The organism is Actinoplanes sp. M2I2, assembly GCF_023544445.1.
In the GTDB taxonomy this organism is placed as follows: domain Bacteria; phylum Actinomycetota; class Actinomycetes; order Mycobacteriales; family Micromonosporaceae; genus Actinoplanes.
Genome location: NZ_JALPVJ010000017.1, coordinates 163271 through 218079, shown reverse-complemented (window position 1 = coordinate 218079; position 54809 = coordinate 163271). Strand labels below are relative to the sequence as shown.

The 54809-nt window shown below is 70.5% G+C and carries 57 protein-coding genes (2 of these 57 running past the window's edge); 27 read left to right on the top strand and 30 right to left on the bottom strand.

Going from position 1 to position 54809, the window contains the following annotated elements:
- Window positions 1-544: the 5' portion of a phosphotransferase family protein gene (locus tag HJC40_RS32145; RefSeq protein ID WP_250006921.1), read on the bottom strand. The gene continues 401 nt to the left of window position 1, outside the view; the window shows 544 of its 945 coding nt (coding positions 1-544); the start codon lies at window positions 542-544; its stop codon lies off the left edge, out of view.
- Window positions 545-678: 134 nt separating this feature from the next.
- Here HJC40_RS32145 and HJC40_RS32140 point away from each other — a divergent pair, with 134 nt between their 5' ends.
- On the top strand, window positions 679-1044 hold the full coding sequence (locus HJC40_RS32140; protein ID WP_250006919.1) for a hypothetical protein: 366 nt from the start codon (window positions 679-681) through the stop codon (window positions 1042-1044).
- Between the two features lie 120 nt (window positions 1045-1164).
- Here the strand turns inward: HJC40_RS32140 and HJC40_RS32135 are convergent, their stop codons facing one another.
- The 3 genes from HJC40_RS32135 to HJC40_RS32125 form a co-directional block, all read right to left on the bottom strand.
- Window positions 1165-1944 (bottom strand): class I SAM-dependent methyltransferase, encoded by a 780-nt coding sequence (locus tag HJC40_RS32135; protein ID WP_250006917.1) that lies wholly within the window; start codon window positions 1942-1944, stop codon window positions 1165-1167.
- 157 nt (window positions 1945-2101) lie between these two features.
- Window positions 2102-2737 carry a DUF4360 domain-containing protein gene (locus HJC40_RS32130; RefSeq protein WP_250006915.1) on the bottom strand — a complete coding sequence of 212 codons (636 nt, stop codon included), beginning with the start codon at window positions 2735-2737 and terminating at the stop codon, window positions 2102-2104.
- 100 nt (window positions 2738-2837) lie between these two features.
- Complete coding sequence (locus HJC40_RS32125; RefSeq protein WP_250006913.1) at window positions 2838-3470, bottom strand: DUF4360 domain-containing protein; 633 nt, start codon at window positions 3468-3470, stop codon at window positions 2838-2840.
- A gap of 410 nt (window positions 3471-3880) precedes the next feature.
- Between HJC40_RS32125 and HJC40_RS32120 the strand changes: the two genes are divergently transcribed.
- On the top strand, window positions 3881-4078 hold the full coding sequence (locus HJC40_RS32120) for a hypothetical protein (RefSeq protein ID WP_250006911.1): 198 nt from the start codon (window positions 3881-3883) through the stop codon (window positions 4076-4078).
- A gap of 15 nt (window positions 4079-4093) precedes the next feature.
- Here the strand turns inward: HJC40_RS32120 and HJC40_RS32115 are convergent, their stop codons facing one another.
- The gene (locus tag HJC40_RS32115; RefSeq protein ID WP_250006909.1) at window positions 4094-5479 is read right to left on the bottom strand and encodes a non-reducing end alpha-L-arabinofuranosidase family hydrolase; all 1386 of its coding nucleotides are present in this window, start codon (window positions 5477-5479) and stop codon (window positions 4094-4096) included.
- Between the two features lie 177 nt (window positions 5480-5656).
- On the opposite strand from HJC40_RS32115, the gene HJC40_RS32110 reads away from it, so the two are divergent.
- Together HJC40_RS32110 and HJC40_RS32105 are read left to right on the top strand one after the other, a co-directional pair.
- On the top strand, window positions 5657-6685 hold the full coding sequence (locus HJC40_RS32110; protein ID WP_250006907.1) for an SMP-30/gluconolactonase/LRE family protein: 1029 nt from the start codon (window positions 5657-5659) through the stop codon (window positions 6683-6685).
- Between the two features lie 20 nt (window positions 6686-6705).
- On the top strand, window positions 6706-8346 hold the full coding sequence (locus HJC40_RS32105) for a PQQ-dependent sugar dehydrogenase (RefSeq protein ID WP_250006905.1): 1641 nt from the start codon (window positions 6706-6708) through the stop codon (window positions 8344-8346).
- A 46-nt stretch (window positions 8347-8392) separates the two neighbouring features.
- Here the strand turns inward: HJC40_RS32105 and HJC40_RS32100 are convergent, their stop codons facing one another.
- Window positions 8393-8980 (bottom strand): hypothetical protein, encoded by a 588-nt coding sequence (locus tag HJC40_RS32100; RefSeq protein WP_250006903.1) that lies wholly within the window; start codon window positions 8978-8980, stop codon window positions 8393-8395.
- A gap of 99 nt (window positions 8981-9079) precedes the next feature.
- On the opposite strand from HJC40_RS32100, the gene HJC40_RS32095 reads away from it, so the two are divergent.
- Window positions 9080-9547, top strand: a complete 468-nt coding sequence (locus HJC40_RS32095; protein ID WP_250006901.1) for a hypothetical protein — start codon at window positions 9080-9082, stop codon at window positions 9545-9547.
- Window positions 9548-9987: 440 nt separating this feature from the next.
- Entirely contained in the window at window positions 9988-10470 is a 483-nt protein-coding gene (locus HJC40_RS32090) for a hypothetical protein (protein ID WP_250006899.1), read from the top strand.
- A gap of 373 nt (window positions 10471-10843) precedes the next feature.
- On the opposite strand, the gene HJC40_RS32085 is transcribed toward HJC40_RS32090, so the two are convergent.
- From HJC40_RS32085 to HJC40_RS32075, 3 genes are all read right to left on the bottom strand, one after another.
- Complete coding sequence (locus tag HJC40_RS32085) at window positions 10844-11197, bottom strand: hypothetical protein (protein WP_250006897.1); 354 nt, start codon at window positions 11195-11197, stop codon at window positions 10844-10846.
- Window positions 11198-11390: 193 nt separating this feature from the next.
- Window positions 11391-11549, bottom strand: a complete 159-nt coding sequence (locus HJC40_RS32080) for a hypothetical protein (protein ID WP_250006895.1) — start codon at window positions 11547-11549, stop codon at window positions 11391-11393.
- A 146-nt stretch (window positions 11550-11695) separates the two neighbouring features.
- Window positions 11696-12421, bottom strand: a complete 726-nt coding sequence (locus HJC40_RS32075) for a hypothetical protein (protein ID WP_250006893.1) — start codon at window positions 12419-12421, stop codon at window positions 11696-11698.
- Between the two features lie 232 nt (window positions 12422-12653).
- Here HJC40_RS32075 and HJC40_RS32070 point away from each other — a divergent pair, with 232 nt between their 5' ends.
- Window positions 12654-13193 carry a GNAT family N-acetyltransferase gene (locus HJC40_RS32070; protein ID WP_250006891.1) on the top strand — a complete coding sequence of 180 codons (540 nt, stop codon included), beginning with the start codon at window positions 12654-12656 and terminating at the stop codon, window positions 13191-13193.
- On the opposite strand, the gene HJC40_RS32065 is transcribed toward HJC40_RS32070, so the two are convergent.
- Together HJC40_RS32065 and HJC40_RS32060 are read right to left on the bottom strand one after the other, a co-directional pair.
- On the bottom strand, window positions 13185-13994 hold the full coding sequence (locus HJC40_RS32065; protein WP_250006888.1) for an alpha/beta fold hydrolase: 810 nt from the start codon (window positions 13992-13994) through the stop codon (window positions 13185-13187). The genes HJC40_RS32070 and HJC40_RS32065 overlap by 9 nt on opposite strands.
- An 8-nt stretch (window positions 13995-14002) precedes the next feature.
- A complete protein-coding gene (locus tag HJC40_RS32060; RefSeq protein WP_250006886.1) occupies window positions 14003-14275 on the bottom strand; it encodes a hypothetical protein in 273 nt (90 codons plus the stop codon).
- A 156-nt stretch (window positions 14276-14431) separates the two neighbouring features.
- On the opposite strand from HJC40_RS32060, the gene HJC40_RS32055 reads away from it, so the two are divergent.
- The 4 genes from HJC40_RS32055 to HJC40_RS32040 all read left to right on the top strand — a co-directional run bounded on the left by HJC40_RS32055 (window position 14432) and on the right by HJC40_RS32040 (window position 18331).
- Entirely contained in the window at window positions 14432-15928 is a 1497-nt protein-coding gene (locus tag HJC40_RS32055; RefSeq protein WP_250006884.1) for a gluconokinase, read from the top strand.
- 65 nt (window positions 15929-15993) lie between these two features.
- Entirely contained in the window at window positions 15994-16893 is a 900-nt protein-coding gene (locus tag HJC40_RS32050) for a hypothetical protein (protein WP_250006882.1), read from the top strand.
- Between the two features lie 179 nt (window positions 16894-17072).
- Window positions 17073-17384 (top strand): hypothetical protein, encoded by a 312-nt coding sequence (locus HJC40_RS32045; protein WP_250006880.1) that lies wholly within the window; start codon window positions 17073-17075, stop codon window positions 17382-17384.
- On the top strand, window positions 17384-18331 hold the full coding sequence (locus HJC40_RS32040; protein WP_250006879.1) for a hypothetical protein: 948 nt from the start codon (window positions 17384-17386) through the stop codon (window positions 18329-18331). Before HJC40_RS32045 ends, HJC40_RS32040 begins: the two co-directional genes overlap by 1 nt.
- 20 nt (window positions 18332-18351) lie before the next feature.
- Here the strand turns inward: HJC40_RS32040 and HJC40_RS32035 are convergent, their stop codons facing one another.
- From HJC40_RS32035 to HJC40_RS32025, 3 genes are read right to left on the bottom strand one after another with little or no spacing between them, the layout of a single operon-like run.
- Window positions 18352-18789, bottom strand: a complete 438-nt coding sequence (locus tag HJC40_RS32035; RefSeq protein WP_250006877.1) for an SRPBCC domain-containing protein — start codon at window positions 18787-18789, stop codon at window positions 18352-18354.
- A complete protein-coding gene (locus HJC40_RS32030; protein ID WP_308200967.1) occupies window positions 18782-19129 on the bottom strand; it encodes a metalloregulator ArsR/SmtB family transcription factor in 348 nt (115 codons plus the stop codon). The genes HJC40_RS32035 and HJC40_RS32030 overlap by 8 nt, the downstream gene beginning before the upstream one ends.
- Complete coding sequence (locus HJC40_RS32025) at window positions 19126-19563, bottom strand: SRPBCC family protein (protein ID WP_250006876.1); 438 nt, start codon at window positions 19561-19563, stop codon at window positions 19126-19128. The genes HJC40_RS32030 and HJC40_RS32025 overlap by 4 nt, the downstream gene beginning before the upstream one ends.
- A gap of 197 nt (window positions 19564-19760) precedes the next feature.
- Here HJC40_RS32025 and HJC40_RS32020 point away from each other — a divergent pair, with 197 nt between their 5' ends.
- Window positions 19761-21389 (top strand): methyl-accepting chemotaxis protein, encoded by a 1629-nt coding sequence (locus HJC40_RS32020; RefSeq protein ID WP_250006875.1) that lies wholly within the window; start codon window positions 19761-19763, stop codon window positions 21387-21389.
- Between the two features lie 140 nt (window positions 21390-21529).
- On the opposite strand, the gene HJC40_RS32015 is transcribed toward HJC40_RS32020, so the two are convergent.
- The 3 genes from HJC40_RS32015 to HJC40_RS32005 form a co-directional block, all read right to left on the bottom strand.
- On the bottom strand, window positions 21530-22117 hold the full coding sequence (locus HJC40_RS32015) for a pentapeptide repeat-containing protein (RefSeq protein ID WP_250006874.1): 588 nt from the start codon (window positions 22115-22117) through the stop codon (window positions 21530-21532).
- A gap of 30 nt (window positions 22118-22147) precedes the next feature.
- On the bottom strand, window positions 22148-23335 hold the full coding sequence (ligD, locus tag HJC40_RS32010) for a non-homologous end-joining DNA ligase (RefSeq protein WP_250006873.1): 1188 nt from the start codon (window positions 23333-23335) through the stop codon (window positions 22148-22150).
- A gap of 265 nt (window positions 23336-23600) precedes the next feature.
- Window positions 23601-26669 carry a PAS domain-containing sensor histidine kinase gene (locus HJC40_RS32005; protein WP_250006872.1) on the bottom strand — a complete coding sequence of 1023 codons (3069 nt, stop codon included), beginning with the start codon at window positions 26667-26669 and terminating at the stop codon, window positions 23601-23603.
- Window positions 26670-27337: 668 nt separating this feature from the next.
- On the opposite strand from HJC40_RS32005, the gene HJC40_RS32000 reads away from it, so the two are divergent.
- Window positions 27338-28960: a methyl-accepting chemotaxis protein gene (locus HJC40_RS32000; protein ID WP_250006871.1), complete on the top strand. Its 1623-nt coding sequence runs from the start codon at window positions 27338-27340 to the stop codon at window positions 28958-28960.
- An 82-nt stretch (window positions 28961-29042) separates the two neighbouring features.
- On the opposite strand, the gene HJC40_RS31995 is transcribed toward HJC40_RS32000, so the two are convergent.
- Together HJC40_RS31995 and HJC40_RS31990 are read right to left on the bottom strand one after the other, a co-directional pair.
- Entirely contained in the window at window positions 29043-30314 is a 1272-nt protein-coding gene (locus HJC40_RS31995; protein ID WP_250006869.1) for a PP2C family protein-serine/threonine phosphatase, read from the bottom strand.
- A 10-nt stretch (window positions 30315-30324) separates the two neighbouring features.
- The gene (locus HJC40_RS31990; RefSeq protein WP_250006867.1) at window positions 30325-30702 is read right to left on the bottom strand and encodes a VOC family protein; all 378 of its coding nucleotides are present in this window, start codon (window positions 30700-30702) and stop codon (window positions 30325-30327) included.
- A gap of 89 nt (window positions 30703-30791) precedes the next feature.
- On the opposite strand from HJC40_RS31990, the gene HJC40_RS31985 reads away from it, so the two are divergent.
- On the top strand, window positions 30792-31730 hold the full coding sequence (locus HJC40_RS31985) for a hypothetical protein (RefSeq protein WP_250006865.1): 939 nt from the start codon (window positions 30792-30794) through the stop codon (window positions 31728-31730).
- Window positions 31731-31781: 51 nt separating this feature from the next.
- On the opposite strand, the gene HJC40_RS31980 is transcribed toward HJC40_RS31985, so the two are convergent.
- The 3 genes from HJC40_RS31980 to HJC40_RS31970 all read right to left on the bottom strand — a co-directional run bounded on the left by HJC40_RS31980 (window position 31782) and on the right by HJC40_RS31970 (window position 33791).
- On the bottom strand, window positions 31782-32519 hold the full coding sequence (locus HJC40_RS31980; RefSeq protein WP_250006863.1) for a VOC family protein: 738 nt from the start codon (window positions 32517-32519) through the stop codon (window positions 31782-31784).
- 9 nt (window positions 32520-32528) lie between these two features.
- A complete protein-coding gene (locus tag HJC40_RS31975) occupies window positions 32529-33074 on the bottom strand; it encodes a dihydrofolate reductase family protein (RefSeq protein WP_250006861.1) in 546 nt (181 codons plus the stop codon).
- Window positions 33075-33212: 138 nt separating this feature from the next.
- On the bottom strand, window positions 33213-33791 hold the full coding sequence (locus tag HJC40_RS31970; RefSeq protein WP_250006859.1) for a DinB family protein: 579 nt from the start codon (window positions 33789-33791) through the stop codon (window positions 33213-33215).
- 68 nt (window positions 33792-33859) lie between these two features.
- Here HJC40_RS31970 and HJC40_RS31965 point away from each other — a divergent pair, with 68 nt between their 5' ends.
- The 5 genes from HJC40_RS31965 (at window position 33860) to HJC40_RS31945 (ending at window position 39228) form a co-directional block, all read left to right on the top strand.
- Window positions 33860-34246, top strand: a complete 387-nt coding sequence (locus HJC40_RS31965) for a hypothetical protein (protein WP_250006857.1) — start codon at window positions 33860-33862, stop codon at window positions 34244-34246.
- Between the two features lie 53 nt (window positions 34247-34299).
- Window positions 34300-36987, top strand: a complete 2688-nt coding sequence (locus tag HJC40_RS31960; protein WP_250006855.1) for an AAA family ATPase — start codon at window positions 34300-34302, stop codon at window positions 36985-36987.
- 39 nt (window positions 36988-37026) lie between these two features.
- Window positions 37027-37833, top strand: coding sequence for an alpha/beta hydrolase (locus HJC40_RS31955; protein ID WP_250006853.1), 807 nt, complete (start codon window positions 37027-37029; stop codon window positions 37831-37833).
- 42 nt (window positions 37834-37875) lie between these two features.
- Window positions 37876-38673 carry an alpha/beta fold hydrolase gene (locus HJC40_RS31950; RefSeq protein ID WP_250006851.1) on the top strand — a complete coding sequence of 266 codons (798 nt, stop codon included), beginning with the start codon at window positions 37876-37878 and terminating at the stop codon, window positions 38671-38673.
- An 87-nt stretch (window positions 38674-38760) separates the two neighbouring features.
- The gene (locus HJC40_RS31945; protein WP_250006849.1) at window positions 38761-39228 is read left to right on the top strand and encodes an SAM-dependent methyltransferase; all 468 of its coding nucleotides are present in this window, start codon (window positions 38761-38763) and stop codon (window positions 39226-39228) included.
- A gap of 12 nt (window positions 39229-39240) precedes the next feature.
- On the opposite strand, the gene HJC40_RS31940 is transcribed toward HJC40_RS31945, so the two are convergent.
- Together HJC40_RS31940 and HJC40_RS31935 are read right to left on the bottom strand one after the other, a co-directional pair.
- Window positions 39241-39762 (bottom strand): DUF4262 domain-containing protein, encoded by a 522-nt coding sequence (locus tag HJC40_RS31940; protein ID WP_250006847.1) that lies wholly within the window; start codon window positions 39760-39762, stop codon window positions 39241-39243.
- Window positions 39763-39827: 65 nt separating this feature from the next.
- Window positions 39828-40724, bottom strand: coding sequence for an aldo/keto reductase (locus HJC40_RS31935; RefSeq protein WP_250006844.1), 897 nt, complete (start codon window positions 40722-40724; stop codon window positions 39828-39830).
- Window positions 40725-40811: 87 nt separating this feature from the next.
- On the opposite strand from HJC40_RS31935, the gene HJC40_RS31930 reads away from it, so the two are divergent.
- Window positions 40812-41510, top strand: a complete 699-nt coding sequence (locus HJC40_RS31930) for a TetR/AcrR family transcriptional regulator (protein ID WP_250006842.1) — start codon at window positions 40812-40814, stop codon at window positions 41508-41510.
- A gap of 17 nt (window positions 41511-41527) precedes the next feature.
- On the opposite strand, the gene HJC40_RS31925 is transcribed toward HJC40_RS31930, so the two are convergent.
- On the bottom strand, window positions 41528-42619 hold the full coding sequence (locus tag HJC40_RS31925; protein WP_250006840.1) for a DUF6461 domain-containing protein: 1092 nt from the start codon (window positions 42617-42619) through the stop codon (window positions 41528-41530).
- A 71-nt stretch (window positions 42620-42690) separates the two neighbouring features.
- Window positions 42691-45735: a CHAT domain-containing protein gene (locus HJC40_RS31920; RefSeq protein WP_250006838.1), complete on the bottom strand. Its 3045-nt coding sequence runs from the start codon at window positions 45733-45735 to the stop codon at window positions 42691-42693.
- Window positions 45736-45783: 48 nt separating this feature from the next.
- On the opposite strand from HJC40_RS31920, the gene HJC40_RS31915 reads away from it, so the two are divergent.
- Both HJC40_RS31915 and HJC40_RS31910 read left to right on the top strand, forming a co-directional pair.
- Window positions 45784-46230, top strand: a complete 447-nt coding sequence (locus HJC40_RS31915; RefSeq protein ID WP_250006836.1) for a hypothetical protein — start codon at window positions 45784-45786, stop codon at window positions 46228-46230.
- A gap of 50 nt (window positions 46231-46280) precedes the next feature.
- Complete coding sequence (locus tag HJC40_RS31910) at window positions 46281-48335, top strand: DUF6042 family protein (protein WP_250006834.1); 2055 nt, start codon at window positions 46281-46283, stop codon at window positions 48333-48335.
- On the opposite strand, the gene HJC40_RS31905 is transcribed toward HJC40_RS31910, so the two are convergent.
- Window positions 48332-48676: an STAS domain-containing protein gene (locus HJC40_RS31905; RefSeq protein WP_284043992.1), complete on the bottom strand. Its 345-nt coding sequence runs from the start codon at window positions 48674-48676 to the stop codon at window positions 48332-48334. The two genes, HJC40_RS31910 and HJC40_RS31905, sit on opposite strands and share 4 nt — an antisense overlap.
- A gap of 333 nt (window positions 48677-49009) precedes the next feature.
- Here HJC40_RS31905 and HJC40_RS31900 point away from each other — a divergent pair, with 333 nt between their 5' ends.
- The gene (locus HJC40_RS31900; protein WP_250006830.1) at window positions 49010-50815 is read left to right on the top strand and encodes a SpoIIE family protein phosphatase; all 1806 of its coding nucleotides are present in this window, start codon (window positions 49010-49012) and stop codon (window positions 50813-50815) included.
- Between the two features lie 27 nt (window positions 50816-50842).
- Window positions 50843-51526, top strand: coding sequence for a DUF4253 domain-containing protein (locus HJC40_RS31895; protein WP_250006828.1), 684 nt, complete (start codon window positions 50843-50845; stop codon window positions 51524-51526).
- A gap of 107 nt (window positions 51527-51633) precedes the next feature.
- Here the strand turns inward: HJC40_RS31895 and HJC40_RS31890 are convergent, their stop codons facing one another.
- Complete coding sequence (locus HJC40_RS31890) at window positions 51634-52209, bottom strand: GIY-YIG nuclease family protein (RefSeq protein ID WP_250006826.1); 576 nt, start codon at window positions 52207-52209, stop codon at window positions 51634-51636.
- 54 nt (window positions 52210-52263) lie between these two features.
- Here HJC40_RS31890 and HJC40_RS31885 point away from each other — a divergent pair, with 54 nt between their 5' ends.
- The 3 genes from HJC40_RS31885 (at window position 52264) to HJC40_RS31875 (ending at window position 54053) form a co-directional block, all read left to right on the top strand.
- A complete protein-coding gene (locus tag HJC40_RS31885; protein ID WP_250006824.1) occupies window positions 52264-53112 on the top strand; it encodes a carbon-nitrogen hydrolase family protein in 849 nt (282 codons plus the stop codon).
- 52 nt (window positions 53113-53164) lie between these two features.
- Window positions 53165-53791: a hypothetical protein gene (locus HJC40_RS31880; RefSeq protein ID WP_250006823.1), complete on the top strand. Its 627-nt coding sequence runs from the start codon at window positions 53165-53167 to the stop codon at window positions 53789-53791.
- Between the two features lie 61 nt (window positions 53792-53852).
- On the top strand, window positions 53853-54053 hold the full coding sequence (locus HJC40_RS31875) for a hypothetical protein (RefSeq protein WP_250006822.1): 201 nt from the start codon (window positions 53853-53855) through the stop codon (window positions 54051-54053).
- 58 nt (window positions 54054-54111) lie between these two features.
- Here HJC40_RS31875 and HJC40_RS31870 read toward each other — a convergent pair whose 3' ends face one another.
- Entirely contained in the window at window positions 54112-54564 is a 453-nt protein-coding gene (locus HJC40_RS31870) for an SgcJ/EcaC family oxidoreductase (RefSeq protein WP_250006821.1), read from the bottom strand.
- 205 nt (window positions 54565-54769) lie between these two features.
- Window positions 54770-54809: the final stretch of a hypothetical protein gene (locus tag HJC40_RS31865; RefSeq protein WP_250006820.1), read on the bottom strand. Its footprint extends 593 nt past the window's final position; 40 of the gene's 633 nt are visible here — the last part of the coding sequence; the start codon falls outside the window, past its right edge; the stop codon is at window positions 54770-54772.

Sequence of the window (54809 nt, the reverse complement as noted above, 5' to 3'; positions counted from 1 at the left end):
CCGCCTGCCAGATTTCCGGCTTCTGCGCGCCGGCCGGGATCTGGAACCCGTCCCGAGGAGCGATCCACGAATCCGTCCACGGTCGGAGGACCTTCGCGGGGAGATCGAGGGAATGCAGCAAGACGGCGATCTCCGCGATTCTCGTCATCCACGAGCGAGGTTCCGCCGGATCGAGGTGCACATGCCCCGGCAACCGTGTCATCAGCAACGACGGCGCGCCTCCGGTCGATACACCGGCGACATCGCCGGCCAGGACGCCCGGGACCGGGAGCCCGCTCCCCGCCATCACCCCCAGGTTGGCGATCTCCTGCTCCAAGGCTCCGTGCAGGCCGAGCCCGCCCGGGTATTGCCGCAGCACGACGAACGTTCGCGTTCCACGTCGCTCGACGGTCAGCCGATTCACGGCGGAGCACACGCCACCGGTCAGTCGGCGATGGCCAACGACGCGACTGCCCCGGCCCATCGACGCCGCGACCCAGGCGAGAGTCTCCGCGGAGGGCCGGCGCTGCCTGAACTCGCCGTCTCTCCAGTCGCCCTCGGTCATGAACGCGAGCCTATTCATCAGGGGCCTGCGGCGATATGACTTTCCCGGCCATCAAGAGGCCGATTCCCCTCGTCGATCCACAATAGATTCCCATTCTCATCAAGGCCGGGGTCTCGATCGGCTATCGTGCTCCGATGCAGCAAGCGGTAGCGAGTGCGGCTCCGCCGCGCGGCGGGGCGTGGGCGCTGGCCCTGATCCAGACGGTCGTGGTCGCGGCCTACACGCACGGGGTCATCGCCTATCTGACGACGGACCTGGAGTACTGGTCCGAGCAGTCGCCGCCGGCCTGGGCCCTTCCGGCCGTCTACGCCACCATCTTCGGGGCGGTCGTGGCGATTCCCTGCGTCGTCGCCAGTGTGCTCCTGCTCAAACGCAACGACCGCCAGGCGTTGGGCTTGCCGGCCCGGCTGCTGACGGCGGCCTGCGTCGGCAGCGTCGCCATGCTGGTCGTCATGGTCTCACCGCTCGGCTGGGCCATCTTCGAGTGGTACGTCGCCTGAGGTGTGACTTCGGGTCCGGGCCGCCGGAGCAGAGTGTTCATGGACGCGCTGGGCCGGGGCGAACTGCGGCGAGCTAGCCGTCGCGGGCCGGCTTGTCGGCCGGCGCGCTGCTGCCGTCGCTCATGGTTTGACGGCGCGGGTCGCGAAGTAGCCAGGTAGCCAGTCCGCGGTGGCGTCTGAGTGGTGCGGGGCCTGCTCGAAGCCGGTGATGACGAAGCCTGCGGCGAGCTGGCCGCCGACCTGCTCGGCCATGCTGTGGCTGTATTCCAGCGGCGCGTCCGCGCCGAGGAGCCGCTCGCGTTCCTCGGCCGGTAGGTGCGTGAGGTCGCTGTAGGGGAGCTTGTGCCGGACCACCAGCTCGCCGCGCTGGTCCATCGCCTCGTGGTCGAACAGGTAGAGGTCCGGGTTGAGGAAGCCGCACAGCAGCGTCCCGCCCGGTCGCAGTACGCGGAAGGCTTCCCGCCACACTGGGGCGAGCTCGGGGACGAACAGGTTCGACACCGGGTTGAAGATCAGGTCGAACGAGGAGTCGGCGAACGCGGACAGGTCGCGCATGTCGCCGAGGACCGTCCGCAGCGGCACGTTGTCGCGGCGGGCGACCAGCTCGTCCTGCTCGAGCTGGCGGGGCGAGTTGTCGAGCACGGTGACCCGGGCCCCGGCCGCGGCGAGCGTCGGTCCCTGCTGGCCGCCGCCGGAGGCCAGGCACAGCACGTCCGAGCCGGCCAGGTCGGCCGGGAACCAGGAGCGGTCCACGGGTTCGTAGCCGATGAGCACGACCGACCAGTCACCGGCCCGCGCCCGGGCGACCGTCTCCGAGGAGATCGGCCGCGACCACTCGTTGTCCTGCTCGACCTCCCGGTCCCAGGCCATACGGTTGTGCGCTACCGGATCGACACTCATCCGCTCACGCTATCCCGGCCCGCCGACCTCGGTGGCAGGCAGGCCAGTGGAGGCCCCGGCATCGAGCGGGGGCCTCCACTGTTTCCGCCGGCGGCAGCGCTTCAGGACTCAGTCGTACGGTCCCGGAGGGCTCCCGTAGAGGCGGGCGAAAGCCTGGTCAGCACTTCTTCCAGGCGACGTGGTAGACGGTGTCGAGGTTGCCGTCGGTGGAGTCCATGGTCAGGAAGCTCGTCTTCTTCTTGTCCGACCAGCCCGCGGACACCCGCAGTTCGGTGTTGACGTTCAGGTAGCGCTCTTCGCCGCAGGGCAGGAAGGACAGCGAGCTGATGCCGACCTTGTCGGTGCGCTGCCAGTCACCGTCCATGGGACCGGTGAAGTCGTGCCGGATCTTGGTGGTCCGGCGTTCGCCCTGGAAGTAGTAGGACGCCGTCTCGGTGCCGGACGCGCCGCGCTCCAGGTGGGCGAAGCCGCGGTAGTCGGTGCTCGCGATGGCGTAGGTGAACCCCTGCGGGACGTCCACGTTCAGGGCGAGCTGGCAGTTCTTGCGGAAGTCGGTGCTCTTGGCTCCGCCCCCGACCTGGGCGGTGAATTCGCTGTACGTGACGGTGAACGCCTTGTTGTCCGGGGACACCGTGACGTCCGCGCTGTCCTTGGGGCAGCCGGACCCGTTGGCGGCGACGACGTCGATCAGCATCTTGTCGGTCGCCGGCGGGGCGGGTGCGGCGGAGGCCGCTGCTCCGGTCGCGGCGAGCGCGGCGATCATCGTGGCGCCGGTGACGAGAGTTTTCAGCATGGAGTTCCTTAGATAGGCGACTATTGTTGGCTTGGAAAACGGATCGGGCTCGCGCCGGCTGCATTCATCTGCGCAGCGGAATTCCCGAGCCGGGGGATGTCTAGCACTTCTTCCAGGCGAGGTGATAGACGGTGTCGATGGTGCCGTCGGTGGAGTCCATGGTCAGCATGCTGGTCTTCCTGCTGCTGGACAGGCCACGGTTCACGCGCAGTTCGGTGTTGACGTTCAGATACCGCTGCTCTCCACAGGGCCGGAACGAGAGGGAACGGATGGCCACCTTGTCGGTGCGCTGCCAGTCACCGTCCATGGGGCCGGCGAAGTTGTGGCGGATTCGCGAGTTCTGCCGTTCACCCTGGAAGTAGTAATTGGCCGACTGCGAGCCGGAGGCGCCACGCTCCAGGTGGGCGAAACCACGGTAGTCGGTGCTGGAGATGGCATACGTGTAGCCCTGTGGGACCCGCACATTCAGAGCGAGCTGGCAATTCTTACGGAAGTCGATCGCCTTCGAGTCGGGGCCGACCTGAGCGGTGAACTGACTGTAGGTCACGGTAAAGGCTTTTCTGTCCCGCGAGGCCGTGACCTGCGCGGTTCCCTTCGGGCAACCGGAGCCGTTCGCGGCGATCACGTCGATGACCATCTGGCGGGGCGGCGCCGCGGAGGCGGCCGTAGCGGGAGCGACAACTGCGGTGAGGGCGCCGAACAGAGTCGCACCCATGGCAAGAGATTTCAACATGTGACCTCATCAGTGCTAAAGGCGTCGATGCAGGACGAGCCCGTCGCTCGTTAGCACCATGTACGACCTTTATAACGGTGACGAAAATGTTCAGTTGCTTGATTCGTCGCGCATAGCTTTCGACATGATCACTTTCGAGCGAATATTCCACCCATGCTGGCCGAAGGGAGGATCCGGCGATAGCTGAACAGGTGATCTCCCGGAAACTCCGGACGATCCCCGACGTCGAGCGAGAGGAATTAGTTTCCGTTTTCGCGTCGACCAGGTGAGTTTCTTCGAATTTTGAATTCGCGCCTAAACCGATCGACGTTGGTGAGCCCGGGTGCCGTCCTGCCCGGATGACCGATGATTTGAGGCAGCGGCTGAACCGACCACGGTTCCCGAGGAGCTCCGGCTACGATCCCCGACGGATGGTCGAGAACTGGGGCCGGATCGACGCCGCGGGCCAGGCCAAGCACCTTCGGCCGTACCGGGAACCGGATTTCTGGACCTTCCACTCACCGGCCTGGCGGCAGCGGTTGTCGAGCCGCAGCGGCGTGGTCGAGGACGTGCGGGCCGACACCGGCCGCCACCTCGGCTTCACCCGCGTCCTCGCCCGCCGCCGCTGACGCCGGGCCGGGTCACTACCGCTGCAGGGTCAGCAGGCCCGGACGCCACGGCAACTGGTCGTAGGGGCCGCCGGCGCTCGGGTCCTTGCCCTGGTAGAGCAGCTGCAGGTTGCACGGGTCGACGGTCTTGGTCTGGTCCGGGTTGCTGCGCACCAGGTCGCCGTGGCTGATGTCGTTGGTCCAGGTGGCGCCGCTGTTGGCCTTGCCCGCGAACGGATTGCTCTCGGTGGCGGCCTGCGGGGTCCATGAGCCGTTCAGGCTGGTGGCGGTGAACGAGCGGAAGTAGCGGCCCTGGCTGCCGATGGCTTCGACGATCATCAGGTACTGGTTCTGGCCCTGGACCTTGTAGACCTCGACGCCCTCGAACAGGTTGTTCGTCGTGTCGCTCATGATGGTCGTGTAGGAGGCGCCGAAGCTGCCGGGGAAGTTCCCGATCGGCATGCTCGCCCGGTAGATCTTGCCGTTGTCGCCGGCGAAGAACAGGTACATGTTCTGGCCGTCGCCGATGAGCGTCTGGTCGATGACCCCGGTGCTGGAGCCGGTGATGCTTCCGGTGAACAGGGTCTGCGGCGCCGACCAGCCGTTGGCGTTGGTCGGGTCGGTGGACGTCTTGTAGCTGAACGCGGTCGGGCCCCACTGGTAGGCCAGCACCCAGATGTTCCTGGGGGCGAAGTACAGCAGCGTCGGCGCCACCGTGCCCTGGCTCATGGGGTTCTGGCTGGCCGTGGCCATGTCGGACCAGTTCGTGAACAGGCCGAAGTTCATCGAGCCGTAGCCCGAACCGGAGACGTTGGACGCGTACACCAGGTGCCGGCCGTTGTACATGACGGTGGTGAAGTCCTTGAGGGACACCCAGCCGGAGCGGGGCTGGGCCAGCGGGCCGCTCGAGGTCCAGCGGTAGCTCGACGGCAGCGTGCACGTGCCGCCCGGCGTCGAGGGTGGAGGCGACGACGGGGGCGTGGCCGGCGGGGACGTCGGTGTGGTCGCGCCCGTGCAGGTCACGCCGTTCAGCGCGAAGCTGCTCGGAACGGGGTTGCTGCCGGTCCACGATCCGTTGAAGCCGAACGACACCGTGCCGTTGGTCGCGACCGAGCCGTTGTAGCTCGCGTTGGCCGCGGTCACCGCCGTGCCGCTCTGGGTCACCGTCGCGTTCCAGGCCTGGGTCACGCTCTGCCCGGCACCGTACGACCAGGTCAGCCTCCAGCCGGACAGCGCGTCACCCAGGTTGGTGACCGACACACTGGCGCCGAACCCGCCCTGCCATTGCGAGGAGACCGCGTAGTCGACCGAGCAGCCCGCCGCCGCGGCATCGGCCGGCAATGCCACGACGACAGCGGCCGACGCCAGCAGCGCGGCCCCGGCCGACACCAGGCCGACCTTGGCCGATCCGGACCTGCTCATGGTTTCTCCTCGTGAAGACCGACAGCACAAACCGCGAAGGTGAGCGTTAACACCTGTTCGGCACAATACGGGAGCGCTCCCACAGCATCAAGACGGATGTCTCAAAAGCCCGCCAAGTGCACCATCATCAGCTGAGTGCCGGAAGCGCGGCGTTGGAAGAATGTTACGTTAACAACCATGAGCGTCGATACTTTGCGGTCGCGACGGCGTCTGCTGGCCGCCGTCGGCACCGCCTGTCTGCTGCTCGCCTCGGCACCGGCTACCGCGGCCGCCGCGGACCCGGACACTCCGCCCGGCGCCCCGGCGGGAGTGTGCGAGCCCGGCACTCCCCCGCAGCCACCCCTGCCCGGGACCACGCTGTCGGCCACGCGCGTACAGGGCGGCTTCTCGTTCCTCGAAGGTCCGGTCTGGATCGCCGGCCCGGGTCACCTGCTCGTGTCGGACATGGGTACGGCCACCGGCACCCAGCAGGTGCAGCCGTCGACGATCCGGCGGCTGGCCCCGCCGGCGCCGGCCCAGTCGTTCGTGGCCGCCTCCGGCAGCAACGGCCTGGCGCTGAGCCCGGACGGGCAGCAGCTCATCGCCGCCACCCACGACACCCGTACCGTCTCGGCGTTCCGGCTGTCCGACGGGGCCCGTACCGTGGTCGCGGCCACCTTCCAGGGCCGGGCGTTCAACTCCCCCAACGACGTCACCGTCCGCGCCGACGGCGTCGTGTACTTCACCGACCCGAACTTCCAGCGGGGCCGGCGGGCCGACGAGATGGGCGGCCGGACCGGGGTGTTCCGGGTCGTGAACGGGCAGGTCTCCCTGGTCGACGACACCCTGCGCCAGCCCAACGGCATCGCCCTGTCCCCCGACGGCCGCACCTTGTACGTCGGGGCGAACGCGGAGAACCGGATCTACGCGTACGCCGTGCAGCCCGACGGCAGCACCGGGGCGCGGACGGTCTTCGCGGCCATCACCGGCCCGGACGGGGTGACCGTGGACTGCGCCGGCAACCTCTACTGGGTCTCGCACAACGAGGGCCGGGTGCACGTGTTCTCACCGGCCGGCGCCGAACTGGGCACGATCGCGGCCGGCGCCGGGGCCACCAACGCGGCGTTCGGCGGACCCGACCGGCGCACGCTGTTCATCACGGCCGGGCGGACCGGCGACTACGGCATCTCCACCATCACGCTCGGCGTGCCCGGATACCCGTACTGAAGCTTGGAAAGGTGTTTCCCATGCGCGCTGTCGCGGTGTCCCTGATCTCCGCCCTGATCGCGGCCGGCAGCTCTGTGCCGTCGGCGGCCGCGGTCGACACCACGCCGCCGAGCGCGCCGGCCGAGCTGCGCGCCGGCGCGCTCACGTGTGACTCGGTCGAGCTGAGCTGGTCGGCCGCCACCGACGACGTCGGCGTCGACGCCTACGACATCTATCACGACGGTCAGCTCGTGACGTCGGTGCCGGGCACCACGACATCGGCGAGCCTGCCGGTCGTCGGCGGCGCCACGTGGGGCTGGTATGTCAACGCCCGCGACCGGGCCGGGAACGTGTCGCAGGCCGGCCCGACCGTGCCGGTCACCCCGCCGTTCTGCGAGGCCGACGAGCAGGCGCCCACCAGCCCGCGCGGGCTGAGCGGCACCGCGACCGGCACCACGGCCACCCTGACATGGACGGCCGCCACCGACAACGTGGCCGTCACCGCGTACCTGGTCTACCGCAACGGCACCGCGGTCGGCACGGTCACCGGCTCGGCCGCGACCACCTTCACCGACAGCGGGCTGCGCCCAGGGACCCGATACCGGTACGCCGTGGCCGCCCGCGACGCCCAGGGCAACACGTCGGCCCGCAGCGCCACGGTGGCGGTCACCACCGGGACCAGCTGCACCAACCCGGTGTGTGTCACGACCCAGGTGACCACCGAGTCGGACCTGCCGTGGGGGCTGGTCCAGACGCCCGACGGCACGGTCCTCTACGGCCAGCGCGATGTCTTCGACGTCATCGCGATGAACCCCGACGGCAGCGGCAAACACAGCATCGGCACGGTCCCCGGTGTCGAAGGCACCAACGGCGAGGGCGGCCTGCTCGGGTTGGCGGTCGGGCCTGATTTCGCCGCCGACCGGTGGCTGTACGTCTATCACACCAGCGCCACGGACAACCGGATCGTCCGCCTCCGCTACGACGACACGCTGCGCCCCGACACCCTCGAGGTGCTGCTGACCGGGATCCCGCGCAACAAGTACCACAACGGCGGACGGCTGCGCTTCGGCCCGGACGGCATGCTGTACGCCGCGGCCGGCGACGGTCAGGACCCGGACCAGGCGCAAGACCTGAGCAATCTGGGCGGCAAGGTGCTGCGGCTGCGGCCCGACGGTGGCGTGCCGGCCGACAACCCGTTCGCGGGCAGTCCTGTGTGGAGCTATGGGCACCGCAACCCGCAGGGGCTCGCGTTCGATTCGCAGGGCCGGTTGTGGCAGCAGGAGTTCGGCAACAACGTGATGGACGAGACGAACCTCGTGGTCAAGGGTGGCAACTACGGGTGGCCGGCCTGCGAGGGTACGACCGGCGACTGCGCCGGGCCGGGCCTGGTGGCTCCGGTACGGACGTACCCGGTCGCCCAGGCGTCCTGCAGCGGCATCGCGATCGTCCGCGACGTGCTCTACCTCGCCTGCCTGCGCGGCGCCCGGGTCTACCGGGCGGCGATCAGCGGCGACACCCTGACCGACGTCCAGCAGTACTTCGTCGGCACCTACGGCCGGCTGCGCACCATCGAGCCGTCGACCGACGGCAACCTGTGGCTGACCACCAGCACCGGCGGCGACAAGGACAGCGTGCCCCGCAACAGCGACGAGAGGATCTTCAAGGTCACCGTGGCCGGCTGACCGACAGCCATGCCGGTGCACGACGTACTACCCGCTGCCACCTGCTTCAGGTGGTTGACCCGCGCGGCTCGCCCACGTCACGCAGGGACTGCGCCGCTGCACGGCTGCGCCTGGTGTTCCGCATCGACCAAGGGCCCACGATGGCCCAGAACACCACGGCGAGCCACCACCACGGCCCATTGAGGACCGCCTTGAGGACGAACATGGCGAGCATCAAGCCGAACACCGCGATCTCGACTGCCGGCGCCAGTCTGCGGCGTAGCTTCTGGTCCACCAGACGGCGCGCACCTGGATACAGTCGTGCATCGTCCGGCCACCGCCCGGCATCAACGCTGCGCACGACCATGATTCGCTCTTCCGGGCTCAGCACCTGCCCGTCGGCTTCGAACATCCGTCGCTCCTGAGACCTCATGAGAAGACCGAACACGATCCCGAACAGCACTGCTGAGGCTGCAGCGCCGACGAGCTCGCCTGCCGAGTCGGGGTCGTCGTCGCTCGCCCACGAGACGATGAACATGGCTGTGCCGAAGAACAAGCCGGCCACCGCCCCGCGTACCCACCAGGGAATCCGGAGCCACCAATAGCTTTTTGCACCTTCGGGTGACATCCGACCGTATTCATCGACGTCGCTCATGCCTGCTCTTTTCCCGGCGTACGCGGATCACAACCCCCACCCAGGCCGAGGCTCCGAGCGCCTCCTGACTCATCGATCTTGCCCACTACGATGGGCGCCGTGGGGGATTCCGTACAGCCGGTCGGCGAGGTGCGCATTCTCGCGCAGACTCGGCTCTGGCCGGCCATCGCGATACCCGGCGTTGCAGCGATCGCGATCGTCATCGGCGCGTTGGCTACCGGTTACGTCAGCTGGTACGCGGTAGGCGGCGTTGCCGCCTCGTTCTCCATCGCGGTCGCCCGCCGGCACAACACGGTGCTCAGCGACGACAAAGGACTGCTCCTGCGGGCCGGTAGAGCCTTGAGCCGGTCCTACGCCTGGAGCGACATCGAGCGCATGGGCTGGCGGGACACCGGACTATGGGGAAGCACGCTGCAGGTCCATCCCCGCGGCGGCCCCTACGATGTGCCCGGACCCAACTCCCCGATCGATGTGGGAAAGGTCTGGCGACCGAGGCGCCGATACGCCGACGACCCCATGCCCGCACTGCTGCAGCACCATGGCATCAAGACATTGGTCGACCGCTGACATCCCGGACTGGCGTCTGCTTAGCCGGCTAGCGTTTCCCAGCCCGTAACAACAGAGGAACTGCGATACCGGTCGCTACCATTGCCAGCCCCGTTGAAACGCCCACTGCGTCGCCTCGATTCATGGTGGCGAGCGCAACTCCGAGCAAGACAAATCCTGCAGAGAAGGCGTAAACAAGCGTAAAGCGCCTTGGTCTATGCATAAGAAGCAATTCTCCAAAGTTACCGGTCTGGTCCGCGATACCGGTCGTGCCGAGCCCTACGATTCTCGATCTGCGCGGTCCCGGATCGGACTGCGCGTCAGGATGTAGACGACGCAGCCGAGGACGAGGGTGCCGGCCTCTGCCCACCGAGCACAGCCACTTCACGGTGGCCGGCGCTTACCGTGAATTGATCAACTTCTCTAGAGTGTGAGGGTAACCGACACAAGGGAGCCGAAGAATGTCCGTACGTCTTGCCGCACCCCGACGCGTCCTGCACTCCATAGTGGCTCTGCTGGTCGGCCTGGGCGCGGCCGCGGCGGTGGCCCCGCAGCCGGCGTCCGCCTCAGGGTGGCACTACAAGAGCTGCGTGATCCCGGTCAGCAACCGGACAGTCGATTTCGACTTCAATATCGAATGGAACAGCGACAATCTCGACCAGTTCCGGATCTGGTGGTTCGGCTGGGACACCACCCCGTCGTTCACGCCGTCGCGCATGGTGGTCTCCACGTACCAGACGGACCGCAGCCGGCCGATCATCCGGGCCTGGGGCGGATCCGCGGACACCCTGCACGACGTCGACAGCATCGGGAGCACAGGCGGCAACTGGGAGCAGACTTGGCACGACGCGGGAAACACCGTCGGTGTCTACGCCCGCGTCTACCTCAACGGCAACTCCAACGGCTGGTGCGACTCCCCGCTGATCCGCACCCCCCGCAACTGACAACCGACTGACGACGACCCCGACGACGCCATTGCCCGCGGGAGCGCCGCGGTTGAACGGCAGCCGAACTCGGCGACGCGATCCCGTACCGTTTCGGATCGCGTCGCCGAGTGAGGGAGCGGTGGCACATCCATCCGGTCCGACCCGCCACCAACGAATCACACGGATAGTCGGCAACCCGGTCAGGACGGGTGTTACTCTGCTGGCGGCCGGCGAAGCACTGCACGCCATCGGTGACGTGGCCCGAGCCGCTGTACATCGCAGCGATGTTCGGCCTCACCGCCAAACCCGCCCTGCGCCATGCCAAGACCGCCTGGCCGGAGCGCTCTGAGCAGCCATCGCCCGACACGAGGTGGCAGCCGCGCCGGCAACGTCACGAGGCAGGTGCTGCCGGACACTGATGGACGACGGCGGCATCGGGAACGTGACCGGCGGTCAGCAGCGCGTCCAGTTCACCAAGCAGCGCCTCAAGACCGTCCAGACCGGTCAGGTCGTAATGCTTGCTGACCGCTTGATCATCGGAGACGCGAACGGCATCGAGCTCCGCTTCGCCGCTGATCCAAATCAGCAGGCCGCCCAGCCAGGTCGTCGACTCGAATTCGCTGACAACCACCGGCTTGCCGTGGTTCGGCGCGACCGGGCGGATCTGCCAGTCGAGCCTCAGCCGCTCCCAAGTCTCCGCCCGAGCCGTCACGGCCGGCCCCAGCTCATCCAGAGGAAAGTTCACGATCGGCACTATCGCACGGCACCCACTCCGCCGTGCTCTGCCACATGGCATCGACGGCATCGCCGACGCTCCTCATTGCCGCAAGGGGCTACCCCCTTGCCTGGTCGGCGACCCCGGTCGCCCGGGCGTCCTGCAGCGGCATCGCGATCGTCCGCGCCGTGCTTTATATCGCCTGCCTGCGCAGCGCCCGGGTCTACCGGGCGGTGATCAGCGGCGACACCCTGACCGACGTCCAGCAGTACTTCGTCGGCACCCACGGCCGGCTGCGCACCATCGAACCGTCGACCGACGGCAACCTGTGGCTGACCACCAGCACCGGCGGCGACAAGGACAGCGTGCCCCGCAACAGCAACGAAAATCTTCAAAGTCACCGTGGCCGGCTGACCGGGTGGCCTCGAGCGCCGAGCGTTCGATCAGAACACCGGGCGCTGCGGCTCTTGAGTCATTCATCGATCCAGGCAGCTCCGACAATGACCGCGTGCCCGTCGACAGCAACAGTCACCGGTCGGGACCATTCGGCGGCCATCGTCCAGAATCTTGCCAATAGGGTGCTGCCGGTGGCGGCTGAGTATGCGAAGGCATCGCCGCAACACCATAAGGCATGCAGACCCCTGGTGAGTTGGTCGCGTTTCCGGCGGTTGAGCCGGACGACTGTCCGGAATTGGCTTTCACCCGGGCCTTTCCGTCCATCGCCGTTGCTATGGCATGAAGCGCCAGAGTAGGCGTGATCGCGAAGAAAAAAAGCATTACCAGCGCGAAGATAACATCGAAGGCGGTCATATTTTTTATTGTGGATATGGTAAGTATGACGGTGACGAACACGAACCATACGAGACTGCAATAGTAGAACGCACGAACAAGCCTGGCCCCACTGCCCGTGACCCCCACCAGGAAGAGTTGCCGCAAGCTCAATAGCGGTTTCTTCGGCGCCGGGAACGCAGCCAACGCCTTAGCCGCAAGACCGTAGGCCTCGTCGAGCGTGTTCATGGCTTTCATGCGGTGGTCAGAATGTTGATCGGAAAGGCCGTCCAACTCCGCCACCGCCTTCGCCCAATTCTCGACAACAGTCATTCTGGTTGCGGCATCGTCCAATGCTCGCCGCCGGAGATCGTCCGAGTTGCGACGGCTATGCCATTCACGGCCCCATACGCCGGCTGCAGTAACCAGTCCTCCCACCACGGGCACCATAACCGCAGCGATCAGGTTCAGGTGTGCGTCTTTCATTCCCCTCACCGCCTAAGAAGTCGAGCCAATCCGAGCCTAAACGACCGGATGCCCCTGTTCGGCTTGACTAACCTCGATCGGTCAGTTCCAAGGCAGCCTCTCGTCGCCCACACAAAACTCTGACCGTTTACGCAAAGCTTGATCGTCGCACTCTACGATCGACAAGGGAGTTGCGAAGTATTCGCTCAGCTCGAGCGCCGCACAGCCGATCCTGGGAACTACCGTTGTCGGCATGTTGAGCTGGCGTCGAGTCACCCCGGACGACTTTCCGTTGCTCGCTCGGTGGCTGGCGGCGCCGCATGTGGCTCGGTGGTGGCATCACGAGACGTCGGCGGAGGCGGTCGAGCGGGACTTCGGGCCGTCTGCGCGGCGTGAGGAGCCCAACGAGGACCTGCTGGCCGTGCTCGACGGCGTCCCGCTCGGGCTGGTGCAGCGTTCGTTCCTGCACGACTATCCCGAGTACCTCGACGAGCTCACGCCGATCGTCGCGGTGCCGCCCCGGGCGATGACCATCGACTACCTGATCGGCGACGACGCCGCCACCGGGCGGGGTCTGGGCACCGGCATGATTCGTTCGGCGCTGGAGCGGTTGTGGGCCGAGCACCCCGACGCCGAGTGTGTGATCGTGGCAGTCCACGCCGACAACGTCGCCTCGTGGCGGGCGCTGGAACGGGCCGGTCTGGCGCGGATCGCCCACGGCGAACTCGACCCCGACAACCCGGCCGACGACCGGCGCCACGTCATCTACCGGCTGGACCGGCCCTCAGGATGACGCACGGCGCGACAGGTAGGCCTTCATCACGTCGATGGTCTCCTCCGGCGCGCTCAGGTTGGGGCAGTGGCCGGTGGCGTTCATGACCACCAGGGTGCTGTCGGGAAGGTGGTCGCTGACGTACTGCCCGACGCAGCGGGGCGCGATGATGTCGTCGGTGCACTGCATCACCAGCGACGGGGTGCGCACGGAGGGCAGGTCGCGCCGGTTGTCCGACAGGAACGTGACGCGGGCGAACTGCTTGGCGATGGCCGGGTCGGTGGCGCAGAAGCTGTTGACCAGTTCGGCGCTGAGCTCGGGGCGCTGCGGGTTCGCCATGATCATCGGGGCGATGACGCTGGACCAGCCGAGGTAGTTGCTGTCCAGGGCCTGCATCATCTCCTCGATGTCCGAGGCGCTGAAGCCGCCGACGTAGTCCCCGTCGTCGATGTAGGACGGGGACGGGCCGATCAGGATGAGCTCGGCGAAGCGGGCGGGCTCGCGGATGGCCGCCAGGATGCCGATCATGGCGCTGACCGAGTGCCCCACGAAGATCACGTCGTGCAGGTCGAGGTCGCGCACGATCGTGAGCACGTCGGAGGCGTAGCCGTCCAGGCCGGCGTACTTGACCTCGTCGTACGCCTGCAGGTCCGACCGGCCGACGCCGATGTGATCGAACAGCACGATCCGGTACGTGTCGGCGAACGCGGGCGCCACCAGCCGCCACATGTTCTGGTCGCAGCCGTAGCCGTGCGCGAAGAGCATCGGCTGACCGTCCGGCACGCCACTGATCTCGATGGCGTGCCGGCGTACGGTCTCCATCGGCTTGCCTAGCGGTGCTCGTCGACGATGGCGGTGGCCACGGCGTGCAACTGCGCGCCGTCGGGCTGGAAGCCGGCGGCGATGTCGGGGTGCAGGCTGTCGCGGGTCTCGACCAGCAGTTCCTCGGCCACCTCCTGAACGCTCTCGCCGGTGTAGTTGTCGTCGACGGTGTGCGTGGCGTGCTGCAGGGCGGAGGTGAGCTGCTGCTCCAGGGGCTTCTGCAACTTCTGGGCGGCCGGGCTCAGGGTGTCGGCGTCCAGCGTCACACGAGGATTGATCATTTTCGGCTCCAGCCAAGGTCCACGAAGGTGGCGGCAACATGCCCGCCACGCCCGCGGCCCAATCGGCGTTTCGGCGGAATCCCCCGGACGAGTCAGTGGGATAGGGCACAGCGCCGGGCGTTTGGGGGGCCGGGCTCCCGGGGTACCGGCTCGACGATGCCTGAGACTGCGAAGACCCCGGCCGATGACGACGTCGCGCTCGACGCGGCGCTGGATCCTCTGGTGGTCGCGCTGGACATCGGTTCCACTGCCACGCGCGGGGGCGTGCACGACGCATCGGGCCGGCGGGTTCACGGGCTGCAGCACAAGGTGCCGCACGCCTTCACGGTGGCGCCCGACGGCACGTCGGTCATCGACCCCGACCAGGTGACCGCCGAGGTCGGGCAGGTCCTCGACGCGGTGACCGGCAACCGGCGGCTGGGCACCCGCATCGCCGGGGTCGCGATGGACACCTTCGCCGCCTCGCTGATCGCGGTCGACGCGGCCGGGCACGCCCTCACCCCCTGCCTGACGTACGCCGACTCGCGCAGCGCCGACGCGGTGGCCGCCCTGCGGGAGGAACTCGACGAGCACGCGGTGCAGCAGCGCACCGGCACGCGTCTGCACACCAGCTATCACGCCCCGCGCCTGCGCTGGCTCGCGGCCGCCGAGCCTCGCGTCGCCGGTGAGGCCACGGCGTTCTGGTCGCTGGGCGAGTACATCCTGGCCCGGCTGATCGGGGAGCCGCTGGCCGGGACGTCCACGGTGGCGTGGACCGGGCTGCTCGACCGGCGCACCGGCGAGCTCGACGCCGAACTGCTGACCGCCGCGGGCATCGGCGCCGAGCACCTCTCCCCCGTACGCGATCTGACCGAGCCGGCCCATCCGGCGGCGCCGCAGCGCTGGCCCGCCCTGGCCCGGGCCGCGTGGTTCCCGGTGATCACCGACGGCTTCGCCAGCAACATCGGCTCGGGCGCGACCGACGCCACGGTGGTCACGGCGGCCACCGCCACCAGCGGCGCGCTGCGGGTTCTGCTGGACGGCCCGGCCGATCCCCTGCCGTTCGGGCTGTGGAACTACCGGGTCAGCGCGGGCCGCACCCTGCTCGGCGGGGCGATCAACGACGTCGGCCGGGCGGTCAGCTGGGCTCAGGACACGCTGCGCCTGAGCCCGGAGCTGGGGTCCGTGCTGGCCGCGGCGCCGAGCGACGCCACCCCGCTGGTGCTGCCGTACCTCACCGGGGAGCGCGCGCCGGGCTGGATCGGCGAGGCCCGCGCCGTGCTGGGCGGGGTGTCCGCGGCCACCGGCGCCGACGCGCTGTTCCGCGGGATCGTCGAGGGTGTGGCCCTGACGTACGCCCGGGTCGCCGACGAGCTGCGCCCGGCCGCCCCGCGGGTGCTCGAGGTCGCGGCGGCCGGCCGGGTCAGCAACGACCACCCCGAGTGGCTGGGGATCCTCGCCGACGTGCTGGGCCGGCCGGTGACGCACGTGACCCGGCGCCGGGCCACGCAGCGGGGAACGGCGCTGCTCGCCCTCGACGTGCTGGCTCCCGAGATCCCGCGCGCGCCCCGGGCCACCGGCGCCACGTACGAGCCCCGGCCCGCGCACGCCGAGCACTACGCGCAACGCCGCGCGCGCTTCGCCGAGGCGTACGACGCGCTGGTGCGCCGCTGACAGCCGCGTCCTCTTCCTGACAGGCAGCTATCGAGAGGTGTCTCTGAGTTGCCATCATCGACCGTATGTTCGGACGGCGACGTGACACCCCGAGTCCCTGCGCGACGTTGCGGGAACCCCGGCCCGAAGCCGAGCCCTGGCGTTCGTACCCCTCGGGTTCGGATGTCGCGGTGCGGGAACGGCTGGCCGAGTTCCGCGGGCTGTTCCGCGATCACGGTCATCGCCTGGTCTCCCTGCGCGATCCCCTGAGCGCGGCGTCGGTCGGCGCTTCGCTCAGTGCCCCGTTCATCTCGATCACCGACCTGATGGGACTCCCCCGGGAGATCGTCCTGGACGCCATCGCCGACATGGGAACCCCGGAGGCGCGGGCGGCGCTGCTGGCGCTGGCCGTGGCGACCGACGGGCAACTGGAGACGCTGGCGCGCCGGGCCGCCGCGCGGATGGATCAGGTCGGTGAGCCGCCGTGGGCGCGGCCGGCCCGCTCGCCGCTGCGGCTGCTGTCCACCGACCGGCTGATCGACCGGGACGACGACCGGGTCACGGCGCTGGTGGTCACCGTCGGGCAGGGGCGGCGCCGGGCGTGCTTTTTCGCACGGTTCCATCCGCAGTCGCTGCTCACCGCCAGGGTCGTGTACCTGCCGTCGACGTACCGGGGAACGGTGCTGGCCCAGGCGGCCGCCGGTCAGGACCCGGCCGCGCCCTTCCGGTTCACCCGGCGGCTGCGGGCCAAGGACGACCGGGACAGCCTGTTCGCCCTGGTCGGTTCAATGCTGGAGGAGAACGAGGTGAACCTGCGCAAGGGGCACGACTACCCGCCGTACCCGCCCGACCTGTGTCACCTCTCCCGGATCGGCGACGTGACCGTCGTGCCGGCTGTGCTCGTCCTGCTGCGCAAGTTCCTGCTCAGCGCGTACGGAATCTCGGCCTGGGAAGACATCGGCGGCCGCACCGCCGTGTGGTCCTGAGCCACAGGGCGCCCAGTACCTCGATCAGGGACGCCCGAACGGGCGGCAGGGGCACCATCCGGAGCCGCCCGGCCCACCATGCGCGCGAGTTTCCGGCTGAGCTGGGCGAACGGGGCGTATGTGACCGGTTTACACCGTTATTTACCTTACGGTGAAAGCCTGTCCCCGTGGAGGAAAGAATGCTCCGTATTCTCGCGTTACTGGCCGCCGTTGCATCTTCCTGCGCGGTGCCGATGACCGCCGTGACCTTCGTCCAAGGCATTTACGAGCGCGGCGACTTCCACTGGAGCCTCCTGCTGTCCTCCCTTTTCTACGTGGCCGTCACGGCGGCGCTCGTCGCCTACCTCAAGTCGCCCATGAAGGAGCGGAAACTGCTCGACCGTCATTCCTGCTGGCACTGCAACGGCACCGGCAGGACCAGGGTCCCCATCGGCGGCGGGTCCGCCGGCGGCGTGGCCATGGTCGAGCACGCCTGCTGTTACTGCCGTTGATGGATTCCCGGCGCCACTCCTGGTACTCCTGGCTGGAACCGTTCACCAACGCCCGCCGCGTGTTCCGCCCCGCATCCGCCGACGTCCGCTCGAAATATCAGACGCTGTCGAACTGGCGTACCGGTGCGGGTCTCGCCTGCATCTTTTATCTGAGCATTCCGGGAGAAAGAACCACCGTCGAGGTGGGCGTCGAGCGCCTCTTCAACTCCTATCTGTCCATCCTGGCCAGCTTCGTGCTGGTTGCTCTGGTCGTAGGCCTTCATCAGTGGCGGTTTCCGACCATGCCGGAATCCAGCCGCCGGGCCACCAATCAGGTGTGGATCCGGCTGCTGGTGTTCGTCGGCGCGATCGTCGCTTATTTGCCCGCGGATCTCAGCAACGGCGGCGACCTGCCGACGAACCCGGTTCTGCTCGTCACCGGCCTGTGGATCGCCATCTACGCCTTCCCGATGGCGTGGTATTCGCTGCGATGGACGTTCGGTGTCGGCGATGTCCGTCCCGCGCTCGGCCCGCTGGTGACCTCCCTCGCCGCCGGTCTCACGTTCACCGTCGACGCGCTGAAGGTCGAAGCCGTCAAACTCCCGGACACGTTGCCGGATCCGCTGCAGTTGCCCGCGAAGCTCACGGCTCTGGTGTCCGTGCTGGCGCTGGCGGCGCTGGAGTACCGCGCCATCCGCAAGGCTGCGCGGTCTCCCGAAGAGCCGGAGCCGGCCCCGTCGCCGCCTTACCAGGCCCCCCACCGGCCGTACAGCTCGTCGGCAGCCACGGGGATCGCACTGTGCCTGGTGATGCCGCCGATCGGGATCGTCGTGGCGGGCTGGGCCCTGCTCACCATCGACAGCGCCAGCGAGCGCGGCAAGAGCCACGTCGCTGTCGCCGCCGCCCTCACCACCGTGCTGATGGTGGCCATCTGCAGCGGTCTCGGCTCCGGCTCCGAGCTCGGCTGATCACCGCCGCCGGCGGGTGGTCAGTGCCAGTCGCTGATCTGTACGTCGTCCGGGGCCGGAGCGCCCCGGCCGGTCTCCACCAGGGACTTCAGACTCAGCAGGTACGAGGCCCACTTGGTACTGCAGTGATTCATGAACTCGACCGGCTCCTTCCAGCCCTGGTGTTCGAACAGGACGATCGTGTAGTCGCCGTCGTGGCGCAGTTTGAAGTCGATCGTGGTGCCGATCCACTCCTCGGGGCCGTCGACAACCCGCCAGCGCACCTCCTCGGCCGGGCGGGTCTCGAGGACCTCCATGTCGAAGCCCCCGACCGGCGGGAACCGGAACTGCAGCAGGCCGTCGCTCTCCCTGGTGTCGCCGGTCCACCAGGCGGCCAGGCCGTCGACGGTGGTCAGGGCCTCGTACACCTGCTGGGGTGTCGCGTCCTTGACGCCGACGCGGTGCAGGATGTCAACCATCTTCACTCCTCGTGGTCTGGATCGCCTCGGCGATCCGCTTGATGCGTTGCAGTCGGGCGTCCCACTCGGCGCCGACCGAGGCCAGCTGGGCCGCGGCCCGTTCGAGCCGGTGGTCGTCGACCCGGTAGCGCTTCTCCCGGCCGTCCGGGGTCGCGCGCACCAGCCCGGCGCGGTCGAGGACACCCAGGTGTTTGGCCACGGCCTGCCGGGTGACCGGCAGCTGCCGGCTCAGGGTGGTGGCGGTGCCGGCGCCGTCGGCGAGCAGCAGGTCGAGCATGCGGCGGCGGGTGGGGTCGCCGATCGCCGACCACAGGTCGTCGTCGACCAGGGCGGTGCTCACGGCCGCACGTCCAGGGTGGCGAGGTACGGCGCCAGCCGGGGCAGGAAGTAGTCCCAGCCGTTGACGTGGTCGGCGCGCACCTCCTCCTCGCGGAATCCCCTCTCGGAGAACGTGAGCAGCGTCCCCTGGCCCGACGGGACCAGGTCGAACGTCACCAGCAGCGAGTTGCCGGCCGTGGCCGGGTGGCCGGCCGGCTGGGTCCAGCGGAACGAGAACGTCCGCGGGGGCCGGGCCTCGACGACGGTGAACGCCACCACCTTGCCGTCCGCCTGCGGGTCACCGAAGACGATCTCGCCGGGCGCGCCGGGCTCCAGCTCGTAGCGGGCCTCGTCGGGCCACCACCGGCTGACGTGCTTCGGATCGCTGACCACGTCGAACACCACCTCGGGGGATGCCTCGATGTAGATCTCGCGCTCGATCGGCCCGGTCTCCATGCCTACCTCCTGCAACCTTTGGTTGCGAGTAACGGTAACCGCGCCACTGCTGATACGCAACCACCGGTTGCGCCTGGGCCGGGAAAAGTCGTACGGATTGAGCCCTGGGCTGAACCGGCTCAGCAGCGACCGGATCGGGCCGAACGGCAGACGGAGGCACCGGCAACGGGTGCCATGACGACCCTCGGGAGATGTCTATGAGCGGGCCGGCTAACACACCCCGGGTCGGTAACCGCCTCGACAACATGGGGGTCGGCGCCAAAATCATCGCCGCCGTGGCCGTGGTCGCCCTGGTCGCGATGGTGACCGCCGGAGTGGCCTGGGCCCGGCTCGGCTCGCTCGACGAGCGGATCCAGGGGCTCAAGGACGACAACATCACCCGGCTGGACGCGCTGGTCAACCTCCAGAACGGCATGTCGGACATGTACCGGGGGCTTTTCCTCTACCAGGGCGCCCAGACGACCGCCCAGAAGAACCAGTACGAGGACGAGGCCAAGGCCGGGCAGGCCGAGGTGGACAAGGCCGGCGATCAGTACGTGTCGGCCCCCGATCCCTCGACCACCTGGCAGACCCAGACCCAGGCCTTCGGTGGCGCCTGGACCGAGTACAAGGCGCTGGTGAACCTGCTGCTGTTCAAGGACGCCCCACCGGCCGGGATCACGCTGCCGACCACGCTGGCCGAGCAGTACACGCTGTGGGGCGATGCCGAGAAGACCATGAACACCGCCGTCGACCAGCTCATGACCCTCGAGCGCTCGCAGGCCCTGCAGGACAGCACCGACGCCCACACCGAGGCGTCCGGCGCCCAGCGGACGATCATCCTGCTGGTGCTGGCCGGGGTGCTCCTGTCGGTCGGGCTGGCCGTGCTGGTCGGCCGCAACATCTCCCGCCGGCTGGCCCGGGTCCGCGAGGTGCTCGACGGCGTCGCCGACGGCGACCTGACCCGGCAGGCTTCCACCACCGGTACGGACGAGGTCGGCATGATGGCCGGCGCGGTGAACCGGGCCACGACCTCGATCCGGGAGACCGTCGCGGCGCTCGGCAACTCCGCCCGCCTGCTGGCCGACTCGTCACGCCAGCTGTCGGCGTCCTCGGAGGCCATCGCCGGCAACGCCCGGGAGGCCTCGTCGCAGACCAGCCTGCTCGCCGCCGCCTCCGAGGACGTCTCGCGCAGCGTGCAGACGGTGGCCTCGGGCACCGAGGAGATGGGGTCGGCGATCCGGGAGATCTCCCAGTCGGCCAACGACGCGGCCGGCGTCGCGGCGCAGGCGGTCACCGAGGCGGCCGCCACCAACGCGACGGTCGGCAAGCTGGGCGCCTCGTCGGCGGAGATCGGCAACGTGGTCCGGGTGATCACCGCGATCGCCGAGCAGACCAACCTGCTCGCGCTCAACGCGACCATCGAGGCGGCCCGGGCCGGGGAGGCCGGCAAGGGCTTCGCCGTGGTCGCCAGCGAGGTCAAGGACCTGGCTCAGGAGACCGCGAAGGCCACCGGCGACATCTCGGCGCGGGTCGAGGCGATCCAGGCCGACACCGACGGCGCGGTGGCCGCGATCGGGCGGATCTCGCAGATCATCGCCCAGATCAACGACTACCAGATGACCATCGCGTCCGCGGTCGAGGAGCAGACCGCCACGACCAACGAGATGAGCCGGTCGATCGGCGAGGCCTCGACCGGCTCGGCCAGCATCGCCGGCAACATCGCCGGCGTCGCCGACGCCGCCCGCACGACGACCGCGACGGTGGCCGAGACCCAGCGCTCGGCCCAGGAACTGGCCCGCATGTCCACCGAGCTGCAGTCGGTCGTGGCCCACTTCCGGGTCTAGCCGGCGATCAAGCAGTCGACGGCGGCGGGAACGGCCGGCTGTCGTCAGCGGTCCTTGACCACGATGCCGAGGGTCTGGGCCAGCGCGGGGGCGGCCTGGGCGAGCTGCCCGCTGTCGATGACCGCCCCGCGCAGGTCGGCTCAGCCCTGCGCGACGTCCAGCTCGACGGCGCCGCGGAAGTCGAGCTTCTTGGTCGTCACCTTGTCGAAGCGGGCCCGCCGGATCGACGACCCGGGGAACGTCACGGCGGTGAGCGTGGCGCCGTAGAAGTCGACCTCGGTCAGATCGCAGTCGCGGAACTCGACGTCCTGCAGCTTGGCCCCGCGCAGGTTCAGGCTGTCGATCTTGCAGCCCTGCAGGACGACCCGGCGCCAATAGGAGCCGTACGCCTGCAGGCCCGCAATGCTGCTGTCGAGGATCGACACGTTGAGCAGCTGGGCGTCGCCCCAGGCGCCGCCGATCCAGCGGCTGCGGGAGATCCACACGTCGTCCAGGCGGACCCCGTCGAAGGCGCCGCCGGTGAAGGTCACCGACGTCATCGCGCACTCGGAGAAGCGCGAACCGCCCGCCCGGACGTCGTCGAACTCCGCGCTGTCGAGGTGGACCTCGGCGTGGTCGCCGTCGTGGCCGAGCTCGTCGGTGAGCGGGCGCAGATGCCGCGCGTACGGCAGGGAGGCGAGATCCGGCACCACCGGCATGGGAGTCCTCTCGGGGCGATCGCGGGTCACGTCGCCGTCGAGGGTAGTTCCACCCGGGCTCTACGCGGCGCCGGAGGTCTCGGCCTGGCGGGCGTCGACCAGGTCGCCCAGATGCACGCCGGCCTCCTCGAGCAGGCGCTGGACGGTGGCGATGACCAGCCCGTCGATGACGTTGTCGCCGTGGATCAGGCGGTAGAAGTCCTGCCGGCCGCGGCGTACGGCCTCGACCCGCCAGCGGCCGTCGGGGGTCTGCATCGCGCCGATCACGGTGCCCTGCGACGGCGGCGGGATCGGCTCCGCGGCGCGGCGGATCGACGACGCGGCCCGGTCGGTGCGCAGGCCCCGCCACGACGGGTGGCGCAGGCGGCCGTCCGGGGTCCAGTTGCGGAACGCCACCTCGCCGATCAGGCAGGGCTCGACCCAGTGGGCGTGGCGGGCGTGCTCGCGCGGCACGTCGCCGACCGGCGGGGTCGCCCGGGCCAGCGGCGCGAGCTCACCCTGCAGGTGCGTCAGCGCGGCGTCGCTGAAGCCGGTGCCGACGTGCCCGGCGAAGACCAGGCGGTCGCGCTCGTCGTGCACGGCGAGCAGCAGCGAGCCGATCGTGCCCGAGCGGCGGCCGGCCCCGGCCTTCCAGCCGATGACCAGCACCTCCTGCGTCCTGATGAGCGGCACCTTGGTCCAGTCGGCCGACCGCTTGCCGGGCCGGTACGGCGACGCCAGCCGCTTGGCGACCACGCCCTCCATCCCGGCCAGCTCGGCCGCCTGCAGCACGGTGCGACCGTCGACGTCGAGGAACCGGACCGGTACGCGCACGTGCTCGCTGGCCAGGTCGAGCCCGGCCAGCGTGTCGCGCCTGGTCGCGTACGGCTGGGAAGTGAGGTCTTGATCGTCGAGCTCGAGCAGGTCGAAGACGTAGTAGAGCACCGGGACGGAGGCGACCAGGGCCGGGCTGGGCAGGGCGACGTGCATGCGCTGCTGCAGGCGGGCGAACGACGGGCGGTCGGTCTCCAGCGCGACGACCTCGCCGTCGAGCACCGCGCTGCGGCCGCCGAGCAGCCCGCCCAGCTCGCCCAGCTCGGGATAGGTGGCGGTGATGTCGTTGAGGTTGCGCGAGAAGGCCTGGACCCGGCCGTCGCGCACCTCGGCGATCGCGCGGACCCCGTCGTACTTGAACTCGAATGCCCACCCGGGACCGGCCGGCAGGGCGCCGGCGGAGGCGAGCATCGGGCTGAACACCCCTCCAGTCATGCGCATAACGGCCGGGGCGGCAACCGGTACGCGCAAAGATCACCTAACTACACGGCTGTAGTTTTCCCAGCTCACGGCTTCAAGGTCCGGTCGGGCGCGGCGCCGGCCCCGGTGTCGCGGGTGGTGCCGTGCCCACCGTGCCCATCAGCATCGCTGGAATCACGGGCTGCCGCGTGTCTCAGCGGAAGCGAGGGCGTACTTGTCGACGTCGGTACCGTCGACATGAGACTCGAAAGGCACTGGCCTCCTGGAGTGACGGAAAACGTCAGCCGGTGGTGGGGTAGTCCTGCTTCGCCGGGCGCGCGGTGGCGGGCAGTCCGTTGAGGTGCAGGTACTTACGGACGCGGCCGAGCAGTTCCCGGCTGGTGAAGGGTTTCTCGATGATGGTGACGCCCTCGGGCAGGGTGCCGTTCTCGGTGAGCACGGGTTCGGCGTAGCCGGACATGTACAACACCGGGATGCCCGGGCGTAGCCGGCGGATCCGGGCGGCGACCTCGTTGCCGGTCATCTTCGGCATGATCACATCGGTGAGCAGCAGATCGATGCCGCCGGGATGAGTCTGGGCGAGGTGCAGGGCCTGCTCGCCGCCGCTGGCGGTCAGAACGTGGTAGCCGGCGCGGGTCAGAATCCGGCCGGTGATCACGCGCAGGTCGTCCTCGTCCTCGACCATCAGGATCGTCTCGTGCGCCGCCACGCCGACGGCCACCTCGACCATCGAGCCGGAGCCGGGGGTGGCGTCGACGGGGCGGGCGTCGACGGCGGGCAGGATCACGGTGACGGTGGTGCCGATGCCGTTTTCGGAGTAGAGGCGGACATCACCGCCGGCGGCGGTGGCGATGCCGTAAACCGTGGCCAGCCCCAAGCCGGTGCCGGACCCTTTCGGTTTGGTGGTGTAGAACGGCTCGAAGGCGCGCTCGATCACCTCCGGCGGCATGCCGGTGCCGGTGTCGCTTATGCGGATGCGGACATAGCGGCCGATCGGCAGGGGTGAGCCGGTGATGTCGTCGTCGCTGATCTCGGCGTTTGTGGTGTCGATGGACAGGGTGCCGCCGCCGGGCATCGCGTCGCGGGCGTTGACGGCGAGGTTGACCAGTATCTGCTCGATCTGCCCGGGGTCGGCGTGGACCGGCCGCAGGTTCCGGTCCAGGGTGGTGACCAGGTGAATGTGTTCCCCGATGCTGCGTCGCAGCATCGGTTCGACGTCGCCGATGACGTGGTTGATGTTGAGGACCTCGGCCTGGGTGATGTCACGGCGGCCGAAGGCGAGCAGTTGTTTGGTCAGCCGGGTCGCGCGTTCCGCGGCGCGGCTGATCTGGCCGCAGTCTTTGCGGGCGTCGGCCAGGTCGGCGGGTTCGGCGGCCGGCCTGTCGAGGGTTTCGGAAATCATCTCAGCGTAGTTGCTGATCACGGCGAGGATGTTGTTGAAGTCGTGGGCCACGCCGCCGGCGAGCTGGCCGAGGCTTTCCAGCCGTCTGGTGTGCTGCATGCGCTTCTCGGCGGCGTCGCGTTCGGCTTGGGTGATGAGCCGTTCACGTTCCGCTTGGGCGATCAACCGGTCGGTGACGTCACGGATGGCCGTGGTCGCGATCACGCCCCCGTCGGTGTCGACCGCGGACAGGCTGATCTCAGCGGGGAACTCGCTGCCGTCCTTGCGCACGGCGGCCAGCGCGGCCCCGGCACCCATGGCCCTTTTCCGCGGCTGGGCGAAGTAGCCGTCGCGGTGGTGCGGGTGAGCGCCGCGCAGCCGCTCGGGTACCAGGATGTCGACGGACTGGCCCAGCAGTTCCTCGCGGCGGTAGCCGAACAAGCGTTCGGCCTGGGCGTTGATCAGCGCGATGGACCCGTCACGGGTGACGCCGATAATCGCGTCCGGGGCGGCCTCGAGCAGTCCTTCGAACATCGCCTCGGCGCGTTCACGTTCGCTGACGTCGCGCGAGATCGACGCCACCCCGGCGGCCCGGCCGTTGGCGTCGGTGATCGGCGACAGGGTCAGCGACACCGTGATCGTGACGCCATCCTTGCGCCGGCGCTGCACGCGGTACTGATCGATACGGTCACCGGCAGCGATACGCGCCATCAACCGCCCTTCGGTCTGTTCCTGTCCGGGTGGAAACAACAAGGAACCGTGCTGACCGAGCACCTCGTCGCGCCGGTAACCGTAGAGCTGTTCGGCGCCGGTGTTCCAGCTGGTGATCACACCGTCGAGAGTCTTGCCGACGATCGCGTCGTGGGACGACTCCACGATCAAGGCCAGGCTCTGCCGTTCAGCGAGGATGCCGGCCCGTCCCGCCAGTGCCGCGGCACGGTGGGCCAGCCCGGTGAAGGCCGCGATGTCGTCCTCGGCGAACAGGCTGCGGTAGCGGTTGAGCAGCAGCAGCACCCCCGGTCCGTTGCTGGTGTGCACCGGGGCCGCCGTCACGAACCGGGTGCCGCTGGCCTGGGCCAGCTTCACGGCCGCGGCCGGTGGACGGGTCCATCCGGCCAGGGCGTCGATCGTGGTGTCGGCGGCCAGCAGCTCATCGCAGTCCGGGCTTTCGCACTCATAGTCGCCGGCCGGCAGGCCGGCCTGCCCGGCTACCTGCACAGTGCCGCCCGCAGTGCGCATCAACACCACCACAGCGTCTGCGCCCAGTACCGCGGCTGCTTCACCGCAGAAGTGCTGCCACGTGCGCGCCGCCGGTTCATCCGCGGGTGCGTCGACCAGCCGGCCCAGCACCGCGGATGTGACCTTCTGCGACCAGCTGTGCCGCAGCGAGCGCGGCGGCACGAACGCCATCAGATACAACACACCGGAGGTCAGGGCGACGGCCCGCGCCTGCACCGCAGAGCCGGTGGCGGCAATCAACAGAGCCGTGCCGAACAAGGCGGTACCGGCCGCGGCGCACCACAGCCGGGCCCTCGCTGCGCCGCCACGGCGCTGCGCCTCGGCAGCCAGCAGCCATGCCGCGAGACCCTCCACGAGGAAGAACACGCTCACCGCGGGCCAGACCACCGGTCTCGGCAACGGATGGGTCGCAGAGGCCAGCACCGGCACCGCGGTCAACACCGACGCCGCCAAGGCCGCCGGCCACCTCCACCACAGCAGCGGACGCAACCGGCTCACCAGGCGCAAGCTGAACACCGGTTTGGCCAGCAGCAACGCGATAGCCATGATCATCACCGCTCGCGGCGGTGTCCCGATGAACAGTCGCAGCAGCCCGACGAGGAACAGCATTGCCACCGATGCGAACATCCACATCACGTCACGCAGCAGCGGATCCCGACGCCGCAGATAACGCCATGTCGCCGATACAAGAACCACCACGAACAGCGACGTGACCACAATCAGCGCCATGACCACCTCTGTCTCGACGGCCGCGAGACCGGCAATAGGGACAATTCTGAACCACGCTCACGTTACGGCGAAGGGGAGCGGCTCGTTCAGAAACACCAACCGCCGACTGCACGGCGACAGGAACGATGGAGCCCGCGCCGTCGGTGGCGCGGCCGCCCGTATCGATGCAGAAATCGACCGGATGCTCTGAGCCTGAACTCGAGTCGGTGACGGACCTCGCCGAGGCGATGCAGTTGATGAGCGGCGCCCGGACTACGCTGACCCGCTACGCGGACAACCTGGCGGCTGGCCTGTCATCATGATGAGCCGGCGTGGCGGCCGCTCGTGGGCGGGGACGGCGAGTGGGACAAGACGTTGCGATGCTCAGGGTCTGTCCGGCGTGGGTGTCGCGAGCCGATCGCGGCCGCTAAATCACCGGGACGGTGCGCCGCACCTGCAGTAGTGCCGCAGTCCACTTATCGGCTGTCACGGCGCTCGAGACTGCCCATTGCGGGGCGAATCTGATGAGACGCTTAAGCCTGTCTCATCGCCACGGATGATTCGTTGGCGCTCACTCGGTTGGTGAAGGTGCCGATGAGGACGATGCGGGAGGCGGGGCCTGACCGTGGGGGGTCACCGGGCTGTGTCCGAGGGGCGCCCGACACACACGCGTCATGAAAGAGACCGATATGAGCACCATCACCGCCGGCGGTACGCCCGCGCAGGCACGGCGTTCCTTCGCTGATCTCAAGGTCAACGTCAAGATCCTCACGGCGATCAGCCTGGCTGTGCTGGTCGCGATCATCGTGGGGGTCGTCGGTCTCCTGGCGCTGAGCGCCGCGAGCGCGTCCGCGCAGGCCATCTATTCCAGCAATACGAGCGTCAAGGCCATGGGTGACATCCAATCGTCCATGAAGCAGGCCAGGCTTGATCTGTCCAACCATGCGATCTCCCGCGACGCCGCGACAACGGCCAAGTACGAGCAGGCTTTCGCCGCTGACCTGAAGGCTGTCGACGCGGGGTTCACCGCGTACGCTGCCAGCCACCCGGTCGGTGACCCCACCGTGATCGCCGACCTGCGGTCGAACTGGCAGGCCTACGCACAGATCGCCCAGAACAAGCAGCTACCGGCTGGCCGGGCCAACGACCTGAAACGCTGGCAGAACACTCGCGACACCGAGATCAACCCGTTGATCACGAAGATGACGCAGGACCTCGACACGTTGGGCACCGCTGAGAGCACCGATGCCAAGAGCAACGCAGCCTCGGCGAAGTCCGGCTACGAGTCCAGCCGTACCACCTCGATCGTGCTGCTGGTCGCCGGTTCGCTGCTGGCCCTGATCCTGGGCACCTGGGTGGCTCGTCAGATCGTGCGGTCGCTGGGCAAGGTCAAGAACGTGTGTGACGGCCTGGCCGCCGGCGACCTCACCCGCACCACCGGCCTGACCTCCCGTGACGAGCCCGGACTGATGGGCCGTTCCCTGGACGAGGCGATGACCCGCCTGCGCCAGACCGTGTCGACCATCGACGGGTCGGCGACGTCGCTGGCCGGCGCGTCGGAGCAGATGTCGGGCACCGCGCAGCAGATCGCCGCGTCGGCGGAAGAGGCCACGGCGCAGGCGCACGCCGTGTCGGCAGCCACGGAGGAGATTTCCCGCAGCGTCTCGACTGTCTCGGCCGGCAGTGAGGAGATGGGCGCCGCGATCCGAGAGATCTCCCAGAACGCCACCGAGGCCGCCCAGGTGGCCTCCGACGCGGTGAACCTCACGGCTGCCACCTCCGTGACCATGAACAAGCTGGGCGAGTCGTCGGCCGAGATCGGCGACGTCATCAAAGTGATCACCTCGATCGCCGAGCAGACCAACCTGCTCGCGCTGAACGCCACGATCGAGGCGGCTCGCGCCGGCGAGCTCGGCAAGGGTTTCGCCGTGGTGGCCTCCGAGGTCAAGGACCTCGCTCAGGAGACCGCCCGGGCGACCGAGGACATCTCCAAGCGGGTTGAGGCGATCCAGGCCGACACCGGCGGCGCGGTCACCGCGATTGAGAAGATCTCGCACGTGATCGCCCAGATCAGTGACTTCCAGACCACCATCGCCTCGGCTGTGGAGGAGCAGACCGCGACCACGGCGGAGATGAACCGCTCCGTCGCCGAAGCCGCGACCGGCACCAACGAGATCTCCGCGAACATCACCGGCGTCGCCGAAGCCGCCCGCCTCACCGCCGAAGGTGTCAGCCAGACCCAGCAGGCCACGGCCGAACTCGCCCGCATGTCCACCGACCTGAGCGCCCTGGTCAGCCACTTCCGCTACTGATCGCGCGGCGCCGGCGCTCGCGGTCGGTCGGCAACCGGTACGCGCAAAGATCACCTAACTACACGGGTGTAGTTTTCCCAGCTCACGGCTTCGAGGCGCGATCGGGCTCGGCGCCCGCCCGGGTGTGGCGGGTGGTGCCGTGCCCGCCGTGCCAGTCCAGGATCAGCAGGCAGGCGTCGTCGGGCAGGACGGGACCGGCGACTTCGAGGACGAGGTCGGCGATCACGCGCACGACCTCGCGGGGGTGCAGGTCGCTCAGGTCCTGCAGCCGGGTGGACAGTTCGAGGCCGGCCGCGCCCCGTTCCAGCATGCCGTCGGTGAGCAGCACCAGACGGTCGCCGGGGCGCAACGCGATCTCGGCCTCCCGGTAGGGCTGCTCGCGCAGCACCCCGAACGGCCGGTTGGCCGGCAGCGTCACCGCCACGGTATCGCCGTCGCGGATCAGCAGCGGCAACGGATGCCCGGCGTTGACGACGCCGAGGATCCCGGTGGCCAGGTCGAGGCGGCCCAGAAGCCCGGTGGCGAACAGCGACCCGTCGGACCTGTTGTCGACGAGCGCGTCGTCCGCCGCCCGGGCCTGGTCGAGCAGGGTGCCGCCGCGGCGGCGGGCGTTGCGCAGAGCGCCCACGCACAGGGTCGCGGTGAGGGCGCTCTGCACGCCGTGGCCCACCGCGTCGGTGACGCTCAGGTGCAGCAGATCCCGGGCCACGCTGTAGTCGAAGGTGTCGCCGCCGATGCTGGCCGCCGGTTCCAGCCAGGCGGCCAGGGTGAACGAGTCGGCTTCACAGGTGAACGAGGCCGGCAGCAGCCGCCGCTGGATCTCGGCGGCGAGCGTGAACGGGCTCGTCCGCTGGCCCCACTCGAACAGGTCGGTGTGCCGGCGGTTGGCGATCACGACGAACGCCAGCGTGTGCGCGGCCCGCGACACCCGCTGCAGGACCGCCTCGGTCGGCGCGTCCGGCAGGGCCATCTCCAGCAGGCCGATGGCTTCGCCCCGCTGGGTGACCGGTGCGCGCACGACATGCCGGCCGCCGACGACCTCGACCAGCACCCGCTGCACGCGCAGGGCCTGCTCCCGGGGGCCGCCGTCGAAGGGCAGCACCATCGCGACGTCCTCGTCCTGCCGGCGCCCGCCGGCCGGGGCGTCGATCGGGACGTGAACCAGGCACACCAGGGCACGGCCGCTCATGTCGGCCACGAGGAACGACACCCAGGACGCGTCGAGGCTCTGCCCGATGCTGCGGGTCACCGCCTGCACGGCGTCGACCGGGGCGGCCTTCTCCACGGCGAGCAGCACATCGTCGAGATCCCCGCCGCTGCTGCCTGGCCCGGCCACCCGGCTGTCCTCGATCACAGGGCGGAGCCTAGGGCAGCGAGACCGGCCGGGCCCATCCCGGTCGCGGGATCAGGCAGAACGGGTGGCCGGCCGGGTCGGCGAACACGTGATCACCGGGCAGCGGTGTCGCGCCGAGCTCGCGGACGGCCTCGGCCGCGACCGTCAGGTCGTCGACCATGACGTCGAGGTGCATCTGCTGCGGTACGGCCGGGTCGGGCCACGTCGGCGGCCGGTGATCCGGGGCGCGCTGGAACGCCATCCCGGAGGTGGTGTCGTCCTCGGCGACCACCACGAAGTCGTCGTCGCGGTAGGTGACCGGCCGGCCCAGCAGCGCGCTCCAGAAGCGGGCCTCGGCCATCGGGTCGGGGCAATCGACGATCAGGTGGTGCGGGCGTCCCACCGGCATGGTGCTCACCTCGTCCGTCCTGGCTCGGCCGTAAACCTGTTGAACCGCGGTCCTACGCTGAGCGGGTCGATAACTCGAAACGGGGATTCATGCGCGTTCAGCGTTTCACAGCCGGCGCTCTCGCCGGTGTCACCACCCTCACCGTGCTCGGTGGCTGCGCCGCCCAGCAGATCCAGGCCCTGGAGCCCAAGCTCGAGCTGCGCAACGCCGCTCAGCAGCTCGCCGACGCCCAGCAGGCCGGCTTCACCCTCAAGCTGACCGGCAACCCGGCCGACCTGCCCGACACCGACGCCAAGGAAGCCGCCCAGATCCTCAACTCGTCGCTGACCATGGCGTACGACAAGGGCGGCCCGGGCGACGCCGACGACACCTCGAGCCTGGCGGTGACCGTCGACGGCGTGACCGGCGCCGAGATCCGGTTCGTCGGCGGGTCGCTCTACGCCAAGGCGCCGGTCAAGGAGCTGGCGGCGAAGTTCGGGGCCACGCCGGCCGACATCAAGGAGCTCAGCGGCGGGGCGCCCGCCCTCGACGCGCTCGTCGCCGGCAAGTGGGTCACGATCGACGCCAAGCAGCTGGCCGAGCGGGCCGGCACGGCCACGGCGACACCCGACGCCGAGCAGCAGCGGGCGGCCAAGGAGCTGACCACCAGCGCCACCAACCTGCTCGAGGGAGCCGACGTCGTCCGCGACAGCGCCGACGACAAGCACCTGATCGTCACGTCCACGACCACCAAGGCGTACGCGGAGGCCAAGCGCTTCGCCACGGCCGTGAGCCCGTCGCTGGCCGGCGAGTTCCCGGCCAAGGCGCCCAAGGACCAGCCGGTCGTGCTCGACCTGTGGCTCGACGGCGGCAAGCTGACCGCCGCGGAGCTCGACGTCCTGCAGTTCGTCGACGGCGCGACCAGCCGCGTCGCCGCCCGCCTCGAGGTGACCGGCGGCGCCCCGATCACGGCCCCCGAGGGAGCCACCAAGGTCGACCTGAGCAGCCTGCCCATGGCGTACGCGCCCGGGCTGAGCCTCGGCAAGTAAGCCCGGTGAGGTGGGCCGGCCGCCGGCCCACCTCGCCCGGCCGAGGTCACGTCAGCCGGGCGCCAGCAGGCAGAACTCGTTGCCCTCGGGGTCGGCCAGGACCGTCCACGAGATGTCGGCGGCCCCCAGATCGACGGGGGTGGCGCCGAGAGCCCGCAGCCGGGCCGTCTCGGCCTGCGGGTCGTCGCCCGGGTAGGGACGGACGTCGAGGTGGACGCGGTTCCACCCGGTCTTCGCGTCGGGCGTGCGGAGGAACTGCAAGTAAGGCCCGACGCCCCGGGCCGAGCGCAGAACCGCGTTGTCGTCGGTCACCTTGAGCACGGTCCAGTCCGTGGCCTGGCCCCAGAAGCCGGCCATCACGCGCGGGTCCGCGCAGTCGACCACGACCGAGGCGATCGGGCCGGTGTCCTGGGCCTGGTCGTGCCAGTCCAGCACGCAGAACTCGTTGCCCTCGGGGTCGGCCAGCACCACCCAACTGACATCGCCCTGACCGACATCGGCCGGGGTCGCGCCCAGCTCCCTCAGGCGCGCGACGAGCTCGGCCTGATGAGCCGCCGACGTGGTGGCCAGGTCGACGTGCACCCGGTTCTTCACCGTCTTGGGTTCCGGAGAGACCACGAGGTCGATGCAGACAGCGGCCGGGTCGGGGTAGACGAAGCCCACGGGTTCGAGGTTGGTCACGCCGGGGCCCTCGCTGGAGAGCTCCCAGCCGAGGGCGGCCGCCCAGAAGGCGCCCAGCGCGGAGTCGTCCCGAGCCTTCATGTTGATCTGAACCAGCCGCGTCGCCATGCCGCGGTGCTAGGCCTTCTTGAGCACGCGGAAGCGGAGCAGGGTGACGGCGCCCGACTGGAGGTTGGCGAAGGGTTCCAGGTCGATGCGGCCGAGGCCGGCGGGCGAGAAGCGGACACCGTCGCCGAGCAGCACCGGCAGAACGTACACCAGGATCTCGTCGACGAGCCCGCGCTGCAGGCACTGGGCCGCCACGTCGGCCCCGAGAATCTCCAGGTTCTTGCCGCCCGCGGCGCTGCGGGCCGTGGCCACGGCTTCCTCGACGTCACAGGTGAGGAACGTGACGGCCGGGTCCGGCTCGGCGGGAGGCTCGTGGGTCAGGACGAACTGCGCTCCCCCCTCGTACGGGGCGGCGTCCGGGCCGGCCATGCGCTTGCCCACCTCGTACGTGCCCCGGCCGACGAGCATGGCCCCCGTGGCCGCCATGACCTCCGGGAAGGTCACCGCGGTCAGGTGCTCGAAGATCCAGTCCATGGCGTGGTCCGGACCGGCGATGAACCCGTCCAGCGACATCGCCCTGTTCACGACCACCTTGCCGGTGCTCACATCGCTCATGGTCTTCTCCCAGGTTCGGCGGCCAGGGCCGAAGCATAGTGGGGCCGGTGGGAGGGCGAGGGTGCGAATCGCCCGCGTATCCCCCTGGGTCCACCACGGACAGCCGGCATCCGGGCGTGGCCGGATGCTCGGCCGCCGTCAGGATTGCGGGCCGGCCGCCGCTCGGGCAGCTCGCTCGACCATCGCCCGGTAGGCCTCGCGCGCCGCCACGTCGATCTGCTCCTCGTACTCGGCCATCACCCCGGTCCGGCCGTCGAGCTGCTCCCGCAGAATGTCCGCTTGCCCGGCATGGCGGGTGGTTTCCTGAAGGACATGGACCATGATGGCGAACAGTTTGACCTCGGACCGCGACCACCACGGCACGTGGCCGGGCGCGTCAAGGGGAAGGCCGTCGATCGTCGCGTCCGCATGCGCCCAGGTGCGCCGATAGAAGTCGAGGATCTGCTCGCGGGTCTCGCCCGGGGCCACCCACAGGTCACTGCCGTCCGCGTCCTGCCATAGCCCCAGGGTTTCCGGAGACGGGCGGCCGAAGACCTCACCGAAATATCGGGCCTCCAACGTCCCCATGTGTTTCACCAGGCCGAGGAGGTTGGTCCCGGTCGCCGTCAGCGGACGCCGGATGTCGTACTCGGACAGGCCGTCGAGCTTCCAGACCAGTGCCTCCCGCGTCACCGTGAGCTGGCGGCGCAGATAGGGCTTCACGAAATTCTCGATCACGGGACCCGAGCTTGCCAGGCGACAGCAAGAGAGCACGACTGTTGTCGCCGGCGGTCACACTGGGAGCCATGACCACGGGAAGGATTCGTTCTGGCCAACGCGAGCCGGGGGTGGCCGGGCCACGACCCGGAGGATCCGTCGGCGGCCGATACGGCAGTCGCGGCGCGGTCGCCGGAGCCGTCGCGGCCTTCGGCCTGCTGCTCATCCTTGCTGTTTTCACCCTGTTCCAGTCCAGTCATCTGCTGTCGAACAGCTGCATCGGCGACTCGGGGCAGATGGTCTGCCCGTCGAGCGGTCCGGACTGGGCCCGGCCGCTGCCCGCGTCGGCGGTGATCGTGAGTCTGCTGGCCGGGCTCACCGGACTGCTGGCCGGCCGGCCGGTGCGGACTCCCGCGTTGATCCTCGGTCTCGTGCTGACCGTTTTCGGCCTCGTCGCCGGCCTGTTGCTGGCCTGACCGGGGCCGGCGCACCGGTCGCGGGGACCGGCCGGGTGCCCGATGATGGGATCATGGCGGGGGTGCTGGTCGGTCGCGAGCATGAGCTGCGCTTTCTCGGTGAGCTCCTCGACCGGGTGGACGGGGGCGGCGGCGCGGCCGTCGTCAGCGGTGAGGCCGGGATCGGCAAGTCGGCGTTGCTGTCGGCGGTGTCCCGGCAGGCCGCGAGCAGGCAGATGCGAGTTCTCACCACGACCGGGGTGCCGGGCGAGGCGCAGATCGCCTTCGCCGGGCTCGATCGGCTGCTGCGGCCCATCGCCGGCACGGTCGATCGGTTGCCGGCTCCGCAGCGTGCCGCCGTTCTGGCCGCCACCGGGCGCGGCGACGATGTGGTGCCCGAGCTGTTCCTGGTCGCCCTGGCCACCTTGAGCATGCTCGGCGACGCCGCCGCGCAGGCGCCGGTGCTGCTGGTCGTCGAGGACGCGCAGTGGCTGGACCGGGCGAGCGCGGAGGTGCTGCTGTTCGTGGCCCGGCGGCTGGACTTCGAGCCGGTCGTGCTGGTGGCCGCGCTGCGCGACGGCTTCGACGGTCCGTTCACCGGCAGCGGCCTGCCCGGATTGGCGCTGCCGCGGCTGGGGCGCGCCGAGGCCGAGCTCGTCGTCGACCGGGGGCTGCGGCCGGAGGTGCGCGAGCGGGTGCTGCGCGAAGCGGCCGGCAACCCGCTGGCGCTGGTCGAACTGCCCGCCCTCGTCGAGGCCGGCGGTCAGGGCGCGATGCTGCCGTTGACCACGCGGCTGGAACACGCGTTCGCGGCCCGGACGGCCGGCCTGCCCGAGCCCACCCGGACGCTGCTGCTGGTGGCCGCGCTCAACGACAGCGACGCGCTCTCCGAGATCGTCGAGGCGGCGGGCATCGTCGCCGGCGACCGGCTCGACCCTGACGACCTGGCCCCCGCGATCGCCGCGCGGCTGGTCGAGGCCGACGCCGAGTCGGTTCGCTTCGGGCATCCGTTGATGCGTTCGGCGATTCATCAGCGGTCCCCCATCGGCCGGCGGCACCGTGTCCATGCCGCCCTGGCCCGCGTCGTGGTGGACGACGACCGCCGGGCCTGGCATCGGGCCGCCTCGGCGGCCGGGCCCGACGACGCCGTCGCCGCCGAGCTGGAGGCGGCGGCGGTCCGCGCTCAGCGCCGGGGCGGCATCGCCGCCGGGACGGCCGCCATGGAACGCTCGGCCGAGCTGACCCGCGATCCCGTCCTGCGCGGTGAGCGGCTGCTGCGGGCGGCCGAGCTGGCGTTCGAGCTGGGCCGGCGCGACAGTGTGGTGCGGCTGCTGGACGAGGCCGACCGGGTGGGGCTGCCGGAGCGGCAGAGCCGGCGGACGGCGTGGATCCGCAACAGCTTCGACGACGGCGTGCGCGGCCGGGCCCGGGCGGCGGCCCTGGCGCAGATCGCCGGGCAGGCCGCGGGCGAGGACCCGGATCTGGCGCTGAAGCTTCTGCACGGCGCGGCGTTGCGCTGCTGGTGGACCGAGTCGGGCGACGAGGCCCGGCGCAGCGTCCTCGCCGCCGCCGACCGGGTGCCGGTGGATCCGGACGACCCCCGGCGGCTGGTGATCCTCGCGTACGCGTCGCCGGTCGAGCACGGCGGCGAGGTGCTGAACCGGTTGCGGCAGCACGCCGTGACCGGCGACGCCCGGGCCGCGCGGATGCTGGGCAACGCCGCCCAGGCGATCGGGGCCTTCGACCTGGCCGTCGGGTTCTTCACCGCGTCGCTGCACGATCTGCGGGTCCAGGGACGGCTCGCGTTGCTGGCCCGGGCGCTGACCCTGCAGGCCTGGTGCGGCGGCCGGCTGGCCGATCTCGGCATGGCCATCCCGGCCGCCGACGAGGCGTACCGGCTGGCCCGGGACACCTCGCAGCCGATGGTGGCCGCGAGCGCGCGGGCCACCCAGGCTCTGCTGGCCGGGATGCGCGGCGAGCAGGACGACGCGTACCGCTACGCCGCCGAGGCCGAGCGCGTGGCTCTGCCGGGCGACGCCCACGCCGTGCTGTCCGCCGTGCAACTGGCCCGCGGGGTGGCGGCGCTGACCGACGGCCGCCACGAGGACGCGTTCACCGAGTTGCGCCGCATGCACGATCCGGCCGACCCGGCCCATCACCCGGCGACCCGCTCCTACGCCCTCGGCGACCTGGTCGAGGCGGCCGTCCGCAGCGGGCGGGCCGATGAGGTCCGCGGCCTGACGGCCGATCTGGCGGCGATCGGCCGGCGTACGCCCTCACCGGCCCTGCACACCGGCCTGCGGTACGCGGACGCCCTGCTGGCCGACGGCGACCAGGCGCAACCGCTGTTCGAGGCGGCGCTGAGCTCCGACCCGTTGCACCGGGCCCGGGCCCAGCTGGCCTTCGGCGAGTGGCTGCGCCGGCAACGGCGGGCGGCCGAGTCGCGGGCGCACCTGCGGGCGGCGCGCGACACGTTCGACGCGCTGGGCCTGATCCGGTGGGGCGACCGGGCGCGAGGCGAGTTGCGCGCGTCCGGGGAGACCAGCCGACGCCGTACGGCCGAGGCCCGTGACCAGCTGACCCCGCAGGAGTTGCAGATCGCCCAGATGGCCGCCGAGGGCCTGACCAACCGGGAGGTGGGTGAGCGGCTCTACCTCTCGCACCGCACGATCAGCTCCCATCTGCACCGGATCTTCCCCAAGCTGGGCATCACCTCCCGGGCCGAACTGCGCGCCGCGCTGCCCGGGCATACCGTCACCTGACCCAAGCGAAGCGCTCGGACCGGCGCCTACGTTCGGCCTATGAGCGACATCGACACCCGCACCCCGGTCATTTTCATCCACGGACTGTGGCTGCACGCCACCTCCTGGGCCAATTGGACGGGCCTGTTCCAGGACGCCGGCTACCCGGCCTCGGCGCCCGGCTGGCCCGGCGAGCCGGACACCGTCACGCAGGCCCGGGCCCACCCGGACGACGTCGCCGGCCACGGCATCGACGACGTGGTCGGCCACTACGCAAAGATCATCGCCGGGCTGCCCGTCAAGCCCATCCTGATCGGCCACTCCTTCGGCGGCATGATCGCCCAGAAGCTCCTCGGCCAGGATCTCGCGGCCGCGGCCGTCGCGATCGACGCCGCCCAGATCAAGGGCGTGCTGCCGCTGCCGCTGTCCTCGCTGCGCGTCACCTTCCCGGTGTTCAAGAACGTCGCCAACCGGCACCGGGCGGTCTCCCTGACGGCCGAGCAGTTCCGGTACGGGTTCGGCAACGCGCTCACCGAGCAGGAGTCGGCCGGCCTGTACGAACAGTGGGCGATCCCGTCACCGGCGAAGCCCCTCTTCGAAGCGGCCGCCGCCAACTTCGACCCGCACTCGCCGGCCAAGGTGAACACGGGCAACGACATGCGCGGGCCCCTGCTGCTGATCATGGGTGGCCGCGACCACACCGTACCGGAGGCCGTGACCCGGGCCACCCTCAAGCAGTACCGGCACTCCCAAGCCGTCACCGACATCCAGGAGTTCGGCGACCGGGGGCACTCGCTGACCGTCGACCACGGCTGGCGTGAGGTAGCCGAAGCCTGCCTGTCCTGGCTCAAGCAGCAGTCCCTCTAAAGCTTTCCCGTCCCCAACCGACTGACCGAAAGGTGCTTCATCATGCCCAAGTACGCCCACCGCCCCGTCACCGCGGTCATCGGCGCGGTGACCGTGGCCGCTTCCCTCGCGCTGGCGCTGCCCGCCGACGCTGCCCCGACCCGACCCGCCAAGCCGACCATCGTGCTGGTCCATGGCGCGTTCGCCGACCCGTCGAGCTGGAACGGGGTCATCGAGCGGCTGCGCCGGGACGGATACCCGGTCCGGGCGGCGGCGACGCCGCTGCGGGGCATCGCCTCCGACGCCGCCTCCGTCAAGAGCCTGGTCGACTTCATCGGCGGCCCGGTGGTGCTGGTCGGCCACTCCTACGGCGGGGCCGTCATCAGCACAGCCGCGGCCGGTGACCCCGCCGTCAAGTCGCTGGTCTACATCGCGGCCTTCGCCCCGGACACCGGCGAGACCGTCGGCGCGCTCAGCGCCAAGCCGGTGCAGGACCCGATCGCTCAGCTTCCGCTCCAGCAGGTGCCGACCAGCCCGGGCAACGCGGATCTCTACATCGACCCGGCCAAGTTCCGCGGTGTCTTCGCGGCCGACGTCGACAAGTCCACCGCGGCGGACATGGCCGCCACCCAGGAGCCTCTGAACGCGGCCGCCTTCAGCGAGCCGGCCACCGTGGCGGCCTGGCGGACGATCCCCTCCTGGTATCTGGTCGCCCGCCAGGACAAGGCCATCGCCCCGGATCTGGAGCGTTTCATGGCCGCCCGCGCGAAGTCCCGCACCGTCGAGATCAACTCGTCGCACGTCGCCATGGTCAGCCACCCGGAGCAGGTGACCCGCCTGATCGAAGCCGCCGCCCGCTGACAACGCCGATCCCCGTGGTGTGCCGCCGCGCTCGTCGACAGGCGCAGCGGCACCTCCACGAGGACACCGTCGGCTAGCCTCCGGACTATGCCCAGCTTCGAGATCACCTCGATAGGTACGGTCCACAATGACCGGACGGACATCCAGAACACCGACAACTGGGGTGCGGTCCGCAGCACGATCACCATCGACGAGCGCTTCGGCGAGACCAGCCTGCAAGGCCTGGAGGTCTTCTCGCACGTCGAGGTCCTGTTCGTCTTCGACCAGTTCCCCGACGAGGGCGACTACCGCGAGCCACGCCCCTATCGCGGCCGCGCCGAGCTTCCCCCCGTCGGGGTCTTCGCCGGGCGCGGCCCGCGCCGGCCCAACCGCATCGGGGCGACGTTCTGCGCCATCGAGTCCGTCCACGGTCGCGAGTTGACCGTGACCGGGCTCGACGCGGTCTCCGGCACCCCGGTCATCGATCTGAAGCCGGCCCTGGCGGCGTTCCTCCCGGCCGATGTGACCCAGCCGGGCTGGATCACCGACTTGATGGCGGACTACTTCAAGCCGTAGGCGTTGCCGGGCTCAGACGTCCTGGGTCCAGACGCCTTGCGGGTGCTCGCCGGGCGGCAGCCACAGGTGCGGCTGGGCGAGGCTGCCGGTGTCCCACGGGAAGGCGCCGTCCCGGTCCGGCCAGACGACCTCGAGGAACGGGATCGGGGGCTGCCGGTAGAACCACATGCCGTGCCCGAAGAAGGCCCGGAACCAGGTCGGCTCGACGGCTTTCAGTTGCACCGGGTAACCCTTGACCACATCGTCGAGGGCTTCGCCGTCGGTGAGACCGTCGCGCTCGGCCAGGATCTCCAGGCACGACTGCAGGACGCCCAGGTCGAGCCCGAACATGGCCAGTTCCGGCTCACCGCGGCTGTGCCAGCGGCCGATCGTGTACGCCCAGCCCGGCCCCTGTTCGTCCGCCGGGACGCCGATGACGCTCCACCCGAACTTCTCCACGTTGGCGATCACGCCACGGTCGGCCGCGTCGTAGTCGTCGCGGTCGTCGTAGTCGTGACAGATGACGCAGCGGCAGATCCGCGAAGCTTCGAGCACCCGACGAGCGTAGGCGACCGCCGCCGCGTCCCGGTGAACGGCTCCTCCCCGGGACCCGACGGGGGTCAGTGCTCGACCACGTCGGCGAAGGCGTTCAGGCTAGACCGGTCGGGCTGGTGCAGCAGCGCCCCGGACTCGTCGGCCAGGGCGGTCAGGCGGGTGACCTCCTCGCCGGTCAGCTCGGAGGCCACGCCGGCGGCGGTCACGTTGGCGCGCAGGTGGTCCGGGTTCTTCGTGCCGGGGATGATCACCATGGCCGGGCTGCGGCGCAGCAGCCAGGCCAGCGCGATCTGGGCCGGCGTGGCGCCGAGGCGCTCGGCCGGGCCGGTCAGCTCGGGGTAACCGGTCAGTTGCCCCGAGGCCAGCGGGAAGTAGGGCACGAACCAGATGTCCTGAGCCTCGCAGTCGGCGAGAACGCCCACGCCGCTGCGGTCGAGCAGGTTGAAGCGATTCTGCACGGCCGCGATCGGCGTCATCCTCCGCGCCCGGGCGAGTTGCTCCGAGGAGGCCCCGGACAGCCCGATGCGGCGGATCAGGCCCTGCTCGCGCAGCTCGACCAGCACGCCCAGCCGCTCCTCCAGGTCCTCCTCGGCCGACGGCTGACCCAGATCGCCGCCGAGCCGCAGATAGGTCAGCTCGCTCACCTCCGTACCCAGGTCGGCCAGAGCCTCGTGCACCTGGGCGCGGATCTCAGCCGGTTCGCTGATCGTGGTCCAGCTGCGTCCGGGACCGCGCCCGGCGCCGACCTTGTTGCCGACGATCACCCCGTCCGGAAACGGCCGCAGGGCCTCGCCGATCAGGCGGTTGACGGTACGGGGGCCGTACGCGTTCGCGGTGTCGAAGAAGGTTACGCCCAGCTCGACGGCCAGGCGCAGCACCCGCCGCGCCGCCTCGGGGTCGTCCGGCATCCCCCACACGTGCGTCCCGGCGAGCTGCATGGCGCCGTATCCCACTCGGTTCATGGTTTCATCCCCTGCGTATCGGTGCCACGCCGAAATGCGTAGCACTGCCTGAACCAGTGATACGCCGAATGGCGTAGCATTGCAACCGTGGACGACAAACGGCAGCAGATCCTCGAGGTGGCAGCCCGGATCCTGGAGAGCGACGGCGCCCAGGCGGTCTCGACCCGTTCGGTGGCCACGGCCGCGGGGATCCGGGCCGCCTCGCTCTACCAGCTCTTCGGCGACATGGACGGGCTGCTCGCCGCGCTGGCCCGGCACGTCTTCGACCGGTATCTGGCCGAGAAACAGGCTCTCACCCCGACCGGCGACCCGATCGCCGACCTGCGCCGCGGCTGGGACATGCACGTCGACTTCGGGCTGCGGCACCCGGCGTTCTATGTGCTGATGTTCGGCACCGACCGGCCCGGCCGCCGCCCGCCGGCCGTCGAGCAGGGACGCGAGCTGCTGATCCACTTCCTCGACCGGGTCGCGGCGGCCGGCCGGCTGCGCGTGCCGCCCGCCGTCGCCGCCGAACTGGCCCTGGCCGGCAGCGTCGGCGTCACGCTCACGTTGATCGGCGCGGCCGATCCCGGCTCGCTGCCGATCAGCGACGAGCTGGGGCTCTCCGCGAGGATGCGCGACAGCCTCTTCGGGACCATCCTGACCGGCGCCCCCGCAGCCGCGGAACCCGGCCTGGCGCCCTCGGCTCTGGCGCTGGACGCCGCCCTGGCCGCCCAGCCCCCGCAGGCGCTGCGACCCGCCGAGACGGCGCTGCTGCGCGACTGGCTGCACCGGCTCGCCCCCTGAGCCGTCGGCTCGTCGCCTCAGCCGCCTTCGCTGAGGGACCGCAGAACCGCCGTGCGTGCGGCGGAACCGCCGAAGAGGCCGGGCACGGATCCGACCGGGCGCAGCGCGGCCAGCACCGCGTGCCGCGGATCCGGGTCGAGCACTCCGCGCAACGCCGTGACGAACCAGCCCAGCCTGTTGCCCTGTGTCCGTTCGGCGTCGCTGAGGCGATGCCGGTCAGGGCCGTTGAGGGAGTCGCCGGCCCGTTTCTGAGTCGTCAGCCAGTCACGGACGTGGTGCCCGAGCGGCGAGTCCGGCGTGACCCGCACCGCGGCGCCGCGGGCGGTGGCCTCCAGGACATCGGCCAGTCCTGGAGTGCCGTCCAGGCCCAGCAACCCGGCCAGCCGGGCGACCTCGGCCATCGCCACCGCCCGCTGGGTCCGCGGATCGGCGCGTTCGGCCGTGGCGACCATCTCCGCGCTGCCCGGCTCGTACGGGTCGGAGCCCAGGCGATAGCCCGGTCCGAGCGGTGCGACGAACCACGGCTCGATCCGCGCGGACAGGGCCGGACCGGCGAGCGGGTCCACCGGCATGGCCGTACCGGTGACGAGCTCAGCCAGAACCAGCGCTCGAGGACCGGCGGGTTCCCACGAGTCCTCGTCCGGCGCGAGCCCGTCCAGGCCGGCCTCGAGCAGCAACGGGCGAAGAGTGCCGGGGTCGGTGCCCCACATCCGGTCGTCGCCCGGGAAATCCGGATCGAAGCCGGCCACGGCGACGCCGTCGACGGCGTACGCGACCTGTGGCGACGCATAGTCGTGCCGGAGAACCGACAGGGCTTCCGTACCCCGCGACACCGACTCCAGCAGGTCCACGTCGGAGCCCTCGAAGCCCTCGGGCTCGATCACCACGGACCACGCCCCGAGAGACAGGGCGGCGGCCATCTGCGGGAAGCCCGCGTCGAAGTCGCCCATCAACTCGCCCAGCTCGGCCCCGGTCCGCCGGGCCGACGTGTCCGCGTAGCCGCCCATCCTCCGCAAAGCCTCGGCCTCGTCGACCCCTTTGACGAACGTCAGGCAGAAGATGTCACCGAGCTGGTCGTACAACGCGGCGGCTCGCGCGGGATCAACCATGCGCCGAGACTAATCCCGTCCCGAGGTGGCCGCGGTCCGAACGCAGCGCGGGCGGCCGCATCGGCGCGGTCTCAGCGGCCGAGGTGGGCGTACGCGGCCCAGCGGGTGGGCAGCCCGGGGTAGCGGTCCCGCAGCTGCCGTGCCGTCTCGTGCAGGGCGACCGCGGCCCGCTCGGCGTCCGGGGGCGAGCCGGTCCGCCCGTAGAACAGCCGCGCCGTCTCCGCCGCGGTGCCGTCGGTCACCCGCCACAGGGTGCCGATCACGTGCGGGAAGCCGGCCAGGTGGAACGCCGTGCCCAGGTGCAGGACCTCGGCCGCGGCGACCTCGCTGCTCAGCACCGTCTCGCAGGCCGACAGGAACACCAGTTCGCCGTGCGGCGCCTGGTCGGCCAGCAGACTGCGTACGGTCAGTCGGCCGTCGTCCAGGTGCAGCGCGCTGTCCGCCGGGGTGGCCGGGTAGCTCGTCGCGTGACAGGCGACGTGCAGCCACCGGCTGGTGCGCAGGGCGGCCCGGACCCGGTCGCGGGTGGCCTCGCCGGCCGGGATGCGGACCGCCCCGGGCACGGCCTGGAGCAGGCGGTCGACTTCGGCGGTGACGCCCGTGAGCGACGTCTGGCCGGCCGTCGCGCCCACCGCGACCAGCGGCGCGTCGCCGCTCCGGGCGGGGCTGCGCAACAGCGTGCGTACGGTCGGGGCGTACGAGGAAACGGCTTGATCGAGCACCACCGCGTGCAAGGGCAGAGCGGCGAGCCTCCCGGTGGGAATCCACCAGATCCGTTGCGGCGTCTCCAGATGCGCCAGCACCGGGGCGGCGACGGTGGCCGCCAGCCAGTCGAGCACGTCCCGCAACGGCTGCTGGGCCTCCCCGGTGGCTTCCGGGTCGGCCGGGCTCAGCTCGGCGAACGGCAGGGCGTCGAGGAACCGAGTCACCCGGTCGTGCACGGCCTCCGGCGTGAGCCCGGGCAGCGCGACGGCGGCGACACCGGCGCCGGCGAGCACGAGCGCGTGACTGCCGAACCGGCTGACGTTCACGGTCACCACCGGGCCTCGGGCGGCCGCGGGGAGCAGCTCGGCGATGGTCACGGGGGCCAGGAAACCGGCACAGCCCGGCAGGCGGCGGATGCTCGCGACCGTACCGTCCCAGGCCTTGACCAGCGCCCGTCGGCGGTCGGCGGAGCCCGGAGCGTCCTCGTGGCCGGGGTCGGCGGCGGCCAGCTCGTCGCCGATGCGGCGGAGCTCGGCGAGCAGCGCGGGCGCCCGGTCCGGAGCCGCGGCCAGCACGTCGCCGAAGTCGTCGCGGGCCTCGAGGACCCGCCCGATCAGCAGGCCCCGCCCGCGTTCCAGCAGTTCGAGCGCGCGCTCCGGCGATCCGGCCCGGACCGCGACGGCGGCCGCGTCCGAGGCGAGGCCCGACCAGCGGGCGACCTCGCGCAGATGGTCGTCCGGCGGCAGGTGACGCCCGGCCAGGCGAGGGAGAAGATCCACGGCCTGCTCGTACGCCGTGGTGGCGAGCGTCCACCGCCCGGCGCCCGCCGCGGTGTCCCCCAGCAGGGTCGCCGCCTCGAGCCGCGATCCGGTGGGCGACGCCTGCTCGCCGGCGGTACGGCCCAGCTGCTCCAGGGCGTCGTCGAGGTCGGTGTCCCGGCCGGTGTCGCGCCAGCGCAGGACCAGGGCCATGCCGAGCAGGAAACGGTGGGTGGCCCGATGCGCCGGCTGGTCCCCGGGAAGCTCCGCCACCAGGGCGCGGGACTGCTCGATCAGCTCGTCGCGGAGGGGGGCCTCGGGAAGGGCGGTGAACCGGCCGGAGAGCGCGTCGACCAGATCCTCCAGCAGCTCGACACGGTGCCGGTCGTCCCCCGCGGCGGCCCGGGCCGACCGCAGCCAGGCGATCTCCTCGTCGGCTTCGCGGGCCAGTTCGAGGTCGGGATGCGTGTGGGCCCTGCGCTTCGCGGCCAGGACCGAGTAGCCGAGCCCGAAGAGCCGCTTGAGCGTGCCGGACGGCCGGGCGCCGGGGCCCTCCTGCCGGCCGAGGTACCAGCGCAACGTGTGCGCGATGGAGGCGTCCTCGGAGCTGCCGGTGAGGTCGGCGCGCAGCCGCAGGGCCCGTTCGAGCGTACGAGCGCCGGGACGGGCCGGCGGCGGTCCGCTCGCCGCCGAGACGCGGTATCCCAGCTGGATGGCCTCGTCGAGATCCCGGTACTGCCGGCCCGTCTCGAACCGGTGCAGCAGCATCGTGGACAGCCGGGCCAGCAGTTCGTCCCGCTCGTCGACGGCGACGGCCGTGTCCAGCGCGATGCGCAGCGCGGCCACCGCCGCATCGAGGTCCGCATCGGCCCCGGCCCGGTCCTGCTCGGCCCGGCGGCCCAGGGCGGAGCCCAGCAGGCCGAAGGCGGCCACCCGGTGCGCCGAGGCGCCGACGGCCTCCGCGGCGCCCTCCAGCGCCTCGATCGCCAGGTCGAGCGCCACCGTGGAACCCTCGGCGTCGTACCGGTCGATCTGCCGCAACGAGAGCGTGATGAGGGCGTCGATGATCTTGCGATGCGCCTCGTCGCCCGGCGCCGCCCGGACCGCCGCCTGCCTCAAGGCACGAACCAGAACGACCGAGTCGGTCGCGGCGGGAGTTGTGCGCAGCAGGAGCGCGATGGATTCGGCGGCGTAGTCGAGGTCAGCCTCGCGCACGGCCAGATCCACGGCCCGCGCCTGAGCCGTCACGGTTTCGCGCGCGGCTGCGGGGTCCTGCGGCACAGCGATGCACCGAGCCTGGAGGGCCTGCGCCAGGTTCGCCCACAGTGGATACCGATCGGGCCCCTCGGGAAGCGAGCCGATGGCCCTGCGGTACAGAGCGATCGCCCGCTCGAGGTCCTCGGTCCCACCGGACTGCCCGAGCCGCTGGAAGGCCCGCAGCTTCAGGGCGTAGGCCAGCGTCTCCCACAGTCCGACGGCGAGCTCCGGGTACAACCAGCGCGACGCGGCCGCCGGGCCGAGCGAGTCGATGAGCTCGTCGAGCAGCGCGGGCGGGAAATCGTCCGCGTAGTCGTCGAGCAGCTCCTCGGCGGAGCGCCGCAGGGACGCCACCGCGGCGTTGATTTCCTCGATCGCCTCCGGGGCTGCCGCCATGGCCGTGAGTATCACAGACGTTGTGCGGACTCTGCGACAATCAGGCCCATGGATATCCAGGGTGCTGCGGCACACCCAGCGACGCCCGAGCCCGGCCACGGCGACGTCCGAGGCGGCGGCGACCTGCTGCTCGGCCTGCTCACCGGCTCGGCGCTCGCCCCGTTCGTCCAGGCCCTGGCGACCAAGGCCGGCGAGGACGTGTACGCCAAGATCCGCGCCCTGCTCGGCCGGCGCCGGGCCGCCGCGCCGCCGCCCGAGCCACAGGCACCGGTCGTGCTGGCCGACTCCGGGGTGAGGGTCGTTCTGCGGGTGCCGGCCACCCTGGCCGGCGGCACCGTTGCCGGGCTCCCGGCCGTGCGCGTCCCGCTCGACGCCGGCGATCAATGGGTGCTGGTGGAGTACGTCCCGGACTCGGACGCATGGATCACCCGGGTGATCAGCGGGCCACCGCAGGAAGCGATCGAGGTCGGCGGCGGCGGGACGCCCGCTTCGTAGGTATCAGCGATCCGCGCTCGACGTCTTGCCAGTCTTGTTACGTTTCCGTCGTGCGCGTGTTCGAGGCCGACGGTTACAACCCGGAGTACAGCATGCTCGTGCTCCGCGACCCGGCCGGATACGAGCCGGCCGGCCCCGACCCGGACGATCGCGAGCCGGCCGGAACCTTCGCCGGGGCGGGAATCGGGTGGCTGTCCGCCCTGACGAACGGTCGTAGTGACGCGCTGCGGCTCGAAGCACACGACGACCGACCGCCGGCCGGCGAGCCGGGGTTCGACGACGTGCTGGAGACGCCGTTTCACGCGATCACCGGCCGGCTGTCGCTGACGTTCATGACGGCAGGCACAGACGGACCGGTCCATCTCGAGCTGGGCGGCGGGGGCACCTATCGCGTACGGGTGGCGCGGCGCGCGGGCGACGCCGGTGGCGACCGTTGGCTGCTCCAGTTCTGGCCCGACCCGTCGCCCGCGCCGCCGGTGTGGCAGGTGCGCAGCCGGCCCGCCGAACGAGGCGGCAACGACGGCTGGTCGAGCGAGCTGCCGGGGCCGGTCATGGACGTCAGCCGCATCATCGGCGCCACCGCCGTCGCGCTGGGCCGGGCGGTGAGCGTGGACGACGTCGACGAATGGACCCGCGCCCACCGGCGGCACCCGTCGGAGTGGCTCGACGCCCCGCTGTGGCGGTTGCCTCGCGAGCCGCAGGCCACGGGGCACGCCGACCGCGACCGGCTGCTCACCGCCCAGCACGCCAAGACGCTGGCCTGGATCGCCGGAATGCAGCGACGGCTCGACGACATCGCCGCCGAGCTCGGCGTGCCGCCGGTACGGGGCAAGCGCGATGTCGTGCCGCTGCTGGCCGCCGCCGGGCTCCTGGTGAGCGACGACGCCGGCCGGTACAGCGTCGGGCGGCCGCAGCGGGTGGACACCGTGTTGTCGTTGCGACCCGAGCGGGTCCGGATCGTGCGCGCGTCGGACGCCCGCAGCCGCTATCAGGAACTCGCACAGGACGTGGCAGCTGTGCTCCGCTGGACGTCGAGGGCGGAACTCGACACAACGCCGGCCGAGCTCGCCGAACGCCTGCTGGTGCCCGAGGCGCAGCTGCGCGACGTCCTGGACTACGCGGAACAGACCGGAATGCTGCACACCGACCGCGGCCCGCGCCTACGGCTACGACCCGGTCCGCGCCCGCCCGTCGAGCCCACGGGCGCGAAACGCCCCTCCGAACCCGTTCTGCCGATCGGAGCACCCCCGCGGACCGGGGTCGTGACCGCCGACGGCCTGGTGGTCGTGTGGCGCGACGGCGACCGGATCGAGCTCGCCCACCTCGGCGCCGCCCCCTGGACCCGGGCGCTGGAAACCGCCTACGGCATGCTGATCCTGTCCGACGACCGGTTCCCGCGGCTGGTCGGCCCGACCGGTGACGTCCGGATACTCGACCGGACGATCCCGCTGGACGCCGCCCTGCTGGGGGACGGACGCCGGCTCGCGATGGCCGACGGCTCGCACCGGCTGCGGCTGGTCGACCTCTCCGGCGCGCGGCCCGACACGCAACCGTGGCCCACGGACCAGCCCGTCACCCTGCACGGCATCCACCGCGACACGATCTACTTCACCGAGCTGCGGACCCGTACGACCCTGCGGTGGACACCGGACAGCGAGCCGCAGCCGTGCGGGCACCCGGTCGAGCACGTGGACCCGTACAGCGGCACCTTCAGCTGGCTGACGCCCCGGGGCGTGATGGTCGCCCGGCCACCCGGTTCGGCGGTGGACCTTTCCGTCGATCAACGTGTGCGGCTCGCTCCCGGAGGCGACCACGTGTGGCTCGTGACGTCCCCGCCGGCCACGCTCACCCTCTGGCCGGTCGAGCCGGGCCCCGAGGTCCGATCGTGGGCCCTCCCCTGGCCGGACGACGACACGCCCGACCCGATCTGGGAGGACGCCGGGCACCTGCTGGTCACCGGACCAACGGAACGAGTCGACGGCGAACTCATCAGCGGCCTCCGGCTGTCCGTCCGCGACGGCACACTCGAACGGCTGCCCGGCGCCGGCCCCACCGGGCAGACACTGCTGCTGTCCGAACCGTGGGTCACGACCAGCGAGAGTTAGCGCTGGGTTTCCGCGTCCGACCGTGGCGGCGAGAGGATTTCCAGCATTCCGGCGATCTCGAGAATGCGCCGCACCGCGTGGGTGGAGTTGACGACGGTGAACCGGCCGCCGCGGCGTTGGGCGTGCTGGAAAGCGGTGATCAAAGCGCCCAGGGCCGCCGAGTCGAGGAAACTGACCGAACAGAGGTCAGCGACCAAGCGTACGTTTTCGCCGGTTTCGAGCAGGTCGCGCAACAGGACACGCAACGCGTCGGCGCAGTAGAGATCCAGCTCGCCGGTCAGGACGATCACCGTGGAGCCGTCGTCGTCACGGTGTGTCGTGTATGACCAGAGCGGTGTCATCGGAGAGCTCACGTACGGGGTCCTTCCGTGCCGATGGCATCGGAAGTCCGACCGATGACGGTGCGCAAAGCGCGACCACGCAGCCATAGTGCCCCGGACAGCAGCACATTAATCCGATTGCCCGGGCCGGCCCGAGTCGATCTGCCCCCCAGGCTTGCTGACCCGGCAGTTCGTGAACCTATACTTTCCCTCCGACAATAATGCTGGAGGAGTCTGCGGCCCTTCCGGAGAAGGTTGGATCGATGGCCTCGCCCGCACAGTTCTCGCACGCGCAGTCCTTGCACGCGCAGTCCTTGCACGCACAGCCGGCCGGGACCGCGGAGCGGCGGCCCGGTGACCGATAGCAGCCCGCCGAACACGCCGGGACGGCTCGACGCGCTGCGGCGTACGGGGCTGACGGCCGCGGCCGATCCGACCTTCGACCGATTCGCCGCCATGGTTTGCAACGTCCTCGGGGTGCCGGTCGCGCTCGTGTCGCTGGTCGAGCAACACCGGCAGATCTTCCCCGGCGCCCGCGGGCTGGCCGACCCCTGGGACCGGCAGCGCCAGACACCGTTGTCACACTCGTTCTGCCAGCACCTTGCCCTCACCGCCGAGCCGCTGGTGATCACCGACGCCCGGCAGGACCCCCAGCTGAGCGACAACCTGGCCATCGAGGACCTCGGGGTGGTCGGCTACGCCGGGATGCCGCTGACCGACGCCGACGGAACGGTCCTCGGCTCGCTGTGCGCGATCGACACCGAGCCGCACGCCTGGACGACCCGGGAGCTCGGTCTGCTGGCCGATCTCGCGGCCGCCTGCTCCGACAGCCTGCGCCTGCGGATCGCCACCAGTCACGCCGAACTCGGCGAACAGGCCGCCCGCGCCGACGAACAGCGGGCTGCCGCCGCGTTCAGCCGCAGCCAGATGTTGCTCCGGGCCACCACGGTCCTGGCCACCACCAGTTCCGTCGGTGACGTCGTCGACGCGGTGCGGCACCTGGTCACCAACACCCTCGACCCCGCGTACGTCGGGGTGTCGCTGCTCGACGGCCCGCGCACCGTCGCCCTCTCCAGCGGTGACGCCCTTCCGCCGGAGGTCGCCGGCCGGTGGAACCGGTACCCGCGCAGCGCGACCACACCGTCCGCCCTGGCCATCAGCAGCGGCGCCACCGTTCTGCTCCCGGACTTCGCCGCCGTCGCCCGCCTGGCGCCCGACGCGGCCGCCACGTTCACCGACCTGGGCTGGCAGTCCGCCGCCAGCGTGCCGCTACCCGGGCCGCTGTCCCCGATCGGCGCCCTCACCTTCGCCTGGAAACAACCCAACCCGCTCGACGCCGCCGAGCAGACAGTGCTCGCCGCTCTCGGTGGCTATGTCGCCCAGGCGTTGCAACGCGCCGAAGTCCTCGACGACCGGCGCACGGCCGCCGCCATCATGCAGAAGGCTCTTCTCACCGAGCTGCCGCGGCACGCCCGGATCCGGATGGCCGCCCGCTATCTGGCGGCCACCCACGCCGACCACGTCGGCGGCGACTGGTACGACGCCCTGCACCTCGACGACACCCGCCTGGCCCTGGTCATCGGCGACGTCACCGGCCACAACATCCACGCCGCCGTCGCCATGAGCCAGCTCCGAAGCCTGCTCCGCGCCCTGCTCGTCGACCGCCAGGAATCACCGTCGGCGGTCCTGCGCCGGCTCGAGCACATCATCCGCGCCGTCGGCAGCACCAGCCTGGCCTCGACCGTCCTCGCCTACGTCGACTCCACACCGGCCGGCACTCACACCCTCACCTGGGCCAACGCCGGACATCCACCGCCCCTGCTCCGGCTGCCGGACGGAACCGTCGAGCTCCTCGGCGGTTCCGGCCCGCTGATCGGCGCCGTCCGCAACGCCTCGCGCCGCACCCGGACCGTCGACCTGCCGCCCGGCAGCACGCTGCTGCTGTACACCGACGGACTCATCGAAGCACGCGACACCACCATCGACGACGGCATCGCCGCCGTGGGTGAGCTGCTGGCCGCAACCGGCGACCACGACCCCGACCGGTTGGCCGACATCCTCCTCCGGCCGGGCGCCGCCTATGAGGACGACGTCGCTGTCCTGGTCGTCCGCATCCCCGGCACCGACCATCCTGACCGGAGTTCGTCCGTCACCTCCTGAACGGCTGCGACCCCTATCATCGAGCCGGTGGACACCATCTTGCGAGCGGCCGGGCTCGAGTCGTACCAGGCGGAGCAGGTGCGCATTCACGACGAGACCGTCATCGCGGTCCGTCCGGCCGGTGACGCACAGCGGTTGCTGCGCTCCGCGCGCGCCGCTCTGCCGGACCACAATCCGGTCCTGCTTCTCGAGGAGGAGGCCGTCCTGGAGCCGGACTACCACCATGACCGCAGTCCCAGCGACCTGATCGCCTGGGCGCGGACGGCCGACGTCGATGCCGAACTGGCTCGTCTGCCCCACTTCACCTGGTGGGCGCACGACCCGGAAGTGCTCGGCACCGGTGACGAGGGCTTCCACCTAGACAGCTACGACGTGGCCCGTTTCGGTGAGCCGGAACTGCTGGTCATCCTGCCCCGCCCCGAGCCGTGGACGGCGTTCGCCTATCTCAACCCGTACGGCGGACTGAACACTTCGGGAGATGTGCTGCTCGCCGCGGCCCGCCGCTGGCACGAGCGGTACGGCGCCGCCCCGACCACGATCGGGCTGGCCAACGGCTTCACCGTGCCCCGGCCACCCACCGACGTCGCCGAGGCCGAGCGGCTGGCGGTGGAACACGTGGCGATCGCCGGGCTGACCGCACGGACCAGAACGCGGGCCTACGCCCGGGCGCTCCTGCAGCTCGACCGATGGTGCCTCTACGACCGTCCGTGAACGCTCCGGGTCATCGGTCGTCCTCCGGGCCGTCCTCGATGTACCCCGTCACCGGATCCACGATGTCGAGGAAGGACCGGATCTCCTCCACATGCTCCTGGCTTCGGTCACGGCTGGACCGGGGTGCTCGAGGCGTTGTACGCGTCCTTGGCCGCGAGCACGGCCGGCTGCAGGTGTTCGGGATCGACGCCGTGCACGTTGAGCGGCGGATGCAGGCGCCGGACCAGGTCGGCCTCGACGGGTGCCGGCTCCGGGTCCTCGGCCCAGGTCAGGCGGAGGTGCGCGTGCATCCACGCGGTCAGCCGCTTCTCGTCCTCAGGAACCAGGACCACCCGATCGGTCCACACCGTCCGATACCCTTCGGCCATCAGCAGCCCGGCCAGGGTACGGCGCAGGGTCGAGCTGCCCGAACGCCTCAGATGGTTGCGCACGATCCGGCCCCGCAAGCTGGTGGCCCGGCCGAGATACAGCAGCCGGAGCGACGGGACGCTGCTGTTCGGCGCCCCGGGCAGCTCGGAGAAGACCGAGGGAGCGGCCCACCAGGCGTAGACCCCGCTGCCACGGCTGACCCCTTTGGCGGCGACATCGAGCGTGACCGGCACGCCGGACAGGAGCCGCAGCGCCTCCTCGGTCCGGGCCTGGTCGCTGGGCATTTCGTCGGGTCGCGCTCCGGCAGTCGTCATCGGCTCCATGCTAGCCAGGCTTGCGGGGGCTCCTTTTCTCGGTACGGTGCTGTGGTGGGAACGGCGGGGACGATTCGCATTGCTGTCGCACAGACCGAAGTCACCACGGATCCCGGCGCGAACGGCACGGTGATCCGGGCCGCGATGCGCGAAGCCGCCGAACGCGGGGCACGTCTCGTGCATTTCAGCGAGGGCGCCCTTTCTGGCTATGTCGGCCCCGCGAAGGCGTACTACACCGGCTGGCGGATCGACTGGGCCCCGGTCGCCCGGGAACTGCGCGCCACGATGGCGTTGGCCGCGCAGCTCGGCGTGTGGGTGGTGGTCGGCGGTAACCACCGCTTGTCCGGCGGGCACCGGCCGCACAACTCGCTGTGGGTCATCGACGACCGCGGCGAGCCGGCCGACCGCTACGACAAACGGTGGGTGTCGCACACCGAGATCACCGGCTTCTACACGCCCGGCGACCACGTCTGCACCTTCGAGGTGGACGGCTTCCGCTTCGGCTGTCTGCTCTGCATCGAGGTCAACTTCCCGGAGCTCTGGATGGAGCAGCGGGAGCTCGGCGTCGACTGTGTGCTGTTCTCCACGTACTCCGAAGACCCGATCTTCGAGGTCATCGCCCGCGGTCACGCTGCCGCGAACAACTACTGGGTGAGCATCGCGGTGCCGACGTCGTGCGCAGCAGCCGGGGCGTCGGCTGTGGTCGGCCCGCACGGGTACGTCCTCGAGCGTGCCCGCCCGGACGCCTCCGCGGTGATCTGTGTCGACCTCGACCGCGACGCCCCAGCCCTCGACGTGGCGCTGAACAAGGCCCGCCCGTGGCGAGAAGCCGCCCGCGCCGGGCACATCTATGCCGCCCACCGGGTCGACGACCCCCGCAGCACCGACCGGACCAGCATCTGACCGCGCCGCGCCGGCATGTCGCCGACGCGCTGACCCCTGTGGACGGTTGGCGATGGCCGAGGTCGGGTATGGCGGGGCGACACGAGTGGGGTGGATGGGTGTGACTGAAACAGACAAGAACGCTGAGCTGTCGGCACTGCGCCGAACGGCGCAACAGCGTACGAAGCGAAGACTGGTTCTCGCGACTGCTGTCGTGGTCGGCTCCGCCGCACTGGGCGCGAGCGGGTTCGCGTGGGGAAAGGCTTCTGACGCGCCGGTCACGTCGAGGCTGCTGGTCGCGGCCGGAGTCGCCATCGTGATGGCCGGCATCTTGTGGATCATCTGGGCCGTGCAGAAGCGGGTGAGGAACGCGCCCTTGATGATGGGGGCGGACAAGGCGACCCAGCGGGCAGTCCGAGCGGCCCTCCGGCGGGGACACACCGCCGACCCGAACGTCGACGCCCTGACCCGAGACCTGATCGAGCGGTCTCACACTCCGCGCTGGACGCCGTACCTGTATCCCCTGTTGGCAGCGTTCTTTGTCGCACTGCTGTTCATGGGTGACCGGGACGCCGAGGACGTGATCCGCACGGCGGTCGCTGTCGTCTCGTCACTGATGGTGGGCGGGGCCTTCTGGCTCCACCTGCGCCGCTTGCACAACTACCGCGGGCTGGCCCCCACCACCCCGCAAGCCGACTGAGCCCTTCATCAGCTTGTCAGGCGTTCGTACGCTGGTCGCACCCGACGGTGAGGATCTCGGAATGGGACGGTCGACCCGCGAGTGCCCGGACTGCCGTCGCGACGTGCGGGGCGCCTTCGAGAAGACGATCACCGGGCGAGAGGTGTGTCCGGACTGCGCGACAGCCCTCTCCATGGGATCGGCCGCGGGCGCGATCACCGGCATCGGCTCGGGTTACGGCGTCTGGGCAACGCTCATGCGGAAAATCCGCCGTTCCGGCTGACCCGAGGATTCCGGCTTGAGCAGCGACTCGGTTCGCACACGTGCGCCGACGCGAGCCGTCAACCGCCGTTCTGGAAGATCGGCCGGCTCGCCGCCATCGCTGACAACTCGTCGGCGGGTGAGCTCGTGTTCTGGCAGGCGGTCAGCAACCACCGCCCGTCCTCCTTCGCCATGACCCATAGCGGAGTTCCCAGATCCGGCCCGTCCGGGGTCTGGTAGAACTGGCGGACCTTGACAGCTGCGACATCGTCGCGAATGAACAGGATGTGTTCCAGCTCGAACGTCACCGTGGATCCTTGCATCCCGCCGGGCAGAACCTGACGGGTGAACTCCGAGATGGCGTCGAGCCCGAAGAGACGCTTGCCGCCGCCCGTGGTCCAGACCGCGTCCGTCCGGAACAGACTGAGAAACTCATCGGGCAGCTCGTTGTTCTGCGCGTGCTCGACTACGGCGATCACCTGGCGAATCGCAGCGGTGTCGCTGGCCCGCTCGCGTTCCTCTGCTGTCTGCATAGCCGTACGTTAGAAGCTGAACCACGGTTGAGGTCAAGACCCAGCGGTGACCCGCGGCTCTGCCATGATCACGACATGAACGGGCCATACCGACCATCTGCTCTGATGACGTCAGGCCGGCCCGCGAAAGACGCGGCGACCCACCGGCGGGCATCAGGGGGACATCAGCGGCTCGGAAGACCTCCGGGTGGCAGCATCGGGCCTTCTAGGGAGGCGGGGTGGGGTTGCGAGTGTCGCTTTCTCCG

Coding starts and splice junctions, on each gene's coding strand:
- HJC40_RS32140 (WP_250006919.1), top strand. CDS start 679: ATGCAGCAAGCGGTAGCGAGTGCGGCTCCGCCGCGCGGCGGGGCGTGG.
- HJC40_RS32135 (WP_250006917.1), bottom strand. CDS start 1,944: ATGAGTGTCGATCCGGTAGCGCACAACCGTATGGCCTGGGACCGGGAG.
- HJC40_RS32130 (WP_250006915.1), bottom strand. CDS start 2,737: ATGCTGAAAACTCTCGTCACCGGCGCCACGATGATCGCCGCGCTCGCC.
- HJC40_RS32125 (WP_250006913.1), bottom strand. CDS start 3,470: ATGTTGAAATCTCTTGCCATGGGTGCGACTCTGTTCGGCGCCCTCACC.
- HJC40_RS32120 (WP_250006911.1), top strand. CDS start 3,881: ATGGTCGAGAACTGGGGCCGGATCGACGCCGCGGGCCAGGCCAAGCAC.
- HJC40_RS32115 (WP_250006909.1), bottom strand. CDS start 5,479: ATGAGCAGGTCCGGATCGGCCAAGGTCGGCCTGGTGTCGGCCGGGGCC.
- HJC40_RS32110 (WP_250006907.1), top strand. CDS start 5,657: ATGAGCGTCGATACTTTGCGGTCGCGACGGCGTCTGCTGGCCGCCGTC.
- HJC40_RS32105 (WP_250006905.1), top strand. CDS start 6,706: ATGCGCGCTGTCGCGGTGTCCCTGATCTCCGCCCTGATCGCGGCCGGC.
- HJC40_RS32100 (WP_250006903.1), bottom strand. CDS start 8,980: ATGAGCGACGTCGATGAATACGGTCGGATGTCACCCGAAGGTGCAAAA.
- HJC40_RS32090 (WP_250006899.1), top strand. CDS start 9,988: ATGTCCGTACGTCTTGCCGCACCCCGACGCGTCCTGCACTCCATAGTG.
- HJC40_RS32075 (WP_250006893.1), bottom strand. CDS start 12,421: ATGAAAGACGCACACCTGAACCTGATCGCTGCGGTTATGGTGCCCGTG.
- HJC40_RS32070 (WP_250006891.1), top strand. CDS start 12,654: ATGTTGAGCTGGCGTCGAGTCACCCCGGACGACTTTCCGTTGCTCGCT.
- HJC40_RS32065 (WP_250006888.1), bottom strand. CDS start 13,994: ATGGAGACCGTACGCCGGCACGCCATCGAGATCAGTGGCGTGCCGGAC.
- HJC40_RS32060 (WP_250006886.1), bottom strand. CDS start 14,275: ATGATCAATCCTCGTGTGACGCTGGACGCCGACACCCTGAGCCCGGCC.
- HJC40_RS32055 (WP_250006884.1), top strand. CDS start 14,432: ATGCCTGAGACTGCGAAGACCCCGGCCGATGACGACGTCGCGCTCGAC.
- HJC40_RS32050 (WP_250006882.1), top strand. CDS start 15,994: ATGTTCGGACGGCGACGTGACACCCCGAGTCCCTGCGCGACGTTGCGG.
- HJC40_RS32045 (WP_250006880.1), top strand. CDS start 17,073: ATGCTCCGTATTCTCGCGTTACTGGCCGCCGTTGCATCTTCCTGCGCG.
- HJC40_RS32040 (WP_250006879.1), top strand. CDS start 17,384: ATGGATTCCCGGCGCCACTCCTGGTACTCCTGGCTGGAACCGTTCACC.
- HJC40_RS32035 (WP_250006877.1), bottom strand. CDS start 18,789: ATGGTTGACATCCTGCACCGCGTCGGCGTCAAGGACGCGACACCCCAG.
- HJC40_RS32025 (WP_250006876.1), bottom strand. CDS start 19,563: ATGGAGACCGGGCCGATCGAGCGCGAGATCTACATCGAGGCATCCCCC.
- HJC40_RS32020 (WP_250006875.1), top strand. CDS start 19,761: ATGAGCGGGCCGGCTAACACACCCCGGGTCGGTAACCGCCTCGACAAC.
- ligD (WP_250006873.1), bottom strand. CDS start 23,335: ATGACTGGAGGGGTGTTCAGCCCGATGCTCGCCTCCGCCGGCGCCCTG.
- HJC40_RS32005 (WP_250006872.1), bottom strand. CDS start 26,669: ATGGCGCTGATTGTGGTCACGTCGCTGTTCGTGGTGGTTCTTGTATCG.
- HJC40_RS32000 (WP_250006871.1), top strand. CDS start 27,338: ATGAGCACCATCACCGCCGGCGGTACGCCCGCGCAGGCACGGCGTTCC.
- HJC40_RS31990 (WP_250006867.1), bottom strand. CDS start 30,702: ATGCCGGTGGGACGCCCGCACCACCTGATCGTCGATTGCCCCGACCCG.
- HJC40_RS31985 (WP_250006865.1), top strand. CDS start 30,792: ATGCGCGTTCAGCGTTTCACAGCCGGCGCTCTCGCCGGTGTCACCACC.
- HJC40_RS31980 (WP_250006863.1), bottom strand. CDS start 32,519: ATGGCGACGCGGCTGGTTCAGATCAACATGAAGGCTCGGGACGACTCC.
- HJC40_RS31975 (WP_250006861.1), bottom strand. CDS start 33,074: ATGAGCGATGTGAGCACCGGCAAGGTGGTCGTGAACAGGGCGATGTCG.
- HJC40_RS31965 (WP_250006857.1), top strand. CDS start 33,860: ATGACCACGGGAAGGATTCGTTCTGGCCAACGCGAGCCGGGGGTGGCC.
- HJC40_RS31960 (WP_250006855.1), top strand. CDS start 34,300: ATGGCGGGGGTGCTGGTCGGTCGCGAGCATGAGCTGCGCTTTCTCGGT.
- HJC40_RS31955 (WP_250006853.1), top strand. CDS start 37,027: ATGAGCGACATCGACACCCGCACCCCGGTCATTTTCATCCACGGACTG.
- HJC40_RS31950 (WP_250006851.1), top strand. CDS start 37,876: ATGCCCAAGTACGCCCACCGCCCCGTCACCGCGGTCATCGGCGCGGTG.
- HJC40_RS31945 (WP_250006849.1), top strand. CDS start 38,761: ATGCCCAGCTTCGAGATCACCTCGATAGGTACGGTCCACAATGACCGG.
- HJC40_RS31935 (WP_250006844.1), bottom strand. CDS start 40,724: ATGAACCGAGTGGGATACGGCGCCATGCAGCTCGCCGGGACGCACGTG.
- HJC40_RS31925 (WP_250006840.1), bottom strand. CDS start 42,619: ATGGTTGATCCCGCGCGAGCCGCCGCGTTGTACGACCAGCTCGGTGAC.
- HJC40_RS31920 (WP_250006838.1), bottom strand. CDS start 45,735: ATGGCGGCAGCCCCGGAGGCGATCGAGGAAATCAACGCCGCGGTGGCG.
- HJC40_RS31915 (WP_250006836.1), top strand. CDS start 45,784: ATGGATATCCAGGGTGCTGCGGCACACCCAGCGACGCCCGAGCCCGGC.
- HJC40_RS31905 (WP_284043992.1), bottom strand. CDS start 48,676: ATGACACCGCTCTGGTCATACACGACACACCGTGACGACGACGGCTCC.
- HJC40_RS31890 (WP_250006826.1), bottom strand. CDS start 52,209: ATGACGACTGCCGGAGCGCGACCCGACGAAATGCCCAGCGACCAGGCC.
- HJC40_RS31880 (WP_250006823.1), top strand. CDS start 53,165: ATGGCCGAGGTCGGGTATGGCGGGGCGACACGAGTGGGGTGGATGGGT.
- HJC40_RS31875 (WP_250006822.1), top strand. CDS start 53,853: ATGGGACGGTCGACCCGCGAGTGCCCGGACTGCCGTCGCGACGTGCGG.
- HJC40_RS31870 (WP_250006821.1), bottom strand. CDS start 54,564: ATGCAGACAGCAGAGGAACGCGAGCGGGCCAGCGACACCGCTGCGATT.